Annotated in this window: 58 protein-coding genes (1 of these 58 running past the window's edge); 36 read left to right on the top strand and 22 right to left on the bottom strand. The window is 37.9% G+C overall.

The genetic code is table 11. The features are described from left to right. A protein-coding gene (locus tag ACIQ32_RS00695) for an N-acetylmuramoyl-L-alanine amidase (protein ID WP_396193720.1) crosses the window boundary here: on the bottom strand, nt 1-1,066 show its 5' portion. 101 nt of this gene lie to the left of the window's left edge; the window shows 1,066 of its 1,167 coding nt (coding positions 1-1,066); the start codon lies at nt 1,064-1,066; the stop codon falls past the left edge of the window. A gap of 31 nt (nt 1,067-1,097) precedes the next feature. Further along, the gene (locus tag ACIQ32_RS00690; RefSeq protein ID WP_396193719.1) at nt 1,098-2,219 is read right to left on the bottom strand and encodes an N-acetylmuramoyl-L-alanine amidase; all 1,122 of its coding nucleotides are present in this window, start codon (nt 2,217-2,219) and stop codon (nt 1,098-1,100) included. Nucleotides 2,220-2,500: 281 nt separating this feature from the next. On the opposite strand from ACIQ32_RS00690, the gene ACIQ32_RS00685 reads away from it, so the two are divergent. Together ACIQ32_RS00685 and ACIQ32_RS00680 are read left to right on the top strand one after the other, a co-directional pair. Next, on the top strand, nt 2,501-5,017 hold the full coding sequence (locus ACIQ32_RS00685; RefSeq protein ID WP_396193718.1) for a putative LPS assembly protein LptD: 2,517 nt from the start codon (nt 2,501-2,503) through the stop codon (nt 5,015-5,017). 15 nt (nt 5,018-5,032) lie between these two features. Beyond that, the gene (locus ACIQ32_RS00680) at nt 5,033-5,419 is read left to right on the top strand and encodes a RidA family protein (RefSeq protein ID WP_396193717.1); all 387 of its coding nucleotides are present in this window, start codon (nt 5,033-5,035) and stop codon (nt 5,417-5,419) included. 53 nt (nt 5,420-5,472) lie between these two features. Here the strand turns inward: ACIQ32_RS00680 and ACIQ32_RS00675 are convergent, their stop codons facing one another. From ACIQ32_RS00675 to ACIQ32_RS00655, 5 genes are all read right to left on the bottom strand, one after another. Continuing rightward, nucleotides 5,473-5,847 (bottom strand): methylglyoxal synthase, encoded by a 375-nt coding sequence (locus tag ACIQ32_RS00675; RefSeq protein ID WP_396193716.1) that lies wholly within the window; start codon nt 5,845-5,847, stop codon nt 5,473-5,475. A gap of 55 nt (nt 5,848-5,902) precedes the next feature. After that, on the bottom strand, nt 5,903-6,754 hold the full coding sequence (locus ACIQ32_RS00670) for a BadF/BadG/BcrA/BcrD ATPase family protein (RefSeq protein ID WP_396193715.1): 852 nt from the start codon (nt 6,752-6,754) through the stop codon (nt 5,903-5,905). Nucleotides 6,755-6,926: 172 nt separating this feature from the next. Continuing rightward, complete coding sequence (gene gap / locus ACIQ32_RS00665; RefSeq protein WP_396193714.1) at nt 6,927-7,937, bottom strand: type I glyceraldehyde-3-phosphate dehydrogenase; 1,011 nt, start codon at nt 7,935-7,937, stop codon at nt 6,927-6,929. A 51-nt stretch (nt 7,938-7,988) separates the two neighbouring features. Next, nucleotides 7,989-8,975, bottom strand: a complete 987-nt coding sequence (pfkA, locus tag ACIQ32_RS00660; RefSeq protein WP_396193713.1) for a 6-phosphofructokinase — start codon at nt 8,973-8,975, stop codon at nt 7,989-7,991. Nucleotides 8,976-9,115: 140 nt separating this feature from the next. Continuing rightward, entirely contained in the window at nt 9,116-13,651 is a 4,536-nt protein-coding gene (locus ACIQ32_RS00655) for a translocation/assembly module TamB domain-containing protein (RefSeq protein WP_396193712.1), read from the bottom strand. 99 nt (nt 13,652-13,750) lie between these two features. Between ACIQ32_RS00655 and tsaD the strand changes: the two genes are divergently transcribed. The 7 genes from tsaD to ACIQ32_RS00620 all read left to right on the top strand — a co-directional run bounded on the left by tsaD (nt 13,751) and on the right by ACIQ32_RS00620 (nt 20,184). Beyond that, the gene (tsaD, locus tag ACIQ32_RS00650; RefSeq protein WP_396193711.1) at nt 13,751-14,773 is read left to right on the top strand and encodes a tRNA (adenosine(37)-N6)-threonylcarbamoyltransferase complex transferase subunit TsaD; all 1,023 of its coding nucleotides are present in this window, start codon (nt 13,751-13,753) and stop codon (nt 14,771-14,773) included. Nucleotides 14,774-14,776: 3 nt separating this feature from the next. After that, the gene (locus ACIQ32_RS00645) at nt 14,777-15,484 is read left to right on the top strand and encodes a 16S rRNA (uracil(1498)-N(3))-methyltransferase (RefSeq protein ID WP_396193710.1); all 708 of its coding nucleotides are present in this window, start codon (nt 14,777-14,779) and stop codon (nt 15,482-15,484) included. 20 nt (nt 15,485-15,504) lie between these two features. Beyond that, nucleotides 15,505-16,143, top strand: coding sequence for a DUF4159 domain-containing protein (locus ACIQ32_RS00640; RefSeq protein ID WP_396193709.1), 639 nt, complete (start codon nt 15,505-15,507; stop codon nt 16,141-16,143). Between the two features lie 161 nt (nt 16,144-16,304). Further along, entirely contained in the window at nt 16,305-17,258 is a 954-nt protein-coding gene (locus tag ACIQ32_RS00635) for a zinc metalloprotease (RefSeq protein WP_396193708.1), read from the top strand. Between the two features lie 83 nt (nt 17,259-17,341). Next, nucleotides 17,342-18,433, top strand: coding sequence for an AI-2E family transporter (locus ACIQ32_RS00630; RefSeq protein ID WP_396193707.1), 1,092 nt, complete (start codon nt 17,342-17,344; stop codon nt 18,431-18,433). Nucleotide 18,434: 1 nt separating this feature from the next. After that, nucleotides 18,435-19,607: a class I SAM-dependent methyltransferase gene (locus ACIQ32_RS00625; RefSeq protein WP_396193706.1), complete on the top strand. Its 1,173-nt coding sequence runs from the start codon at nt 18,435-18,437 to the stop codon at nt 19,605-19,607. A 7-nt stretch (nt 19,608-19,614) separates the two neighbouring features. After that, the gene (locus tag ACIQ32_RS00620; RefSeq protein ID WP_396193705.1) at nt 19,615-20,184 is read left to right on the top strand and encodes a hypothetical protein; all 570 of its coding nucleotides are present in this window, start codon (nt 19,615-19,617) and stop codon (nt 20,182-20,184) included. Here ACIQ32_RS00620 and ACIQ32_RS00615 read toward each other — a convergent pair. The 3 genes from ACIQ32_RS00615 to ACIQ32_RS00605 are packed head-to-tail and all read right to left on the bottom strand — an operon-like array spanning nt 20,181 to nt 22,477. Then, a complete protein-coding gene (locus ACIQ32_RS00615) occupies nt 20,181-20,840 on the bottom strand; it encodes a M15 family metallopeptidase (protein ID WP_396193704.1) in 660 nt (219 codons plus the stop codon). The genes ACIQ32_RS00620 and ACIQ32_RS00615 overlap by 4 nt on opposite strands. A 2-nt stretch (nt 20,841-20,842) precedes the next feature. Next, nucleotides 20,843-22,147 (bottom strand): NAD(P)/FAD-dependent oxidoreductase, encoded by a 1,305-nt coding sequence (locus tag ACIQ32_RS00610; protein WP_396193703.1) that lies wholly within the window; start codon nt 22,145-22,147, stop codon nt 20,843-20,845. 6 nt (nt 22,148-22,153) lie between these two features. Beyond that, the gene (locus ACIQ32_RS00605; protein WP_396193702.1) at nt 22,154-22,477 is read right to left on the bottom strand and encodes a rhodanese-like domain-containing protein; all 324 of its coding nucleotides are present in this window, start codon (nt 22,475-22,477) and stop codon (nt 22,154-22,156) included. A gap of 169 nt (nt 22,478-22,646) precedes the next feature. Here ACIQ32_RS00605 and ACIQ32_RS00600 point away from each other — a divergent pair, with 169 nt between their 5' ends. The 11 genes from ACIQ32_RS00600 to ACIQ32_RS00550 all read left to right on the top strand — a co-directional run bounded on the left by ACIQ32_RS00600 (nt 22,647) and on the right by ACIQ32_RS00550 (nt 31,546). Continuing rightward, a complete protein-coding gene (locus ACIQ32_RS00600; RefSeq protein WP_396193701.1) occupies nt 22,647-23,105 on the top strand; it encodes a MarR family winged helix-turn-helix transcriptional regulator in 459 nt (152 codons plus the stop codon). Nucleotides 23,106-23,113: 8 nt separating this feature from the next. After that, entirely contained in the window at nt 23,114-23,746 is a 633-nt protein-coding gene (locus ACIQ32_RS00595) for an NAD(P)H-dependent oxidoreductase (RefSeq protein WP_396193700.1), read from the top strand. 22 nt (nt 23,747-23,768) lie between these two features. Further along, nucleotides 23,769-24,335: a YceI family protein gene (locus ACIQ32_RS00590; RefSeq protein WP_396193699.1), complete on the top strand. Its 567-nt coding sequence runs from the start codon at nt 23,769-23,771 to the stop codon at nt 24,333-24,335. A 256-nt stretch (nt 24,336-24,591) separates the two neighbouring features. Continuing rightward, on the top strand, nt 24,592-25,986 hold the full coding sequence (locus tag ACIQ32_RS00585) for an anthranilate synthase component I family protein (protein ID WP_396193698.1): 1,395 nt from the start codon (nt 24,592-24,594) through the stop codon (nt 25,984-25,986). A 9-nt stretch (nt 25,987-25,995) separates the two neighbouring features. Next, nucleotides 25,996-26,562 (top strand): anthranilate synthase component II, encoded by a 567-nt coding sequence (locus tag ACIQ32_RS00580; protein WP_396193697.1) that lies wholly within the window; start codon nt 25,996-25,998, stop codon nt 26,560-26,562. A gap of 74 nt (nt 26,563-26,636) precedes the next feature. Further along, complete coding sequence (gene trpD, locus ACIQ32_RS00575) at nt 26,637-27,635, top strand: anthranilate phosphoribosyltransferase (RefSeq protein WP_396193696.1); 999 nt, start codon at nt 26,637-26,639, stop codon at nt 27,633-27,635. Next, complete coding sequence (gene trpC, locus ACIQ32_RS00570; RefSeq protein ID WP_396193695.1) at nt 27,632-28,417, top strand: indole-3-glycerol phosphate synthase TrpC; 786 nt, start codon at nt 27,632-27,634, stop codon at nt 28,415-28,417. The genes trpD and trpC overlap by 4 nt, the downstream gene beginning before the upstream one ends. Next, a complete protein-coding gene (locus ACIQ32_RS00565; protein ID WP_396193694.1) occupies nt 28,417-29,049 on the top strand; it encodes a phosphoribosylanthranilate isomerase in 633 nt (210 codons plus the stop codon). Before trpC ends, ACIQ32_RS00565 begins: the two co-directional genes overlap by 1 nt. After that, a complete protein-coding gene (gene trpB, locus ACIQ32_RS00560; protein WP_396193693.1) occupies nt 29,046-30,233 on the top strand; it encodes a tryptophan synthase subunit beta in 1,188 nt (395 codons plus the stop codon). Before ACIQ32_RS00565 ends, trpB begins: the two co-directional genes overlap by 4 nt. Nucleotides 30,234-30,235: 2 nt before the next feature. After that, complete coding sequence (trpA, locus tag ACIQ32_RS00555) at nt 30,236-30,997, top strand: tryptophan synthase subunit alpha (RefSeq protein ID WP_396193692.1); 762 nt, start codon at nt 30,236-30,238, stop codon at nt 30,995-30,997. Nucleotides 30,998-31,195: 198 nt separating this feature from the next. After that, the gene (locus tag ACIQ32_RS00550) at nt 31,196-31,546 is read left to right on the top strand and encodes a hypothetical protein (protein ID WP_396193691.1); all 351 of its coding nucleotides are present in this window, start codon (nt 31,196-31,198) and stop codon (nt 31,544-31,546) included. Nucleotides 31,547-31,640: 94 nt separating this feature from the next. Here the strand turns inward: ACIQ32_RS00550 and ACIQ32_RS00545 are convergent, their stop codons facing one another. After that, nucleotides 31,641-35,195, bottom strand: a complete 3,555-nt coding sequence (locus ACIQ32_RS00545) for a T9SS type A sorting domain-containing protein (protein WP_396193690.1) — start codon at nt 35,193-35,195, stop codon at nt 31,641-31,643. Nucleotides 35,196-35,509: 314 nt separating this feature from the next. Here ACIQ32_RS00545 and ACIQ32_RS00540 point away from each other — a divergent pair, with 314 nt between their 5' ends. Then, nucleotides 35,510-36,211, top strand: a complete 702-nt coding sequence (locus ACIQ32_RS00540) for a VIT family protein (protein WP_396193689.1) — start codon at nt 35,510-35,512, stop codon at nt 36,209-36,211. 142 nt (nt 36,212-36,353) lie between these two features. On the opposite strand, the gene yaaA is transcribed toward ACIQ32_RS00540, so the two are convergent. Next, nucleotides 36,354-37,112, bottom strand: coding sequence for a peroxide stress protein YaaA (gene yaaA / locus ACIQ32_RS00535; protein ID WP_396193688.1), 759 nt, complete (start codon nt 37,110-37,112; stop codon nt 36,354-36,356). 165 nt (nt 37,113-37,277) lie between these two features. Here yaaA and ACIQ32_RS00530 point away from each other — a divergent pair, with 165 nt between their 5' ends. The 8 genes from ACIQ32_RS00530 (at nt 37,278) to ACIQ32_RS00495 (ending at nt 42,208) form a co-directional block, all read left to right on the top strand. Beyond that, complete coding sequence (locus tag ACIQ32_RS00530) at nt 37,278-37,751, top strand: hypothetical protein (RefSeq protein WP_396193686.1); 474 nt, start codon at nt 37,278-37,280, stop codon at nt 37,749-37,751. 76 nt (nt 37,752-37,827) lie between these two features. After that, complete coding sequence (locus ACIQ32_RS00525) at nt 37,828-38,805, top strand: YitT family protein (RefSeq protein WP_396193685.1); 978 nt, start codon at nt 37,828-37,830, stop codon at nt 38,803-38,805. A 70-nt stretch (nt 38,806-38,875) separates the two neighbouring features. Continuing rightward, the gene (locus ACIQ32_RS00520; protein WP_396193684.1) at nt 38,876-39,343 is read left to right on the top strand and encodes a hypothetical protein; all 468 of its coding nucleotides are present in this window, start codon (nt 38,876-38,878) and stop codon (nt 39,341-39,343) included. A gap of 1 nt (nt 39,344) precedes the next feature. Further along, nucleotides 39,345-40,001, top strand: coding sequence for a Pr6Pr family membrane protein (locus ACIQ32_RS00515; protein WP_396193683.1), 657 nt, complete (start codon nt 39,345-39,347; stop codon nt 39,999-40,001). Between the two features lie 62 nt (nt 40,002-40,063). Continuing rightward, nucleotides 40,064-40,696, top strand: a complete 633-nt coding sequence (locus ACIQ32_RS00510) for a hemolysin III family protein (protein WP_396193682.1) — start codon at nt 40,064-40,066, stop codon at nt 40,694-40,696. A gap of 6 nt (nt 40,697-40,702) precedes the next feature. Then, on the top strand, nt 40,703-41,476 hold the full coding sequence (locus ACIQ32_RS00505; RefSeq protein ID WP_396193681.1) for a sulfite exporter TauE/SafE family protein: 774 nt from the start codon (nt 40,703-40,705) through the stop codon (nt 41,474-41,476). Nucleotides 41,477-41,577: 101 nt separating this feature from the next. Further along, the gene (locus ACIQ32_RS00500) at nt 41,578-41,745 is read left to right on the top strand and encodes a hypothetical protein (protein ID WP_396193680.1); all 168 of its coding nucleotides are present in this window, start codon (nt 41,578-41,580) and stop codon (nt 41,743-41,745) included. A gap of 73 nt (nt 41,746-41,818) precedes the next feature. Beyond that, entirely contained in the window at nt 41,819-42,208 is a 390-nt protein-coding gene (locus ACIQ32_RS00495; protein WP_396193679.1) for a DUF1398 domain-containing protein, read from the top strand. Between the two features lie 6 nt (nt 42,209-42,214). Here ACIQ32_RS00495 and ACIQ32_RS00490 read toward each other — a convergent pair whose 3' ends face one another. Continuing rightward, complete coding sequence (locus ACIQ32_RS00490) at nt 42,215-42,973, bottom strand: oxygenase MpaB family protein (RefSeq protein ID WP_396193678.1); 759 nt, start codon at nt 42,971-42,973, stop codon at nt 42,215-42,217. 180 nt (nt 42,974-43,153) lie between these two features. Between ACIQ32_RS00490 and ACIQ32_RS00485 the strand changes: the two genes are divergently transcribed. Further along, complete coding sequence (locus tag ACIQ32_RS00485) at nt 43,154-44,581, top strand: L-serine ammonia-lyase (RefSeq protein WP_396193677.1); 1,428 nt, start codon at nt 43,154-43,156, stop codon at nt 44,579-44,581. 117 nt (nt 44,582-44,698) lie between these two features. Then, nucleotides 44,699-45,085, top strand: coding sequence for a response regulator (locus tag ACIQ32_RS00480; protein ID WP_396193676.1), 387 nt, complete (start codon nt 44,699-44,701; stop codon nt 45,083-45,085). Nucleotides 45,086-45,100: 15 nt separating this feature from the next. On the opposite strand, the gene ACIQ32_RS00475 is transcribed toward ACIQ32_RS00480, so the two are convergent. From ACIQ32_RS00475 to ACIQ32_RS00440, 8 genes are all read right to left on the bottom strand, one after another. Further along, nucleotides 45,101-46,153 carry an outer membrane beta-barrel protein gene (locus ACIQ32_RS00475; protein WP_396193674.1) on the bottom strand — a complete coding sequence of 351 codons (1,053 nt, stop codon included), beginning with the start codon at nt 46,151-46,153 and terminating at the stop codon, nt 45,101-45,103. Beyond that, nucleotides 46,150-46,584 (bottom strand): nuclear transport factor 2 family protein, encoded by a 435-nt coding sequence (locus ACIQ32_RS00470; protein WP_396193673.1) that lies wholly within the window; start codon nt 46,582-46,584, stop codon nt 46,150-46,152. Before ACIQ32_RS00470 ends, ACIQ32_RS00475 begins: the two co-directional genes overlap by 4 nt. A 2-nt stretch (nt 46,585-46,586) precedes the next feature. Further along, on the bottom strand, nt 46,587-47,891 hold the full coding sequence (locus tag ACIQ32_RS00465) for an ABC transporter permease (RefSeq protein WP_396193672.1): 1,305 nt from the start codon (nt 47,889-47,891) through the stop codon (nt 46,587-46,589). Nucleotides 47,892-48,037: 146 nt separating this feature from the next. Next, on the bottom strand, nt 48,038-48,958 hold the full coding sequence (locus tag ACIQ32_RS00460; protein WP_396193671.1) for an ABC transporter ATP-binding protein: 921 nt from the start codon (nt 48,956-48,958) through the stop codon (nt 48,038-48,040). 292 nt (nt 48,959-49,250) lie between these two features. Then, nucleotides 49,251-50,375 carry a molecular chaperone DnaJ gene (gene dnaJ / locus ACIQ32_RS00455; protein WP_396193670.1) on the bottom strand — a complete coding sequence of 375 codons (1,125 nt, stop codon included), beginning with the start codon at nt 50,373-50,375 and terminating at the stop codon, nt 49,251-49,253. An 8-nt stretch (nt 50,376-50,383) separates the two neighbouring features. Next, nucleotides 50,384-50,953, bottom strand: coding sequence for a nucleotide exchange factor GrpE (locus ACIQ32_RS00450; protein WP_396193669.1), 570 nt, complete (start codon nt 50,951-50,953; stop codon nt 50,384-50,386). A gap of 272 nt (nt 50,954-51,225) precedes the next feature. Then, entirely contained in the window at nt 51,226-52,131 is a 906-nt protein-coding gene (locus ACIQ32_RS00445) for a TIGR01777 family oxidoreductase (RefSeq protein ID WP_396193668.1), read from the bottom strand. Between the two features lie 78 nt (nt 52,132-52,209). Then, nucleotides 52,210-52,662 carry a DUF4442 domain-containing protein gene (locus ACIQ32_RS00440; RefSeq protein ID WP_396193667.1) on the bottom strand — a complete coding sequence of 151 codons (453 nt, stop codon included), beginning with the start codon at nt 52,660-52,662 and terminating at the stop codon, nt 52,210-52,212. A 198-nt stretch (nt 52,663-52,860) separates the two neighbouring features. On the opposite strand from ACIQ32_RS00440, the gene ACIQ32_RS00435 reads away from it, so the two are divergent. The 5 genes from ACIQ32_RS00435 to ACIQ32_RS00415 all read left to right on the top strand — a co-directional run bounded on the left by ACIQ32_RS00435 (nt 52,861) and on the right by ACIQ32_RS00415 (nt 57,178). After that, a complete protein-coding gene (locus tag ACIQ32_RS00435) occupies nt 52,861-53,316 on the top strand; it encodes a DUF4870 domain-containing protein (protein WP_396193666.1) in 456 nt (151 codons plus the stop codon). A gap of 94 nt (nt 53,317-53,410) precedes the next feature. Beyond that, entirely contained in the window at nt 53,411-53,740 is a 330-nt protein-coding gene (locus tag ACIQ32_RS00430; RefSeq protein WP_121314380.1) for a PadR family transcriptional regulator, read from the top strand. A 5-nt stretch (nt 53,741-53,745) separates the two neighbouring features. After that, nucleotides 53,746-55,497, top strand: a complete 1,752-nt coding sequence (locus ACIQ32_RS00425) for a PspC domain-containing protein (RefSeq protein WP_396193665.1) — start codon at nt 53,746-53,748, stop codon at nt 55,495-55,497. A gap of 2 nt (nt 55,498-55,499) precedes the next feature. Beyond that, a complete protein-coding gene (locus ACIQ32_RS00420; protein ID WP_396193664.1) occupies nt 55,500-56,240 on the top strand; it encodes a head GIN domain-containing protein in 741 nt (246 codons plus the stop codon). Nucleotides 56,241-56,341: 101 nt separating this feature from the next. Further along, entirely contained in the window at nt 56,342-57,178 is an 837-nt protein-coding gene (locus tag ACIQ32_RS00415; protein WP_396193663.1) for a GIN domain-containing protein, read from the top strand. Between the two features lie 54 nt (nt 57,179-57,232). Here the strand turns inward: ACIQ32_RS00415 and ACIQ32_RS00410 are convergent. Further along, a partial coding sequence (locus ACIQ32_RS00410; protein ID WP_396193661.1) for an NAD(P)/FAD-dependent oxidoreductase occupies nt 57,233-57,671 on the bottom strand: 439 nt, incomplete at its 5' end.

Genomic DNA, 57,671 nt, shown 5'->3' with positions numbered 1-57,671 from the left:
TTTTGGCTTCCTCATAATTTGACGTTTCACCATACATGTATTTGTAAAGTGACCCTTCATTAGAGACTGAAATATTGTTCAGTCCTTTGAAATTACTGGGAACCGGATCTAGCTTAGTGCCGCTGGCAGACAATTGTACTTTAAATGTGGCAATGCCCGTATTGGTTACCACCGGATTAGCCTCGGTTTTGGCTTCCGGTTTTTTCACTTCAGGGGTTTTGGTTGTTTTGGTAACCGAAGGAGAATCGACAACTTTACTGTTTTCCACTTTTTGAGAAGGTTTAACTGTCGCATCGCCATCTCCGGCGCCATAGAATTCTTTTTTGTATTTCAGAATGGCGTTGGCTATCGCTTCAGCCATGTCTTGTTGTCCTTGTTCAGAATCCAAACGATTGCCTTCTTCGGGATTAGAGATAAAGCCCATTTCAATCAACACTCTCGGCATATAAGCTTTGTGCAAAACCATAAATGGCGCTTGCTTAACTCCTCTACTTTTAGAACCGGTTTTCATAAAAAACTCTTGTACATTTCCGGCCAAAGCAATGCTGCCTTCCATAAACTCTTCTTGTTGCACAACCAATCCTATGAATGATTCGGGAGATTTAGGATCGAAACCTTGGTATTTTTGTTTGTAATCTTTCTCCATAGTGATTACTTCATTCTCTTTTTTGGCGGCTTCTAAATTGGAAGCGTTTTTAGACAAACCCATTACATAAGTCTCCGATCCGCAAGCAGCGGTATTTTTGTTGGCATTACAGTGAATGGAAACAAAAATATTGGCATCGGCTCTGTTGGCAATGTTGGCACGTTCTATCAAGTCTATAAATACATCCGATTTTCGGGTGTAGATTACCTCAACACCGGAATTTTTTTCCAGAATTTTACCGACTTTAAGTACTACGGCCAAAGCAATGTTTTTTTCGATATGTCCGTGATATACCGCTCCAAAGTCATGATCTCCGTGACCGGCATCAAGAGCGACTTTGAATTTTCCGCCCGATTGTGCTTGAACTATGTTAGTGATGAAAAATAAAATCGTCCCTACTACTACGCTTAATCCTTTCATTGGTTTTATCAATTTCAATATATTTTCTTAATTATTTAATTGCTGAAGTTTTACCGCCGACCACCGTTACTACAAAAGCATCCGGAAATCCGATGTTCTTGGCTTGTTGACACATCTTTTTGGCTTCATTTAAATCGGATACATTTCCATAGAAATACTTATACAAGTTGTTATCAAATGAATACGAAATATCTTTTAAGCCTTTAAAATCAGGAGACGTTACGGCTCTTTTTTTGGAAGAAGCAAAAAGTTGGATTTTAAATTCAGCCTTTCCTTCATCTGCGCCTGATTTTTTTTCAGAGGCCACATCATTTAAAGGCTCTTTAACTTCTACTTTTGAAGATTTCACCACCGGAGTAGAAAAATCTTCGTTGAAACTTTCATTAAAGTTTTCTTTCTTGTAGGCGATAATGGCTTCGGCGATTTGCTTTGCCATTTTCTTTTGACCTTCTTCAGAATTTAAAAACTCTCCTTCTTCTTTATTGGACAAAAATCCTAACTCTATCAAAACACCGGGCATCACGGCAGCATCCAAAACCCATAAAGGTTGTTGCTTTACACCACGGGTTTTTCTGTTAAGGTTATTGGTAAAATTATCTTGTATGGTTGAAGCCAGTGCAATGCTGCTATTCAAATTTTCTTCCTGAATGATTACACGGCCAATCATGCTTTCCGGTTTTTTGGGATCAAAACCTTTGTATGTTTTTTGGTAGTTGTCTTCCAAAAGAATTACAGAGTTCTCTGCCTTAGCTACTTCCAAATTCATATCACTGCGAGACAATCCCATAACGAAGGTTTCTGTTCCGGCCGGTGTTTGATTGGCAACCGAATTACAATGAATAGAAACAAACAAATCGGCATTGATTTTATTGGCTACTTTAGGACGATTCACCAACTCAATAAAAGTATCCGTTTTACGAGTGTAAACTACTTCAAAATCTTTTTCTTTTTCCAATAATTCGCCAACCAACAAAGTAGTTTTAAGAGCAATCTCTTTTTCTACAAAGCCATGATATGAATTGCCTGGATCTTTTCCTCCGTGACCGGCATCTAAGACCACAGTAAATTTTGCACTCTTAGACTGACCATAAGTCACAGAAAGACAAAATGAAAGCAACAATAAAAATATATTTCTGTTTGTAAACAAAAGCATTACATCTAAAAGTTAATTTTAATTAAAACCGAAAGGTTATAAAATCAATATTTCGTTATTTTTGACCGAAAATATTGTTTAAGTTTGCCACGTCAAAAATCAAGCCATATTTCTACAAAAATAGCATTAAACCTTTGCAAAGAAACTTATTTTATATCGTTTTTTTAACAATTTTCCTAACAGTAGGAAACCACCAAATATACCCTCAAGATTCACCTTCAAAAAGCGGAAGCTTTCCGGCTAAAAACCAAACAGATAGCGCAAAAACAGTCATAACAGATTTGACAAAAGTTATAGACTCCACCCAAAAAGACAGCCTAAAACCCAAAAAAGCTTTACTGGAAGACAAAATCAAAAGAAAAGCGGTTGATTACGAAAAAATAGATCAAAAAAAGAAACAAATCACACTATACAACAAAGCTGAAGTTTATTATCAGGACATTGAATTAAAATCGGGTATTATTGTTATTGATTATCAAAAAGACGAAGTATATGCCGGAAGAATCAAAGACTCAACCGGGAAATATACCCAATTACCGGTTTTTAAGCAAGGGAACAATGTTATAGAACCGGACTCAATTCGATTTAACTTCAAAACCAAAAAAGCCTTGGTTTGGAATTCACGCACGGACCAAGGAGAATTTAAAGTAAAGGCAGCCATCACTAAAAAAGAAAATGATTCTGTTTACTTTATGAAAGGTGCTCGTTTTACGACTTCCACCGACATTGAAAATCCCGAATACTATTTCCAAACTAATAAGGTTAAACTCGTTCCCGGTAAAAAAGTAGTGGTGGGTTTGACCAATATGGTCATTGCTGATGTGCCAACTCCTTTGGCTTTGCCTTTTGCCTTTTTTCCTATGACTGAAAAAGCCAGATCAGGGCTAATTATGCCAACCTATAACGACAGTAATACTAGAGGGTTTTCCTTGCAAAATGGTGGGTATTATTTTGCGTTGAGTGATTATTATGATTTGGCCATTCTGGGAGATTATTATACCAATGGAAGTTATGGCTTTCGTTTCGAATCATCCTATGGAAAGCGATACAAATTTAATGGTAATGTAAATTTTCGTTTTGAAAACCTCATCAACAGTGAAAGAGGATATCCTGATTATGCCAGAAGCAATATATACAACATCCAATGGTCACATTCTCAAGACAGTAAATCGAACCCCAATTCGAGGTTTTCTGCCTCTGTGAACTTAGGAAGCAGCACCTATTTTCGTCAATCTTTGAACCAAATCAATGTTGGATCTACCTTAAACAATACTCTTAGTTCGTCTGTTTCGTATTCCAAAACATTTAATTCTATCCCACAGGTTAATTTGTCCTTAACAGCAACACATTCCCAAAATACAAATACTGAGCAAATCAACATGACCTTGCCGACACTCCAAATGAGTGTAGATCGTTTGTTTCCTTTTGCCCCTAAAGAAGGTACCAAAAAAGGTTTTTTTAAAAACATCAACTTACAATACAACTTAAGAGGGGAAAACCGAATTCAAACCACAGACTCCTTGTTTTTCAAACCGGAAATGTTTAAAAACGCCCTGTTGGGTTTCCAACACAGTATACCATTGAGCACCAATTTTAAAGTCTTTAAACATTTTAGCGCTACAACTTCTGTTAACTATAATGAAGTTTGGTATTTTAAAACCATTCAAAAGCAATTTGACGCTACACAAAATTCGGTTATCAATAACGAAGTAAGAGGCTTTGATGCCTTTAGAACTTACTCTTTTTCTGCCGGTTTAGGAACCACCATTTACGGTACTTTTAATTTTGGAGAAAAGAAAAAAATTCAAGCGATCAGACACGTCATGCGTCCGAACATTTCGTACAGTTACACCCCTAGTTTCTCAAAATACTACGATACTTACGATCCGGATGGCAGCGGTACCATGTTAAAAGAATATAGCCGATTTGAAGGTGGCATTTTTGGCGCTCCCGGACAAAATATGTCTAATAACATTGGTTTTAACTTAAGCAATACTTTTGAAGCTAAAGTAACCGATAAAGATTCGACGAATACAGAGCCGAAGAAAATCATGTTGCTAAATAATTTAAACTTTTCAACCAGTTATGATATCTCTGCCGATTCTTTACGTTGGGCTCCAATGCGAATTAGCGGCGGTACTCAAATTTTGAATCAAAAAATGAATATTAACTTTGCGGCCACATTAGATCCTTACGCCATAAACAATTCCGGGAGACGTATTAACACTTGGAATATTGACAATGGTGGCAGTTTGTTTAGAATGACAAGTGCTAATTTGACATTGAATTATTCATTCTCCAGTGCAGATGGTAATGATCAAAAGAAAAATCCGCAAGGACAAAGAAACGGTGGTCGTGAAGATGATTTGTTTGGAACCAATACTGATTTGAGTGACAGGCGACAGAGTCAGTTTGATGATGATGACGGAAAAGAAGCTACACCTTCGCAATTGTTTCAGTACAAACTGCCTTGGGATATGAATTTGGCATACGCACTAACCTATTCCAACATTAATAGAGAGCAAAAAATAGTAGGAAACTCTCTGATGATTTCAATGAATACCGATTTAACCCCAAAGTGGAAAATAGGAGTCTCTACCGGATATGATTTTGTACAACAAGGAGTTACCTTTACACAATTTCGCTTCGAACGTGATTTATTAAGCTGGCGAATGGATTTCAACTGGGTTCCTTTTGGGGATAATGCCTTTTGGGGATTTTTCATCGGAATAAAATCAGGAGTATTAAGCGATATTAAGTGGGACAGACGCTCACTTCCGGACAGAACTTTGAGATAATCTAAATCACGAATCATGAGTGAAAAAAAAATAATTTATACAGACAAGGCACCGGCACCGATTGGCCCATACAATCAGGCGGTTTTGGTTGGAAATACTTTATATACTTCCGGTCAAATTGCTTTAGACCCGAAAACAATGGAATTGGTTTTAGACGATATTGAAACCGAAACCAAACAAGTAATGGAAAATATGAAAGCGGTTTTAGCAGCGGCCGATATGACTTTTGAGCATGTAGTTAAAACGACCATTTTTATTATGAATATGGGCGACTTTGCTCGAATTAATGCTGTTTACGGGAGTTACTTTGACGAAAATACAGCTCCGGCAAGAGAAACAGTACAAGTAGCCTGTTTGCCAAAAAATGTCAATGTAGAAATCTCGATGCTTGCTATAAAATAGTGCCTTAGAAAAACAAATTACCCATAAAATCCTTTGTCAAGACGAAGGATTTTTTATTTTAATTCATCTAAACCTAATAACAGCAATTGCGCTGTGGCTTCATTGGTGGCTAACGGTATATTGTGCACATCACAAATTCGAATGAGCATACTGATATCCGGTTCGTGCGGATGGCTTGAATTCGGATCTTTAAAAAACAAAACCATTTTGGTTTTCCCTTCGGCAACACGCGCCGCAATTTGAGCATCTCCTCCTAAGGGTCCGGAAAGCATTTTTTTAACTTTAATGCCAACCGCTTCCACTTTGCTGCCGGTGGTTCCGGTAGCAATGAGTTTGATGTTTTCTTTTTCCAGTATGTGTTTGTTCTTGTTAATGAACTGCACCATTTCGGCTTTCTTTCCGTTGTGTGCAATGATGGCAATTTCCATACAATTACTTTTCGGTAAAAATAAAAAATCCCGACGAATCGGGACTTTAAAATGATTATTTGTTCAAAATGTGATACGCAATCAAGCCGTCGATGGGTCTGCGCAACACATTTCCAATTTTGATGTCGTATTTGGCTAAAATCTGTTCTAATTCATCCTTCAAATAGAAGGCAATTGACCCTACGAAATGCACTGGAACTTCTTTACAATTGTCAAACTGCATGATGTAGTTTTTTACAAAAGACTTTAATTCTTTTTTGATAATTCTTTTGCAAAATTCATTGTCTTTGTGTTTGATAATGAACTTAGCGAAGGTGGCTAAATAAGCATTCGGATTGGCTTCTTTGTACAAATTAGCTTTAATATAATCGGCATCTAAGTTGTATTCTTCTTCGAATTCTTTAGCCAATTCTTTGGGCATACTATTGAAATAATAGCCTCTTATTAAATGTCTGCCGAAGCGATTTCCTGAACCATCATCCATAGCAATATATCCCAACGACTGCACTTTTTGATGCAACACTTTACCGTCAAAATAACTGCAATTTGAACCGGTACCTAAAATACAAACTATGGCTTCTTCGTCTTTTGGTGTTGTGGCATAAACTGCTGCATAAGTATCTTCGTGCACCGAAACTACAGCGTTAGCAAAATACTTTTCGAATACTTTCGTAAGGAAATTTTTCATTCGATCAGTACCGCAACCGGCGCCATAGAAAAACAAATGAGTAGCTTTGTCTTTATTGTGTTCTATATCAAATTTATCATCTAATCGATGGATGATTTCTTCTTCATCAAGCACTTCCGGATTCAACCCTAAAGATTGTGTGGTAAAAAGTACTTTTCCGTTATCGTCAATGGCAATCCAATCGGCTTTGGTAGATCCACTGTCAACTAGTAATTTCATATTATTTTAGAGAATAGAAAATAGAAAAAAGAATATAGTCAATTGCTTTTTTACTATTGGTTAGTTGTTCCGCTTCGTTACATACAATTATGTTTCGAATTGGTTGATTTAAACAAAAATAGAGTAAAGTTTCAGATTTTAATCTATTCTCTTTACTCTATTTGCTATATTCTTATTTTAGGTTGGCAATGTGTACCGATAAATCGATTAGTTTGCTGGAATATCCATACTCATTATCATACCAAGAAACCAATTTAAAGAAAGTTGAATTTAAACCGATTCCGGCTTTTGCATCAACAATTGAAGTTCTTGAATCACCTACAAAATCTTGAGAAACTACATCATCTTCTGTAAAGCCCAATATACCTTTCATTTCGTTTTCTGAGGCTTTTTTCAATACTGCCATGATTTCATCATAGTTTGTTTCTTTGGCTAATTTTACAGTTAAGTCAACCACGGAAACGTCTACAGTTGGCACACGGAATGACATTCCGGTTAATTTTCCGTTCAAGGAAGGGATTACTTTACCAACGGCTTTAGCAGCACCGGTAGAAGAAGGAATAATGTTTACACTTGCGGCACGTCCGCCTCTCCAATCTTTACGTGAAGGTCCGTCGGCAGTCATTTGTGTAGATGTTGTGGCGTGAACAGTAGTCATCAAACCTTCTACAATTCCGAAATTGTCATTGATAACTTTGGCTAATGGAGCCAAACAGTTGGTAGTACAAGAAGCATTAGAGACTACTGTATCAGTAGGTTTAACTTCGTGGTGATTTACACCCATTACGAACATAGGTGCATCAGCTGAAGGAGCAGAAATAACTACTTTTTTGGCGCCACCGGCAATGTGTGCTTGGGCAGTTTCTACAGTAGTGAAAAATCCTGTACATTCGGCTACTACATCAACATCTACTGAGGCATCATCCCATTGGATTAGTTTCGGGTCTCTTTCTGCCGTTACACGGATAAATTTATCATTTACAAAAAGTTTTCCGTCTTTAACTTCTACTTTTCCGTTGAAACGACCGTGAACTGAATCGTATTTTAATAAGTAAGCCAAATGATCTACATCTAACAAATCGTTGATGGCTACAACTTCTACATTATCTCTGTTAAAAGTTTCTCTGAAAACAATTCTTCCAATTCTCCCGAAACCGTTAATTCCTAATTTTACTTTTGACATTTTATCTGAATTTCTGATTTAATTAATTTAATATTGATTTTTTGATATTGATTAAGTAGACATGATATCTGACACTCGCAACAACTCTCTGTCGATTTCCGAATGGCCTTTGATGGCTTGTTCTAGCGGTGTTAACTCAATTTTATCGGCCAATACGCCTACCATAAAATTGGTTTTGCCTTCTAGTAATGATTCCACGGCTTTTACTCCTAATCTTGAAGCCAAAACCCTGTCATAACAAGAAGGTGAACCACCGCGTTGCATGTGACCTAACACAGACACTCTGATGTCGTATTCCGGTAAGTGTTCTTCGATGTAATCTTTAAGTTGAAAGACATTTTTTCCCATCTTCTCTCCTTCTGCCACAACCACTATACTAGAAGATTTTCCGGAAGCTTTACTTTTTTGTAATGATTCTAAAAGTCTCTCTAAACCTAAATCTTCTTCGGGTATCAGAATCTCTTCTGCTCCGGCTCCGATTCCGGCGTTCAAAGCAATATGCCCTGCGTCTCTTCCCATTACTTCTACAAAAAAGAGTCGGTTGTGTGAACTGGCTGTATCTCTGATTTTATCAATACATTCAACAACAGTATTTAAAGCAGTATCGTAACCAAGTGTATGACTGGTTCCAAAAATATCATTATCAATAGTACCGGGAATTCCCATCACCGGGAAGTTGAACTCATTGTTAAAAACTTCAGCACCGGTAAACGAACCGTCACCTCCAATAACTACTAAAGCATCTACTCCCGCATTTTTAAGGTTTTGGAAGGCTTTTTGGCGCCCTTCAACCGTCATGAATTCTTTAGAACGAGCCGATTTTAAAATTGTGCCGCCTTTGTTAACTATATTATTAACGCTACGAGGACCCATTTCTTTAAAATCGCCTTCAATCATACCTTGATATCCTCTGTAAATCCCGATGCACTCAACATTGTGAAAAGCACATGTTCTTACTACAGAACGGATAGCGGCATTCATTCCGGGAGAATCACCTCCGGAGGTAAGTACTCCTATCTTTTTTATATTATTAGACATATTTGATGTATTAAAATGTAAAATTAGCAAAGAGAGTGTAGTTTTTTACCCATATTATCAAGATATTAATAATATGACTAAAATTCAATCGTTTTCGTTGATAAGTTTTTTATTTGATTAACCTAAAAGAAAGTGAAAGACTAATCTTCGGTAGGAACAGCTTCTTTATTGGAGGTCGGTTGAGATTTCTTTTTGTCTTTATCGTCGGACGTTTTTGACTTCATATTCATCCCATCCGGAAGCATATCAGAATCGTGATCATCATGGTTAGCGGTTTTAACCCTGTCGATTTTAGCTTTCTTGAAGATTTTATTGATAAGTTCTTTCATAGTGTCAAAATCGACCTCGTATGACATCCCAATTCCTTGTGTATACCCAATTCCTTGACCGATATAAGTGATGTCGTTTTCACGGTTAAACACTCTTACATTAAGCGTTCCGTCTTCATTAACCCGGTATTGCACTTCTACATCTCCAACAATAGCCGTTTCGGAAATACCGCCGACAGGAACTCCTACTTTACCATTAACTGTGATACGATCGTTGATTTTAGAGGAAACCGTTACGCCAATTCTTCCATCAGTTTGTTGCCCTGTTGCAGTTCTATCTGCCACAACATATTCAGGTGCAATTGAAATTTTATCATTATCCCCGGAAAAAATTTCTTTAAAGAGACTGCTCGCTTTCTCGTACAAGTTATTGGACAACTGGTTTTGATTGACACCTTCCTGACTCAAAAAGCTACCCGTTGACAATAAATACAATGCTTGCGTTTGACGTTTGTCTTTATCATCCAGTTGGTATTGAATTTCAGACTTCAAAGTACTTCCTACTGTTGGGAAGTTGATATTAAAATCGGGTTCAGGATTTGATAAACTTCCTTTAACGCCAATCACAACCTCTACATCAACTTTTTTATTAAATGAAGGATTATCAATAAGAACTGATGGGTTGGCTGTGGTTATGTAAACCGCTTCTAAATTCAATGTTGCTGCCATCGGATCACCTGCCCAAATGATAGAACCACCTTTTTTAACTTCAAATTTCTTATCGATTAAACCGCCGTATTTAAAATTATAGGATCCTTCCAAAGCAATAAAATCCCCGAACATTTCAAATTTTCCCATGGTATTGATTCGGAATAACAATGTTCCGTATCCTTTTCCTTTCATACCATGGCCGGAATCGCGATCCAAAATTACTTCAATATCAGCCTCTTTGGTAATCTCGAAATTGAAGTCTAATTCGAGTCCGTTATACTTTTTATTTTGAACTATTTTATCCTTACCGTTTTTGATCTTTTCCTCCGGTGTTTTGAAATGGATAAAACTATTTTCTTCTACAGATTCCGCTTCATTGATCGGAATTTTGATGTTAGTTCCTTTAGCCGATTCAGCATTTACCGATATCATTAAACTTTCTGTAGGGCCTTTAATCGTTGCCGAACCATTCATAAAGGCTTGCCCAAAATAAGCTGCCTCTTCATAATCTTTGGTGTTAAGGGCTAGCAAACGGTTTGAATTTACCGCTAAATCCAATTGCCAATCTGCAAACTGTTTGTGTTTAATAAATCCACTCAAACTTCCTTGGGTGTCAAATTTGGTATCGGTGATTGTGGTTTCGCGAATTATAAATTTATTCTCCGTAACATCTACAATTGCGTTATTGGCGAATTGATAATCTGTATTCAAATACGGAATGGACAATCCGGCTTCGTTTATAAAGAGTCGGCCATTGTAATCCAAACTATTAATATTACCGTCAATTCGGGCGTTACCGGAAGCAAATCCTCGTATATTAGTAATTACATCGCCTCCAATTTTACTCAAAATTCCCAAATTAAACTTGTCAAAATTGAGGTCAACATCCAATAAAGTTTGGTCGTCTACAATTTCAAGTTTACCATCAGCTTCAAAAGAATCGAAGTTTTTATTTTCTAAGTTAGAGGTCAGATAGAATTTTTTAAGCGATTCGTCTCCCGAAATATTCAAATTCAGTTGTCCCAAAGCAATGTCGTTGACCGAAAGGCTATCAATCTGCAAAGTTGATGTTGGTTGAAAAACAGTATTGGTTTGTTTGAAATTGATTTTCCCATCCAAAACGCCATCGAAACGGAACTTCTCTACGTCGGGCGTGACTTTATTCAAATTGACATCTTTAAAAGACAATTGGAGATCTTTATTGACTTTATCCGCTATCAAACCTACAAAATTGATGGTTTGATTTTCGTGCGAAAGTACCAAATCTTGAAAAGAAAAATTAGTGAGCTTTTTGTCGAAAACAATCTTATTATCTTTCAAATCATCCTCTTCATTGAGATACCACAAATAGTCTTTAAACTGCAACTCCGATTTTGTAAATCCAACTACATTATTGTTCTCTTTGTTGATGGTGTGGTAAAAATTGAGATTGTAAAAATCAAGTCCTTTTTTACCACCTTTGAATTCGGTTCTGAATTGTAAGGTATCTTTTGAGAAGGTATTAATCATAGTAAAATCCCTAATTTTGTAATGCTTTGTCTTGATAGAATCCAACTGCACATAAGCATTATATAATGGGTTTTGGTTGTCAACTTGCAGCAATACATTATCAAAAACATTATCGTAAGCAGTGACTTGTTTGGCGTTAAAATTAAGATTGAAATTTTTGCTGTCGGAACCAATATTGCCTTTTAATTGAGTATCGGATGATAAGGAAATATCAGGATTGAAAATCTCGATAATCTTACTGTTAATATCAAAATCAAACCTCATGTATTGTCCCGGAATAATCTTATTAGGCTTGTAATTGGCATAAAAACTACCCAAAGAATTTTCTACCATTTTTTGAACCTGATTGAACTTGTATTTACCCACTACAGCGCCTTGAATAGCATCGGGCGAATTGATAACAATTGTGCGTTCACCACTTTGGTCAAAACTAGAGTTGATTTCCAACAAATCAAGAAAATAGATATCTTTTTTGTTTTGGTACGAAGCATTGGTCAACACCAAATTCCCTTTCAAATTATCAAAAGAATTCCCGGTCGCCTTCACTACAATATCACCTTTAAAAACGGCTATAGAATCTTTAAGAAAATTGAGTTTGTCCAGATTTACGTAGTCAATTTTACTATGGAAATCGTAAATGTTTTCCTTGGCAGACAAATCTACTGTACCGTTAAAATCCATATACAAATTAGGATCATTGGCAATCACCTTTCCTGAAAAAATAGGTTGCTTGAACTTCCCGTCAACAATAATATTGCTGTAAGTGTAATTGTTAAATTTCAGTTTGTAAATGTCACCTACAAAAGTTGTATTAAGGTATTTTTGGGTAAATCCTTTACCGTCTATATCCAAATCCAGACTTGCTTTACCAACAGTTTTATCGTTGATGAGTGTTCCGATATCAAAATTGTCCAAGATGACATAACCCTTGTATTCTGCGTTATCGATGTTGTCTATGTTCGACATTTTTAAATTGGATTCTACCAAGCCCAAAGCCGTATTCATGACAAAATCGGCATCGATATGCTTTTGCGTTACTTTCGCCTGACCTGTAAAATGAAATTGGCCGAGCTTTTGCAAAGATGTTGGCAATTTTTTTCCCAAAATATTGGGTAAGAGCTTAGTCAAATCGTTGTAATTGGAAGTGATTTTATCAAAATCGCCCTTCATATAAAACGCTCCGGGACTTCTCGGAAACAAGTTTTTGAAGTTGACATCACCTTTGATAATCGAGTTGTTATTGTCTTTTAAATACAGATTGGTAGCTACAAAATCATTCAAAGTTCCTTTGATTTTTGATTTCAAAAAGAAAGTCTTGTTTTTTCCCAATTCAGCATAGAAAAACCGAATATCATTTGTGGATAATGTAGCTTTATCCAGTGCCACATCAAAAAGCACTTTGTTATTAAAATTGCTGAAGTCTTTGTTTTCTCGGCTGTAGCTCAGGATTACTTTGCCTTCCAAATACGATTCATCCGTTTTGAGTTTTAAGTTTTCTAAACTGATGTTCTTCTTGGTGTAGCCAAAATCGGAAGTTAAGTTTTTCACCCACAAACCGCGATGGTCTTGAAACGACATCTCGGCAATTTCAGTTGTAACATTCGGTCCCTTGATTTTAAATTGTTTTAAATGCGCATTGAGTTTGGTGAAATCGACATCTTTAGGAACTACTCGATTGTAGTCGGTAATCGTAAAGCGAGAATTTTTTACATAAACATTAGCCGAAGTCATTAAAAACTTTCCTGAACCGGGTTTACCATCGTCAAAAGCAGCCACAAACAAATCTAAATTAGTGTCTTTTTCCTTTTTGTAGTTGACAATATTTAATGTCAAACCATCGAAACGCAAATCCCCAAACCTAAGCTTGCCATCGACCAAATTCTTAAAATCTAAAATACTGGTTTTAATTCTGTCCGCATAAATCAAAGTGTCGTTGTGATGGTCTAATACCAAAACAGTTTTAAGTTTTACACCACCAAAAAAGGTAATAGCCACCTCATCGATATTGATATTAGTGCCGAAATCCTTATTGAGTTTATCAGTTGCGTAATGGGCAATTTTAGTTTGAACCACCGGTAGCGAAAGTGCAATAGCCAACAAAAGAAACAGCAACAGCAGCACTGCTAAAGTGCGCAATACAATCTTTCTGACTTTAATGAGCTTGCTATTTTTTTTATTTTTTTCCAAATGGTGTACTGACTTGGGAAAGAAAATTACCTTTGCAAAAAATCAGTACTTTTGATTTTTTGTAGGCTTGTCAAATATAAATCAAAATTTGTGCCTTTTATGCATACCGAAGAAGTTTTTATTCTGGCCATTGAAAGTTCGTGCGACGACACAGCTGCTGCGGTTTTACGCCATGACAAAGTATTGTCTAATGTGGTGGCTCGACAAAGCATTCATGAAGAATACGGTGGCGTGATTCCTGAGTTGGCTTCACGCGCGCACCAACAAAATATAGTGCCGGTGATTGATGTAGCTTTGAAAAAAGCCGGAATAACCAAGGAACAACTTTCGGCTATAGCTTTTACGCAAGGTCCGGGTTTGATGGGTTCGCTATTGGTTGGTTCTTCGTTTGCAAAATCATTGGCTATGGCATTGAACATTCCGCTGATTGCCGTAAATCACATGCAAGCGCATATTTTAGCGCATTTTATTGACGAAGAAGGTTTTGACAAACCTGAGTTTCCGTTTTTAGCGTTAACCATTTCAGGTGGACATACCCAAATTGTTAAGGTAAACGATTACTTTTCAATGGACATCATTGGAGAAACTACCGATGATGCTGTGGGTGAGGCTTTTGATAAAACAGCAAAAATTCTAGGATTACCTTATCCCGGTGGTCCGTTGATTGACCAATTCGCCAAAGAAGGAAATCCGAAAAAGTATACTTTTACCAAACCTAAAGTAGAAGGATTAGACTTTAGTTTCTCGGGCTTAAAAACCCAAATTTTGTACTTTATTCAGAAAAATGTACAAGCCAATCCGAATTTTGTCGAAGAAAACAAACACGATATTTGTGCTTCGGTACAAAACATCATCATCGAGATTTTGATGGGCAAACTAAAAATGGCGGTGGCCCAAACCGGCATTAAGCAAATTGCCATTGGCGGCGGGGTTTCGGCTAATTCGGGTATTCGCAATACTTTAAAAGCTGCTGAAGGAAAATACGGTTGGAAAACTTTCATTCCGAAATTTGAATATACAACCGATAATGCCGCCATGATTGGCATTGTAGGTTATCAAAAATATTTACAAAATCAGTTTTCCGATTCGTCTGTAGTATCTAAAGCCCGTATTGAATTTTAAGCCATGCAATTATTCTATAATCCAAGCATCAACGAAACAGCAACTTTTTTTGTATTCGACAAAGAAGAAAGCAAGCACATTGTAAAAGTGTTGCGCAAAAAAGAAGGCGATATATTGTTTGTTACCAATGGATTAGGTTTTTTATTTACCACAGAAATTACTATAGCCTCCGACAATAAATGCACTGTTAAAATCAATTCTGTTGAATTCCAAGAAAAGCCAAAATTTCACTTGCATATGGCGGTAGCGCCTACCAAAATGAACGAACGTTACGAATGGTTTTTGGAAAAAGCCACTGAAATCGGAATACAGGAAATAACGCCAATCATCTGTGAACATTCGGAACGAAAAATAATCAAAACCGATCGGTTTCAGAAGATTTTGGAAAGTGCTATGAAACAATCATTACACTATTATTTGCCTAAATTGAATGAGCCAATCAACTTTAAAGAGTTCATCAAGAAAGAGTACAGCGGTCAAAAGTTCATCGCCCATTGCGAGGAAGCCGATAAAAAATCATTGAAAAACGAATTGCAAACGGAAAAAGACGTGCTGATTTTGATTGGTCCGGAAGGCGATTTTTCTGTTAAAGAAATCCAATCGGCACTTGAGCAAGATTTTATTCCTGTATCTTTGGGACAAACGCGTTTGAGAACTGAAACAGCTGCTGTAGTAGCTTGTCATAGTGTAGTATTTAAGAATGAAGATTAACGATTTTTGATTTCAGATTTATGAAAAAAATAGGTTTGCTTTTTTTATTGGTGGTTTCTATGGGATTTTCTCAGGAAATTGCGCTTTTAAAATACAATGGCGGCGGCGATTGGTATGCCAATCCAACCTCATTACCTAACTTAATTAAATACGCCAACCAAACCATCAACACTAATATCAAATCGAAACCCGCTACAGTGGAACCCGGAAGTCCGGATATTTTCGGCTATCCTTTTGTACATATGACCGGCCATGGCAATGTGGTTTTTAGTGATGCCGAAATTGTGAATCTTAGAAACTATATGCTCTCAGGAGGTTTTTTACATGCTGATGACAATTACGGAATGGACCAATACATCCGCCGAGAAATCAAACGTATCTTCCCTAATCAGGATTTGATTGAAATACCGGCCAATCATCCCCTTTTTCAAAAACCCTTTTTATTTGCTTCGGGTTTACCCAAAATTCATGAACACGAAAACAAAAGACCTCAAGCTTTTGGTGTTTTTATTGAAAATCGTTTGGTGCTTTTATACACTTATGAATGCGATTTAGGTGACGGTTGGGAAGATTTTGAAGTGCATAATAACCCCAAAGAGGTTAGAGAAAAAGCATTGAAAATGGGTGCAAACATTTTAAACTACATATTCAACAACTAAAAAAGAAACTAATTTCTTTCATTTTTTCCTATTATTTTGAGTAATCCTTAAAAAAAAAGTGCTGTTCATCGATTTGTTGAAAACTTACTTTGTTTTATTTTTATCATATTGAGTAATTCTACAAAATTGCAGTAACTATTTAACCAAATTAATGTAGAATTATGAAAAAAATCTGTTTATCATTAGCAGCTTTGTTGTTATTGTTTTCTTGTCAAGAGGATGAAAAAACGGTTAACACTGATGCAAGAGTATCTAAAAGAACCTGTGTTTCAAACGAAGTGTTAGAAAGACAATTAAAAGAAAATCCCGAATTGGCGATCAAAATGAACCAAATCGAAGATTTCACAATGAACACTATGACAAATGGCCGTTTAGTTAACGGTAGAATTGAAATCCCGGTGGTTTTCAATGTATTGTATCGCACAGCATCAGAAAATATTTCAGATGCACAATTACAATCACAGCTTGATGTTTTAAACGCAGACTTCAATGCTACCAATTCTGATTTCAACCAAGTTCCAACTTTATTTTCAGGCGTAAAAGCTAACGTAGGGATTACTTTCGTGTTAGACAGAGTAATCAGAAAAGCTACTACTAAAACTTCTTGGGGAACAAGAGATGCAATGAAAAAAAATAAGCAAGGCGGTATTGATCCGACTACTCCAACTACCAAATTGAACTTCTGGGTTTGTACCATTGGTGGCGGAATTTTAGGATATGCTCAATTCCCCGGAGGTGCCTCTTCAACTGATGGTGTTGTAGTTGACTCTAAATATGTTGGGGTAACCAGTAATTCAGGTTCGGCTTATCCTTACAATTTAGGTAGAACTGCTACTCACGAAGTTGGTCACTGGATGAACTTACGTCACATTTGGGGTGATACTACTTGTGGAAGCGATTTAGTTGCCGACACACCTACTCACAATACGGCTAATTACGGAGTGCCGACTTATCCTCATTACAGTACTTGTACAGGAACTCCGGTAGAAATGACTATGAACTATATGGATTATACAGACGATAGAGGTATGTACATGTTTACAACCGGTCAAAAAGCCAGAATCAACGCCATCTTTGTTTCAGGCGGCGCCAGATTCTCTTTCGCACAGCCATAATTTTATTTTTATAAATGGAAAAACTCGTTTGGTTTACGCAACCAGACGAGTTTTTTTTTTACTTTTAATCCAAATTAAAAATCATGGTCACTTCAAAAACAATTGCATTGGGAATAGCCAAAGGTGTTGGTATTATTGTTTTGGCTGCACTTGCCTTATACTTTCTTTATCAAATTCAGGCTGTTATCATTTATTTAGTGGTGGCTTTTATTCTTACCTTGATTGGAAATCCTATCCTTGACTTCTTTAAGAGAAGATTAAAGTTCAGTCACCTTATGGCTACTATCGCCACTTTAGCCATTTTTTTATTGATGATTTTCGGATTAGTATTAATGTTTATCCCGTTAATTGCTGATCAAGGAAATAACTTATCATTATTAAACTCTCCCGAAATCGAAAAAAACACGCTGGAACTGTTTGACAAAATAGCGCTGTATTTGGAAAATCACAATATCGATTCTGTTAAAATTTTTAAAGAAGCCAACCTCAGTTCTAAACTGAATTTTAGCTTTATTCCGAATTTATTCAATGCCATTATCGGCACCGTCAGTTCCTTAGGCATTGGAGTCGTTTCAGTGTTATTTATTACATTCTTCTTTCTTAAAGACCGCATTGCTTTTATCATCAGTGCTAAAGAATTAATTCCGGATGCCCAAGAGGAAAAAATATTGAACTCCTTCGACAAAATTTACACCTTGCTGTCTCGTTATTTTATAGGCTTGCTAATACAACTTTCGATAGTTTTTGTGTTGTATTTAATTGTACTATTAATTTTTGGCGTTGAAAATGCAGTCGTGATTGCTTTTCTCTGTGCCATTTTAAACATCGTTCCATACATCGGACCGCTAATTGCATCGGTAGTTGCAGCGATTTTAACTATGTTGGGAAATTTAGGCAGCGATTTTCAAACCCAAATGCTTCCCTTGACGATTTATGTGATGATTGGTTTTTGGATAGTGCAACTGATAGACAACAACGTTACTTCGCCTATCATCTTTTCTAAAAGTGTGAGTTCGCATCCGTTGGAAATCTTCTTAATTGTATTGATTGTAGGCTATCTTTTCGGAATCATCGGAATGATAATCGCCATCCCTTTTTACACCATCCTGAAAGTTTTCGGAAAAGAATTTTATCCCGAAAATAAAATCATCCAATTGCTAACCAAACACATTTAGCATGGATTATTCCATATTGACCGAAGTCATACAAAACTTTATCAATCAAAATATTACGGCAGATGTTTCAAAATTGGCTTTGCAGAAAAACCCTTTTCCAAATGTCAATTGGACAGAGCTCTTGCAACAATTAGCCGCAAAGCAAAAGGCAGAAACCAAGCTCCCAACTTGGTTCCAAACGCATAATATTTATTATCCGAGCAAAGTTTCCGTAGAACAAACCTCTTCCGAAAAAACAGCGAAGTTCAAATCAGAATTGGTTTCGGGGGAAGCACTAATTGACTTGAGCGGCGGTTTTGGTGTCGATGATTTATACTTTGCAAAACAATTCAAGCAAGTAACACATTGCGAAGTTGACGAGCAACTCTCCGAAATTGTTCGTTACAACTTTAGCCAACTTAAGGTTTCCAACATCAACTGTATTTCGGGCGACAGCGAAACTACTTTGCAAAAATTACAGACTAAATTCGATTGGATTTATATTGATCCATCCAGAAGAAACGAAACCAAAGGCAAAGTATTCATGCTCAAAGATTGCTTGCCGAATGTACCGGAAAAACTCGACTTTTATTTCAATTTCACTTCCAACATAATGATTAAAACCGCTCCTATCTTAGATATTTCTGCGGGTTTAAACGAATTGCGAAATGTGAAAGCAATACATATAGTAGCTTTGGAAAACGAAGTCAAAGAGTTGTTGTGGATAATTGAAAAAGACTGGAAGGAGAAAACAGAAATCGTTGCTCATAATTTAAGTAAAGACAAAACAGATTCGTTTGGCTTTGAATGGAATTTAACCGTTGAGGCTGATTTCGGAAATCCTGAACAATACCTGTACGAACCCAATGCAGCCATCATGAAATCGGGCGGATTTGATTGGATTTCGGCAAAGTTTAAACTCAAAAAACTCCATCCGCATTCGCATTTATATACTTCTGAATCGCTAATTGAATTTCCTGGCAGGGTTTTTAAAATCGATCAAATTTTGTTTTATAATAAATTAGACATGAAACACTTAATTGGCCAAAAAGCGAATATTACTGCAAGAAATTTTCCGGATAGTGTGGAAAACATTCGAAAAAAATGGAAAATTAAAGACGGTGGAAATTGTTATACTTTTTTTACTACCGATATAAATAATCACAAAATAGTTTTACTTTGCAGCAAATTATAAACCTCCAATGAAAAGATTATTTTTTGCCTTGATACTGTTGCTGAATTTTACTGCATTTGCTCAAAAACCTTGCGAAATTGACCAAAATATTACCGATAGTTTAGGTACTTTTAAATCCACCAAGAACAACATTGTTTTTGAAAGAAGTTTTGCCGGAAATTCGACCAACATTTTTTTTTCACTAACCAATGACAATGGCCTTTTAGGATTAGAAGCACAGATATTAAAAAGAAGTCAGGAATTTATAAAAGCCACTTGCTTTGATAAAAATTCTAAAATTTATTTACAATTAAGGAATGGTAAAATTGTAACATTACTATATGTTGGAGCTGAAACTTGTGGTACATTAATAGTAGGTGAGAATAACACTAACAACCGCGTGACTACAGGTAGTTTTGTGTTTGTTAAAGAAAATTTTGAAGAATTAAGAACTTCACCTGTAACCTTTATGCGAGTAAAATTTGCCGGAGAAACGTTAGATTATCCATTTAGAACTGAGCTTACTTCAGAAATGGATAAATTGAAATATGAGCCTGAAAACTATTTCATCGATTATTTAAAATGCGTAGAAAATTAATCGATACAACGCCATTTTAAATTAGAAACCTCATCGGTCGAACTGTTACTTAGGTTGTAATGCCACCACTCTGAATCAAAAGATTTGAAGTTGTTTTGCAACATTATAGCTTTCAACAGTTGACGGTTCGCCAAAATCTCTGCAGAGAATTCCGTATAATTGTGTCCGGCTTCGGGACCAAAAAAGTCAAAGGCAGTTCCCATATTCAATTCATTTCCCAAAGAATCAACTAAGGTAATGTCTACTGCGCCGCCTTTGTTGTGTATCGAACCTTTCTTCGGGTTGGCAACATAAGTTGGGTTGGGAACTATCTTCCACATCTTTTTCTGAATGGCTAACGGACGATAGCAATCGTATAACTTAATACGGTATCCTTTTTCGATAAAAGCTTGGTTGGCTTGTAACAACGACTTGATTGTTTTAACTCTGAGAAAGCATTCGTCACACGGATAGACTTTTTCTTTTAAAAAATTATCCGTTGTGGCGTATTTCATATCGAACACAAAATTATTGCTGTAGTTTTTTAGGTTGACAAAAGCATTGTCATCTGTTTCTTTGTTGATGTCTAATAATACATCCGTTCTTTTTGAGTCTAAATAAGTTGATTTACAAGAGACTAAAAAAATAGCTATCAGCAGTAAGAATAATTTCTTCATATTTAAACTTCATCACTGGTAAACGTGGTAAAACTTCTTTTCTTATAGGGACGCACAATCAATCGACCTTCTCGGTCAAATTTGATATAATTGTACACCCAATTCATAAACACTACCGCTTTGTTTTTAAAACCGATTAACGAAAACAAGTGTACAAACATCCAAACAAACCAAGCAAAAACACCGTTGAAATGGTATTTAGGTAAGTCAACCACAGCCAAGTTTCTGCCAATGGTAGCCATTGAGCCTTTATCATTGTATACAAAAGGCTTCATGATTCTGCCGCCTATCAATTGGATTAAATTCTCTGCCAATAATTTACCTTGTTGCATAGCCGGCTGCGCCATCATGGGATGTCCTTGCGGAAACGCTTTGCTTTCCATCACTGCGATATCGCCTATGGCAAATATGTCTTCGTATCCTTTTACTTGATTGAATTCGTTGACTCTGATGCGCTCCACTTTTTCTACCAAAGCTTCGGCTTTCAAACCACGAATTGCAGCACCTTGTACACCGGCTGTCCAAATTACGGTAGCGGTATCGAAAGTCAAATCGGAATTAGTGGTTACCGTTCGACCATCGTAATTGGTTACCCTTACATTTTTCCATACTTTCACACCCAAACGGGTTAAAAAGGCTTCTGAAGCTATAGAAGACTTTTCGCTCATGGTATTCAAAATCCTATCACCGCTTTGAATAAGATTGATTTCCATTTTGGAAATGTCTAAGTCGGGATAATCTTTTTGAAGTATGGCTTTTTTCATCTCGGCTAAAGCTCCGGCTAATTCTACTCCGGTTGGTCCGGCACCTACCAGCACAAAATTCATCAACAAATTTCTTTCGCTTTCTTCTCGAAGCAAAACCGCTTGTTCAAAATTTTCCAAAATCAAACTGCGAATGTTTAACGATTGCGGAATGGTTTTCATCGACATGGCATTGCGCTCAATTTCTTTGTTACCAAAAAAATTAGTTTTAGAACCTGTGGCAATGACCAAAAAATCGTAGTGCAAATCGCCTATCTCTGAGATGATTTTTTTTTCTTTGGTGTCGATTTCTTTCACCGAGGTCAATCGGAAATAAAAATTGGGATATTCCTGTATCACTTTGCGAATCGGATAGGCAATTGACCCTGCCTCCAATCCTCCGGTGGCCACTTGGTACAATAACGGTTGAAAAGTGTGGTAATTGTGCTTGTCTAATAAAACCACTTGAACATTTTGGTTTTTTAAATTTTTTGCCAAGGCAATTCCTGCAAAGCCACCGCCAATAATAACCACACGAGGTTTTCCTGAATTTGGAATGTTCATAACCGATTACTCTTCATTAGAAAAAGCCACATCGCCTTTCCAATTCATAAAACCACCTTCTAAGTTGTAGGTATGCTCAAATCCCATCTGATTCATAATCTGACAAGCCTGAGCACTGCGCGCACCGGCTTTGCAATACACGTAATAGTTTTTGGATTTGTCTAACTCATCAACGGCATAAATAAAACCTTGTCCTTTGTAAATATCAATATTAATGGCCTTGGGAATATAGCCTTCACTGCACTCTTCAGCAGTTCTTACGTCTAATATAACAGCATTCGAATCTCGGTCGAGTTGTGTTTTCCAATCTTGTTGCGATAAGTTGATCATGATAAAAGTATTAACTTAACAAATATAGCGCATTTCTTGTTTGGTCAAAACCTTTTGAAACCCTATTCTACTCGGGCTTTTCTAAAATTAACAAAAAAATAACAAAACATTTGTATATACAAATAAAAAAGATTTTACATTTGTATCTACAAATATTGTAATGGTAATTATGAAAATCGAAGAAGTAATAAAATCAAACGTTGCTTTGAAAGACACGAAAAAGGTGATTTTAAATATCCTGTACACACAAAATGTGATCAATGATAAGTTCAACGAAATTCTGAAGCCTTATGATTTATCCGGCGAACAGTATAATGTATTGCGTATTTTAAGAGGACAAAAAGGCAATCCGGCCAATATGTGCATCATACAAGAACGAATGTTGGCTAAAAACAGTAACACTACCCGATTGATTGACAAGCTCTTGTTGAAAAATTTGGTTACCCGAGAAGTTTGTCCGGACAACCGCCGTAAAATAGAAGTGCTAATCACGCCAAAAGGATTAGATGTTTTAACAGAATTAGACCCTAAAGTAGACGAGCACGAACAGTTATTTGCCGACAATCTAACCGATGAAGAGCTGCAAAACTTGAATACCTTGCTAGAGAAATACAGAAAATTAAATTAAATATTGCTATGAGTAACTTTATAAAAAATGCCAATTGGCGCTATGCCACCAAAAAATTCGATGCAACAAAGAAAGTGTCTGAGGAAGATATTTTAACTTTAAAAGAAGCTTTACGCTTGAGTGCTTCCTCATACGGATTACAACCTTACAAACTCATTTTCGTAGAAAACCCTGAGTTACGAGCACAAATCCAACCGGCAGCTTGGGGACAAAGCCAAATTGTAGAAGCCTCGCACTTGTTAGTATTTGCCAACATTACCAATTTCGGCGATACTCAAATCGAAGCACACATCAACAATATGGCTGAAACCAGAGGCTTGCCGAAAGACGCTTTACAAGGCTATGGTGATTTCATGAAATCTAAAATCAGTACTCTTCCGGAAGCGCAAAGAAATGTATGGACTTCTAAACAAACCTACATCGCTTTAACCAATTTATTAAACGCGGCTGCCGAGTTGAACATTGACGTGACGCCTATGGAAGGCTTCGAACCGGAAAAAGTGAATGAAATTTTAGGCCTAACAGAACTGGGGTTGAATGCCAGCCTCATGGCAACAATAGGTTACCGACATGCAGACGATGCAACACAACACTACGCTAAAGTGCGTAAATCAGACGAAGAATTATTTATCAATTTATAATCAATAACTAAAATTACTTACAATGAAAAATTTAAAAACAATTGCATTAGCAGCATTCGTAGCTTTCGGAATTTCAACAGCTACAGCCCAAAACAAAAAAATCAACACTGAAAAAAGTACCATCAACTGGGTTGGTAAAAAAGTAACAGGAGAACACAGCGGAACCATCAATTTCCAAGAAGGTATGTTGATTTTTAAAGGTAAAAATGTAGCCGGAGGTAACTTTACAGTAGATATGACTTCTATCAACACTACTGACTTAACCGGTGAATGGAAAGCCAAATTAGACGGTCACTTGAAAGCTGATGATTTCTTTGGTACTGACAAATTCAAAACAGCTACTTTAAAATTCACTAAAATTGCTGATAAAGGAAACGGAGTATACGGAGTTACAGCCGATTTAACCATCAAAGGTATCACCAAACCGGTTAACTTCGACTTGAACGTTAAAGGAAACAACGCTACTGCAACTGTAGTGGTTGATCGCGCTAAATACGATATCAAATACGGTTCTAAAAGTTTCTTCGAAGGTTTAGGAGACAAAACCATCTATGATGAGTTTGAATTGAAAGTAAGCTTACAATTCTAATTACGGGAAACATTGTTATGAAATCAAAACCTCGATTTTTCGAGGTTTTTTTATTTTCTGTTTGGATATTCAAAGGCACTTGGCTAACTTTGTCAAAAATAATTCTCAATGAACAATATTTTAAACAATACTTGGTGGTGGAATACTTTACGTCGAACGTCGTGAATTAGTCCGCTATGAGTATATTTTAAAATCTAAATATCCAAAAAGGCTTGTCATTCACGACAAGCCTTTTTTTTATGCTAAAAATTGAACTATGAAAACCTATCAACTCCAAACCCATTTCAAACAAATCCTGGCCGATACCATTACTCCGGTGAGTGTGTATTTGAAAATTCGCGACAAATTCCCCAATAGTATTTTATTAGAAAGCAGCGATTATCACGCGTCAGATAATAGTTTTTCCTATATCTGTTGCCATCCGATTGCTTCGATTAAATTAGAAAACAACATCCTTAGTCAATCTTTTCCCGATGGCACATCAAGCAGTATCACTCTCAATCCTGATACCAACGTCATTAAGGAATTAGAGACTTTTGTGGGCCGATTCAAACCCAAACCAAACAACTTTAAGTTCATCAACAATGGCCTATTCGGATATATCGGTTATGATGCGGTACAGTATTTTGAAAAAATCAACATCCGCAAAAAATGCAATGATTTAGCTATACCCGATTTGTTTTATGCCGTTTATCAAAACATTATCGCCATCAATCATTTCAAAAACGAAGCCTATCTCTTTTGCCATAGCATTGATGACTCCAACAATACAGCCGAAATTGAACAACTTTTGCAAACCAAAACTTTTGCCAGTTATCAGTTCTCTAAAGAAGGAAATACACAGTCTAATTTAACCGATGCCGAATTCAAAGCAATGGTCACTTTGGCCAAAAAGCACTGTCATCGCGGCGACGTTTTCCAATTGGTGTTGTCCCGAAGATTTACACAAGGATTCAAAGGTGATGAATTCAACGTTTACCGTGCTTTACGTAACATCAATCCTTCTCCCTATTTGTTTTACTTCGACTATGGCAACTTTAAAATATTCGGTTCTTCGCCCGAAGCCCAATTGGTGGTCAAAAACAATCGAGCTGAAATCCATCCGATAGCCGGAACTTTTAAACGAACCGGAAACGACGAACACGATGCCGAGCTGGCCAAGAAACTATCTGAAGACCCTAAAGAAAACAGCGAACACGTCATGTTAGTCGATTTAGCCCGGAACGATTTGAGTCGGAATTGCTCCCAAGTTAAAGTGGAACAATACAAAGAAGTGCAATTTTTTTCGCATGTCATTCACCTTGTTTCCAAAGTCAGTGGTCAACTAAAAGAAAACACTATACAACTGATAGCAAATACTTTTCCGGCCGGTACTTTAAGTGGTGCTCCAAAACACAAAGCCCTGCAGTTAATTGAAAGCATCGAACCCACTAACCGAACCTTTTACGGTGGCGCTATCGGTTTTATGGACTTTGAAGGCAATTTTAATCACGCGATTATGATTCGGACCTTTTTATCCAAAAACCACCAACTCCATTACCAAGCCGGAGCCGGAATCGTGGAAAGTTCTTCTGAAGAAAATGAAACCCAAGAAGTATATAACAAATTAAACGCTTTAAATAAAGCATTAGAATTAGCAGAAACCCTTTAAATTTACCACATGAAAATAGCCGTTATCGACAATTACGATAGTTTCACTTACAATTTGGTTCATTATCTGGAAGATTTGAACGCAAAAGTGACTGTTTTTCGCAACGACGAATTGGAATTAGAAGAACTCGAGTCTTTCGATAAAATCCTATTGTCGCCTGGTCCGGGAATTCCCGACGAAGCCGGTTTATTGAAATTAATCATCGCCAAATATGCCGCAACCAAAAGCATACTAGGCGTTTGCTTAGGCCAACAAGCCATCGGAGAAGTTTTTGGCGGAAGCCTTACCAATCTCGACAAAGTCTACCACGGCGTAGCGACTAAAGTCAACCAAACGGTTACCGATGAATCGCTTTTCACGGATTTACCAACTGAGTTTGAAGTCGGCCGCTACCATTCTTGGGTAGTCAACACCCATGATTTTCCCGAAGTCTTAGAAATCACTTCCACCGATGACAACGGCCAAATCATGTCACTACGACACAAAACGCTCGACGTGAAAGGCGTCCAATTCCACCCCGAAAGCGTACTCACGCCACACGGCAAAACCATCTTAAAAAACTGGCTTAACGCTTAGTTTACTGTCTGCCACAAGTCGACAGTAAACATTTTACGCTGTCGATTCTCGGCAGTTCACTAAAACTAAGTACTATGAAAACACTCTTAAATCGATTAATCAATCACGAAACCCTGTCCAAAGCAGAAGCCAAAACCGTTTTGGTCAACATCTCATCAGGGCAATACAATCCGAGTCAAATTGCGTCATTCCTAACGGTCTTCATGATGCGAAACATTACCATCGAAGAGCTTTCCGGCTTTCGCGAAGCGCTTTTAGAACTTTGCATAGCCATCGACTTTTCAGCCTACAACACCATCGATTTGTGTGGCACCGGCGGTGACGGGAAAGACACCTTCAACATTTCGACCTTAGCCTCATTTGTTACAGCCGGTGCCGGAATTCAGGTCGCCAAACACGGCAACTACGGCGTTTCGTCTATTTCAGGCTCGAGTAATGTGATGGAAACTTTGGGTGTAAAATTCAGCAACGACAAAGGATTTTTAACCAAATGCCTCGAAGAAGCCAATATCGCCATACTACACGCACCCTTATTCCATCCCGCGATGAAAAATGTAGGACCGATTAGAAAAGAATTAGGCGTCAAAACCTTCTTCAATATGCTTGGACCGATGGTGAATCCGTCATTTCCTAAGAACCAACTGGTGGGCGTTTTTAGTTTGGAATTGGCGCGTATGTATGCTTATTTGTACCAAAAGACAACGGTGAATTATTCAATCCTACACGCTTTAGACGGCTATGATGAGATTTCGCTAACCGCGGAGACCAAAATCATTACCAAATCTTCGGAAAGCATTGTTAATGCCAATGATTTCAACTTAACCAAACTAGCATTCGAAGACATCAAAGGCGGCACGACTATCGAAGAATCGGCCCGTATCTTTATGCAAATCATCTCCGGAAACGGTACCGAAGCGCAGCAAAATGTAGTTTGTGCCAATGCCGCTATGGCAATTTCAACCGTAGAAAACTCAAGTATTCTAAACGCTTTCGCCAAAGCCAAAGAAAGTCTGCAATCCGGAAAAGGGTTAGAAAAATTACAGAAACTCCAACAAATCAGCCAAGCCTCATGAACATACTAGATCAAATCATCGCCAGTAAACGAAAAGAAATCGCTTTAAAGAAAAGCGTTATTGCCATTAACCAATTGGAAAATACGGCTTTATTCAACGCTAAAACCCATTCGTTAAGCAAATCTATCCTCAATTCCCCTTTCGGAATTATCGCCGAACACAAACGCCATTCGCCTTCCAAAGGCACTATCAATCACAGTCTATCGGTGGAAGAAGTCGTTACAGGCTACGAAAACGCCGGTGCGAGCGGGATTTCTGTTTTAACGGACAGTCAGTATTTTGGGGGTTCGTTAGACGATTTGCTTTTGGCGAAAGTCGCCGTAAATACACCTCTATTGCGCAAGGAATTCATTATCGATGAGTACCAAATCTTAGAAGCGAAAGCCAATGGTGCCGACGCCATACTCTTAATTGCCACCGTTTTAACCCAAGCCGAAATCAAATCGCTATCTGAATTCGCGCATTCTATCGCGTTGGAAGTCTTATTAGAAGTACACAATCAGGAAGAATTGGAGAAAAGCATTATGCCAAGTCTTGATATCATTGGCGTCAACAATAGAAACCTTAAAACATTTGAAGTGAGTTTGCAAAATAGTATCGATTTGATTCCTCATCTTCCGGCCGACTTTGTCAAGATCTCTGAAAGTGGTTTGAGCACTATTGAAGACATAAAAGAATTACAAAGCCACGGATTTCAAGGGTTTCTAATCGGAGAAAGCTTGATGAAGACTGACAATCCCGGACAAGCATTGGAACAATTCATCAATAAACTAAAGGTCTAATGGAAACCAAAATCAAAATCTGCGGCATGAAACATCCGGAAAACATCCTGGAAATAGCCGCTTTGCAACCCGATTATTTGGGCTTTATTTTCTATGCTAAATCGCCAAGATATGTTGAAAACGAGATTCCGACTTTAGACCAATCCATTCAAAAAGTGGGCGTGTTTGTCAATGCGACTTTAGAAGAAATCATGGAAAAAGTGACTACCCATGTATTGAATTTAGTGCAACTACACGGGGAAGAATCGCCCGAATTCTGTAGTTCATTACAACAAAAAAAACTTAAAGTAATAAAATCGTTTAATATAGATAATCTATTTAATTTTAACATTTTAAATAAATATTTTAATTCTTGCGACCATTTCTTATTTGACACTAAAGGAACTAACTACGGCGGCAACGGAACAACGTTCGATTGGCGCATTTTAGAAAAGTATTCGCTAGACAAACCTTACCTTTTAAGTGGCGGCATTGGTCCGGATAACATTACTGATTTAAAAGATTTTTTTCAAAAAGACTATGCCAAGCAATGCATCGCTATAGACAGCAACAGCCAATTCGAAATCGAACCCGGACTTAAAAACCCGGAAACCATAAAAACATTTATGCAAAACTTTAAACATACGTTATGAATCCAACCTACAACATCAACGAAAAGGGCTTCTACAGCGACTTTGGCGGAGCATTCATCCCCGAAATGCTTTACCCGAATGTGGAAGCTTTGCGCCAACAGTATTTAGCCATCAGTACCGAGCCTTCGTTTCAAGACGAATTTAAAGCGCTTTTAAAGGATTATGTCGGTCGCCCTACGCCTCTTTACTACGCCAAGCGTTTATCGGATCAATTTGGCGCTAAAATCTACCTTAAACGCGAAGACTTGTGTCATACCGGCGCGCACAAAATCAATAACACCATCGGACAGATCCTTTTGGCCAAGCGCTTAGGCAAAACCCGAATCATAGCCGAAACCGGTGCCGGCCAACACGGTGTAGCCACCGCAACCGTTTGTGCGCTAATGGGCTTACAATGCATTGTTTATATGGGCGAAGTCGATATCGAACGCCAAGCCCCGAATGTAGCACGTATGAAAATGCTCGGGGTCGAAGTGCGTTCAGCGACTTCAGGCTCAAAAACCTTGAAAGACGCCACAAACGAAGCTATTCGCGATTGGATCAGCAACCCCGAAGACACGTTTTACATTATCGGTTCGGTTGTGGGACCTCATCCTTACCCTGATATGGTAGCGCGGTTCCAAAGTGTGATTTCCGAGGAGATTAAAAGTCAGTTATTAGAAAAAGAAAACAGAGAAAACCCCGACTACGTCATAGCCTGCGTTGGCGGCGGCAGCAATGCAGCCGGAGCGTTCTATCACTTTTTAGACGAAGAAAACGTAAAACTTATTGCTGTAGAAGCTGCCGGAAAAGGCATTGATTCAGGCGAAAGTGCTGCGACTTCTGTTTTGGGTAAAATCGGCATCATCCACGGCAGCAAAACCTTGTTAATGCAAACGGCCGACGGGCAAATCACCGAGCCCTACTCTATTTCCGCTGGATTAGATTATCCGGGCGTTGGGCCAATGCATGCTAATCTTTACCAAACCCAACGCGCCGAGTTTATTGCCATTACTGACGACGACGCTATGCAAGCCGGCATAGAATTAGCCCAAACCGAAGGCATCATTCCCGCCATAGAAACTGCTCATGCTTTTGCCGTTTTGAAGCATAAAAAGTTCTTGCCAAATGACGTTGTGGTCATCAATTTATCCGGTCGTGGCGACAAAGATTTGAATACTTTTATTAACTATTTCAACCTGTAATCATGAATAGAATCCAACAACAATTTACCACTACTGATAAAATCCTATCTATTTATTTTACAGCAGGCTTCCCCACTTTAAATGACACCAGAGATTTAATAGAAGATTTAGCCAAAAACAAGGTCAGTATGATAGAGATCGGGCTGCCTTTTAGCGACCCTTTAGCCGATGGTACTACCATACAAGCTAGCTCTACCCAAGCTTTGAAAAACGGCATGACTACCGCGCTGCTTTTTGAGCAATTAACCAGCATTCGAAACACGGTAAAAATCCCCTTAATCATTATGGGGTATTTCAATCCGATACTGCAATATGGTATAGAAAATTTTTTGAAACAATGTCAAGAAACCGGCATCGACGGACTGATAATCCCCGATTTGCCTTTAGAAATCTACCTTTCAGAATACAAAGAATACTTTGAAAGTCATGGTATTTCGATGATTTTCCTCATTACCCCACAAACTTCCGAAGAGCGAATTCGTTTGATTGACGCTAACTCCAATGCATTTATCTATATGGTGAGTAGTGCAAGCGTCACCGGAAGCAAAGATCGTTTTGATGAAAATCAGGAAGCTTATTTTGAAAGAATTGCTGCCATGCATTTGAAAAATCCTCAAATTGTAGGTTTCGGTATTAGCAATAAAACCACTTTTTACCAAGCCACCAAACACCAAAAAGGAGCGATAATCGGCAGTAGCTTTATACAATTCCTCTCTAAAAACGGAACGGACAGCACCGGAAAGTTTATCCAAAATATACTTTAAATAAATACACATATAGTGTTGGAAAACAAATATTTAAACATTATGTATAGATTTTGACTATAGTGATTATTTATCAAGTTACATCCCGATAATTATCACCGTAATTGCTTAGTTATTAACAATTTGCAAGATTTCTGAAAACAATTTCCTAAATTTGGTTTACTACTGTCAAAAAACAACCTATTAAACCAAAACGTCATGGGACTATTTAACAACCGAGAGAAGAAACTCATAGAGGAACTTCACCAAAAAAGCGAAAGCCACCTCAAAGAGATCAGCAAAGAAATTGATTACCTGTTAGAAGACCTGACTACCGAATATGACGAAAACCAAGAAGTGGTTAATGAGTTCTCCAATTTTGTAGAAGAACTGCAAACCAAGTTAAGTCCGGAAGACGCCCAAAAACTAATGGACTTCTCCTCTCGCCTGACAAAAGTTAAACGTTGCGCCAAAAAAGGGGTTGAAGCCATGAGAGAACTAGCCCGTGACCAACGCAAAATCAGTCGGGAAACCAATTTAGAATACCAAGAGTATTATTATATGCGATAAAAAAAAGCCCCTTTACAGGGCTTTTTTTTATAATAAGACAAAATCTTTATGCAAGTCTAAAACGGCTTTATAAGCCTTAAAAACCAGCCTGAGGTTACTGTTTGATTATCTTTTTGGTCCAAGTTGTACCGGAAGCATCTTTCAAAGTCATTAAATACACCCCTTGACGCAAGGAAGCAACATCTATCACAGAAGTATCTTTCACCGTAAGGACTAATTGTCCTAATTGATTGTATAGGCCAATGCTTTCAATAGGAATCTCGGATACCACTGTCAAAATGCCTTGAGTCGGATTGGGATATACCGTTACTTTAGCCGCTTCAAAATCAACTACTGATAAGGTTTCCACAAATACGGTAGAAGCTGTATTGGTAATAATTGGCGGATTGAAATCGAAATAAATGGCGGCTACCGCGTTTATAACATCGCCCAACACAACATTGCTTTGTGGTTTGATTTTATAAGTAATAAACCCATGAGAGTTAGGTTCATCAGTAGTACTATCCGGCAAATTGATGTTGTCGAAAATAAAACTCACTTCACTCCCATTGCTGATAGCTACACGACCGGCATGACTCAAGCTTTCCAACTGCATGGTGGTCCAATCCAATTTGCTGTCCAAGGTATGGTCAACCCTCACATTGATAGCGCTGGCCGTTCCGGTGTTTTGAAAACGAATGAGGTAATGAAGGTATTCATCAGCATCAGCTATTAAAACTTGGTCGCCTTCCAAACAGGTAATATCGTTGGGATCGTAGGAACCAATAACCACCTGACTGTATTGAAACACATTGTCTTCGGGCGTATAATCGCCTCCAATTGGGTTGATGGTAGCTGTGGACAACAATACCTCATCAATATTGGTAACCGGTGGTGCAAATACATTGAATCGCAAATCAATGGTACGGGTTTCGAATGGATTTATATTGGTAAAATTAAAAGTCAAAGTATTAGCGGTTTGCGAAGCTATAGCTGTGGTAGCATCCAAGAAATTCAATTTGGTATTGTCAAACTCAAAAGACACTGTTCCACTCAATTGAGTAGTTCCTACATTTTTATAAACTATGCGGTAACCTGTCATAAAGCCGGGTCTCGGATCGTTAATCGTGGGATAAAAGCTAACGACCAAATCATTGATATTGGCAATAGGCGCTATACAAAAATTAACCGTATCACTGTTGCCTAAGCCTGTAAAATTAGATTGAAAACTCGCCGGACTGGCAGCATAATACGTTGGCAACTGCGAAGTAACCTGCGTGGTTACTATGCCGTCTTCGGTCGTATAAATTTGAAATTGTCCGTTTTCTTGTGAAAATGTAGCATTAGAACCATTACTATCTGTGGCAACCAGCAACACACCACTAACCAAGGCATCGGCTTCGGTACAACCATCGCCTAACAAATCGAAACGCACGTTTCCACTGATACTGTTAGACGTTTGCACTCCGGTGTTGCCATACCACAAAAGCTGGTCTTCCTCTGAAATCGCTACAATATCAACTTTGCCATCGTTGTTGATATCCGAAGCTACTAAGGTATTCGGACTAAAAATATTTTGGGCAATTATTTGTTGGGTATTGGCAAAAGCGCCCAACCCATCGGTATTTTCATACCAGGCTATGAGCGGATTAATAGTGCCGGCAGAAGCCGAAGCAATGTCTTTATCACCATCATTGTCAAAATCGGCTACTATGAGGTCTTTTGGATAGGCAAAAAGAGTGCTGATGATTTGAATGGGACCAAAATTCCCCAAACCATTCAAGTTTTTAGACCAACCCAAATAAGAGTTCGAGGATGTTTGGCCTATATCGCCTATATAAATCAAATCGTTATCACCATCGTTGTCAAGGTCGGCTATCTTAGTAGAGTAAGCTTTGTAAGTACTGGTTTCAAGTAATATTCTGGCACTGAAAGTTCCCAAGCCATTGGTATTCATAAAACGCATCATTCCATAACTGCCGGCTACCGATAAATCCAAATCACTGTCGCCGTCTAAATCGCCGAAATCGATGCGATACATGGTAAAATTGCTGATATTATCAATGGTTTGTTGCGGACCAAAGGTGCCTGAACCCAAATTTTTATACCAAGCTACACGGGTGGTACCGAGGGCAAACACATCCATATCACCATCATTATCAATATCAGACAAATACACTTTTGAGGCCAGGTACAGGTTGGTATCAATGGCTACCGGAGCGGCAAAAGTACCCAAACCGTCGGTGTTTTTATACCAAATGACTTTATTGTCTAAGTAGGACGTTGCCAGTACATCTTTAAAGCCATCACCATCCACATCGCCTACGAATACAGAAGATGCACCGTTAACAAAATAATCAATAAGTACTTGCGTATTGTAGTAATTGCCCTGACCGTCCAGGTTTTCATACCAGGATATTTTATCGTCCCAGTAGGAAGCGGCTACCAAATCTTTATCGCCATCGCCGTCAATATCCTCAGCAGCCACTACACGTCCGCCATCTATATGTTTGGTAAGTATGGTGGGCGTAAAACTGACGGCACTGTTAGCCTTAGTAAATAAAGTCACATTATTACCGCCGATAGGCGCTATAAAATCTAAATCGCCATCGTTGTCCATATCGGCAAATTCTATGTCGCGTACACTGCCGCCGTTGTTGCCTATGAGGGTTTCGGGGCCAAAAGTTCCGTTACCGTTGGTGTTTTCAAACCAACCTAATTTTCTATCGGTATTCGAACCAAAAACGATGTCTTTGTCGTTATCGCCATCTACATCCACTATGCGGACAACTTGCGCAGAAACAGCCGAAGTGGTTAATACTTGTTGCGGACCAAAAGCATCGGTACCCGTAAGATTTTCGTACCACGCTATTTTATTGTCACCACCCGAGGCGGTAGCCACATCCATATCCCCGTCACCGTCTAAATCGCCGGCATAGACTGACGTAGCAAAATCGATGGCATTGGTTAGTAAAGTGCGTGTTCCAAAACCGGAAAGGCCATTGTTTTTGTACCAAGCCACGCCCTGTGAACTGTTGATGGAATAGGTTGAAAGCACGTCTAAATCGCCATCGCCATCAATATCAGCCGGAAAAATAGACGTCACGGAAGAGGCACTAGTTTCGATATTAAAAGTAGTACCAAAAGTCCCTAAGCCATCCGTATTTCGAATCCATTTGATGGTCCCGTCGGCACTGGAAGCCCAGAGTAAATCAGGGTCGTTGTCGTTGTCCATATCGGCTACGATAACTTGATTGGCTTGAAAAGCATAGGTAGCTTGTTGTAAGACAAAGGTGCCGTTGCCATCGGTATTTTTGTACCAAGTAAGGGTGTTGCCCGACAAAGAAGTCGCAACTATATCTAAATCGCCATCGGCATCTAAATCGGCCGCAGCCACGCCCCATGGTGTTTGTATGGTGGTTGAAATAACATGCACCGTCACTTCAGTAGCACTGCCGTTAAGGTTTTCCAACCAAACCAAGCGGTTGCCAAAATACGAAGGAACCACCACGTCTTTGTCGCCATCCCCATCCAAATCAGCGGGAGCTACCCCAAAGGCCGAGGACACATACAACGAGGCATCAATAACCCCGTTTTCCTCGAACACCACTTGTGCGTTGGCAGCCAAAACAGCAAACCATACTAAACCGAATGTAATTTTTAATTTCATAGCTATTGTTTAAGAAGCGTAAATTTAAACAAATATCCATCAGTAACTCGTTCTGATGTAGGTTTTTGCGTAGTGTTCTAAAAGGAAACCCCGAAAGTACAGATGTTAGCCCATTCTCAAAAAACAAAAAGAAAAACCAAAACCCCACCATCATGACCCAACTAAAACCTCTACTTGTCCTATTAATTCTTTTGACCACCACTTCTACAGTAGCCATAAAAGAAAAGCGCCACTTTAAAAATCCGCAAAAATCAGTTTAATTTGTGTTATCCGTGGTCAAAATAATCGTAACTTTATAACTAAATCCTAAGCTTATGATCACCATAGACAACTACCTGGACAGCCATTACATTCACCGAAGCAATTGGTTAAGAGCCGCTGTTTTGGGTGCCAACGACGGCATCATTTCTATTTCCAGTTTGGCCATTGGCGTAGCCGCTGCCAGTGCCACTAGAGAACCTATTGTTTTAGCCACCGTTGCCGGTCTTGTTGCCGGTGCTTTGTCTATGGCAGCCGGAGAATATGTCTCGGTAAGTTCCCAAACCGATACCGAAAAAGCAGACATTGAAAGAGAGATTAAAGAACTTCGGGAAATGCCCGAGGAAGAGCTCAACATTTTGGCGCAAATCTATGAGAAGCGAGGCCTAAAAAAAGAAACCGCAAGGCAAGTGGCTATCGAACTAACCGAAAAAGACGCGTTAGGCGCTCACATTAGAGACGAGTTGGGGATTAATGAAATTAGTCAGGCCAACCCTATTCAAGCCGCCTTAGCCTCAGGTGCCGCGTTTAGTGTTGGTGGTCTGTTACCGCTTTTAGTTATCCTCTTTGCACCCGTGCTCCAAATGGAATATTGGCTATATGGTTTCACCACTATTTTCCTAATCATATTGGGAGCCACGGCTGCCAAAACCGGTGGTTCAAGCATTAAAAAAGCCATATTGCGTATTACAATATGGGGAACCATTGCTATGGTACTTTCAGCGTTGGTAGGATATCTTTTTGGGGTAAGTGTTTAATTGTTTTGTGGGAAGTGATTCGACAGGTTCAGCAGGACAAACTTGCATTCAATTGAGTTATAGGGTAAAACCAGGCAGCGCTGCTTTAAAATCGGTAAAAATCTGTCCGATCTGAATTATTCGTGGCCAAAAACTTCACAACTCACCTCGTAAACACCAACGTATTCCCCTTACTCAGATTTGCGTCAAAGGCGTAACCTTCGTAATTAAATCCTTTTAAATCATCTATAGTTTCGGCATTGGTGTCAATGATATAGCGCACCATTAAGCCTCTCGCCTTTTTGGCAAAAAAACTAATCATTTTAAGTTTTCCGTCTTTGTAGTCTTTGAATTCGGGCGTAATCACCGGCACTTTCAAGGTTTTGGCATCTACTGCACTAAAGTATTCGTTGCTCGCGAGGTTGATAAACAACTCGTCTTTTTGTAATTCGTCGTTCAAGGCTTTGGTAATGGTTTTTTTCCAAAACTCGTAGAGGTTTTTGTTTTTGCCCACGGGCATAGACGTGCCCATTTCCAAACGGTAAGCCTGCATTAAATCGAGTGGCTTAAGTAAACCGTACAAACCCGACAGGATTCGGAGTTTGTCCTGCAATTCCGGTAATTGTTCCACCGGCAAACTGTACACATCCAAACCGGTATACACATCGCCATCAAAAGCATAAACCGCCTGACGGGCATTATCAGGGGTAAACGGCAGTTGCCAGTCTTGGTTGCGTTGCCAATTCAACTCCGCCAACTTTTCGGAGATGTCCATCAAAGCTGAAAGCTGTTTGGGCTTTTTCTTTTTCAAAGTATTCTGAATGGTAGCGGCTTGTTTCAAAAACAGCGGCTCCGTATAAGCAGTTACCGGAACCGTTTTATCAAAATTCAAAGATTTGGCCGGAGAGATGACAATTTTCATTGCAAGGATTTTAAGTGCTTCAAAAATACAAATTCAAAGCTAAAATCAAGGCTTAAAAAATGGAGATTTTTGATGGTTGTATCAACAGAATTGATATTATCAAAATGTTAAGGCGTTAGGGTTACAGGAGCAAAAAAAGTACCTTGCTGACTCAAAACAAAGCATATGAAAAAAGCATTGGTCTTCTTTAGTATTTTTTTATGGCTGTCGTGCAAAACCCCAAAAAGCGTAACCGAAACCGTGGCTACCGAAAAAAGAACGGCGGTTATTCTACCACCCGAAGCAGTGGAAACGGCCAAAAAAACCAAAGCGTATGAGTTGGGCAAACGGGTTTTGGAAGCCTGCAACACTTCGCGTTTTAAAGCTTTTACTACGGCCGAAGCCACAAGCAAAGTGATAGCCAATGCCACCGCCGAAAAGATATCGGCCACTTGTCAAAAAATCATCTTGCGCAACGGAAAGTTTATCGATTTAAAGTTAACTGAAGTGATTCATAACGAGGTAACCGATGAACTTTTGTTTAGGTATGCCATACAGTATGAAAAACCACTTTTTAAAAGAGAATTACGAGTAACGCTCAATGCCGAGAATAAAGTGTCTGCACTTGCCACTAAAGAGCTAAAGAACCAACCCTTCTAAATAACAGTTTGTAGCTTTCGACAATTTATTGTAAATTAACCCAATTAATCTGTACACGCACTCAAAATCACCTGATATGAATTCATTCTGGGAAAAAGTCATTATTGAAACCATCCTCAAAAAACCGCGTAAAAAAAGCGGTAAAACCAAAAGCTATTCTAAATATGAATTGGCCAAAGGCTATCGGGAATTTGTGATTTTAGCCAAAAGGAATTTCAAAGATTTTATATTGATTACTTTGGGTATCTTTTCGGCTTCCTTCGGATTCAAAGGCTTTTTGCTCACCAATCACTTTATTGACGGTGGCGCTACCGGGATTTCGTTGCTCATTTCAATCCTGACAAACATACCGTTATACCTGCTCATCATTGGGGTTAACTTACCCTTTGTGATTATGGGCTATCGCGTGATGGGGAAAGCCTTTGCCATTAAAACCGCTTTGGCCATTGGCGGGCTGGCCATTTGCTTGGCTACGGTAACGTTCCCCAATGTAACCGATGACAATTTATTGGTAGCCGTTTTTGGCGGATTTTTCCTGGGAGCCGGAATCGGACTGTCTGTTCGAGGCGGTGCCGTGATTGACGGCACTGAAGTTTTGGCGATATTTCTAAGTAGAAAATTCGGGACAACCATTGGCGATATTATAGTAATGATCAATATCTTGATCTTCTCTGCGGCGGCTTATTTCTTAGGCATAGAAGTAGCACTTTATTCGATGATTACCTATTTGGCCGCTTCCAAAACCTTAGATTTTATTGTGGAAGGTATTGATGAATATATCGGAGTGACTATAGTTTCCTCTAAAAGCAATGAAATCCGTCAGATGATTATTGAGGTTATGGGCCGTGGCGTTACAGTATACAGCGGTAAACGCGGTTATGGCAAACGCGGGGAAACCAAGGAAGTAGAAATTATTTACACGGTAATCACCCGATTGGAACTGAACAAACTCAATACTGAAATTGAAAAAATTGAACCTACCGCTTTTGTGGTAATGAACAGCATAAAAGACACCAAAGGCGGCATGATTAAAAAAAGACCGCTGAAACATTAAGTACTTTTTCAAGATTAAGTACATTAGAATCTTTGGAATTAAAAAAACAATTAAAACTCAACCCTAACCCATGAAAAAATGTTTTGCCTTAGTCTTTTTAACTACCTCGATGATTATCGGGTGTAAAAAAGAAGTGCCGGAAACCCCTGAAAAAATGCCGGTTAAAACCAAAACAACTCCCAAAACAAATATCAATACACTTAAAGATTGTTATGTAGCCAACTTGGAAGGCAACATCATAGAAATGGAAATCCAATACCATTCGAAGGACATTAGCGGGACTTTAACGTATGCTTTTGTGGGTAAAGACCTCAACACAGGAACTTTTAAAGGGAAAATGGTCAACAATATTTTGATAGCCGATTACACTTTTGAATCCGAAGGAGTTAGTAGTGAGCGTCAAATTGCCTTTAAATTGGTGGACAATCAGTTTGTGGAAGGCTATGGAGAACGCGTTAAAAACGGAACCCGTTTCAAAGACATTGCTAAATTGGAATTCAACTACAATATGCCTTTAAAAAAAATAGTTTGTCCTTGAGATGATGGAAAAGCTTCAACATAAAGCCATTTTTGTTGGTGCTGCCATAGGTTGGTTTGCGGTAATCCTGCAATTTGTGCTAATGATGCAAAACCGTGTGGAGTCGTTAACAGAAACCACCATACGCTTTTTTAGTTTCTTTACCATACTTACCAATTGTTTGGTGGCTTTGTATTTCTCGGTATTGTGGTATCAAAAACCTCGTTCGTTGGTGTCGCGCTTTGAAAAACCGGGTTTTCTAACGGCTACAACTCTTTACATAACAGTGGTAGGTACCGTTTATCAGTTGGTATTGCGCTGGATTTGGGAATCAACAGGAATGCAAAGAGTGATTGATGAACTGTTGCATTCAGTCATCCCAATTTATGTTATTGTATTTTGGATGGCTTATGAAAATAAAAAAGCGGTTTCGTGGAAAGCCATCCCGAGTTGGTTGCTTTATCCTTTATTTTACTTGGTATACATTCTTTTCCGCGGCCATCTTTCTGGTTTTTATCCCTACCCGTTTGTGAATGTAAATGCCTTGGGTTTGGAAAAAGTGTTGGTAAATAGTGGTACTTTAGTATTGGTTTTTATGGTTTTGGCCGTTGCCTTTGTCGGATTAGGCAAACTCCTTGCTAAAGTTAAAAAGCCCAATAATACAACTCCGGATTTTTAAAACCGTTGTGCATATAACCATGCTTGCTTTTTACTATTTTTACAGCACACATTACTACTTTGATGAAACACCGTGAACAAACCCGTAAAGAAGAATTGGCCAACGCCCTTTCCCATGGTTTAGGCGTATTGTTTTGTCTCATCGCGATGCCCATTGTCTTGGCTATCACTTATAACGACAACGACTTAACGACTTTTTATTCGGTGGCCGCTTTTGCTGTTGGGATGTTTTTGGTTTACAGTTGTTCTACTTTTTATCATTTTGCGCAAAAAGAAAAGACCAAAAGTTGGTTACAAATTGCCGACCATATCAGTATTTATTTTCTCATTGCCGGCACTTATACACCCTTGATGATTAAATACCTGCCGAGTGAAACAGCTTTTGTATTTCTGACTACGATGTGGACGGTAGTATTTTTAGGGATGTTTTTCAAAATCTTTTTCATCAACAAGTTCGAATGGTTGTCGGTGGTGCTTTATTTAGTGATGGGTTGGATGATTGTATTTGTGATTAAACCGTTAATTAATTCAGTACCGCTAAACGTTTTTTGGTGGATATTAGCCGGTGGATTGAGCTATACCGTTGGGGTTTATTTTTATGTCAAGAGTTATAAAAATTACTATCACACCATTTGGCATGTCTTTGTTTTATTGGGAACCATACTACATTTTATGGCCATTTATTATAGTCTTTAGGTCACCATGGAAATCTATATTATTTCAATAATTGCTTTTGTTGTAGCTCTACTGACCTTCTTTTCCGGATTTGGATTGGGTACCATCTTAACACCGGTATTTATGATTTTCTTTCCGGTAAATATTGCCATCGGACTCACCGGTGTTGTCCATTTTATCAATAATGTATTTAAGTTGATTTTAGTGGGAAAAAAAGCTGACCGCAAAGTTGTACTGCGTTTCGGCATTCCGGCCATTATTGCAGCTGCTTTGGGTTCGTGGTTGTTATTGAATATTTCTGATATTGAACCGCTTTTTACTTATACCCTTTTTGACAAAACCATTGAAGTCTTTCCGGTGAAGTTTATCGTGGCTGTCTTGTTAATCATTTTTGCTTTACTTGACCTTATTCCCTATTTCAGCCGACTAGAATTTGGCCCCGAAAAATTACCGCTCGGTGGTGTTTTGAGTGGTTTCTTTGGCGGATTGGCCGGTGTTCAAGGCGCGCTCAGAAGTGCTTTTTTAATCAAAGCCGGTTTGTCTAAAGAATCATTTATCGCAACTACCGTTGTGGTTTCCACTTTTGTAGACATTACCCGTTTGAGTGTGTACACTAGCAGCTTCGACAAAGCCGGGCTGACAAACAATTTACCTTTGGTGATTTGTGCTACTTTATCTGCTATTGCCGGAGCTTACCTTGGGAACAAACTATTGAAAAAGGTAACTTTACAGTTTGTAAAAGTAACCGTAGCTGTACTGCTGATATTGATTTCTTTAGGATTGGGTTCAGGGTTGTTGTAAACCCCAATTTCATTTTAAACCACTCACAATTAACAATTTGATAATCCGTATTATAGGATTTAGACACTAATTTTTTTTACCTTTAGATAAAACCTTAAGTCATGGAAATCAATTGGATTATAATAATTATTGTAGCGATTGCCGCTATTGGATTGGTTGCTTATCTGATTCGTCAAAATCAAAAAGATGAAAAAAAGGTAACAGCGTATTTTAATACTGACCTTACAGAAATAACAGAAGAGGAAGAAGAATTAAACAACTTGAGATAATCATTTCAAACGACAGTTAATCCTCTTTTTTTAGAATATTTATTTATTTTAGCCGGCAACTAAAATCAAAACCATGTTCACCTTAGAACAAATCAAATCGGCCCATGCGAAAGTACAATCGGGAGCCGATTTCCCTAATTATGTACAAGAGCTTATCCAATTGGGTGTAACTCATTATGAAGCCTTTGTTTCAGATGGTCACACAGCTTATTTTGGAAAAGACAACTACAAAATTACGGCACTCGCAAAATACGACTCCTTAACTGTAGCCGAAAAAAGCAATATCGACCAATTCAAAATCGATTTAAAAGCGCACCAACAAGGCCAAACCGATTATATGACTTTTTGTAATGATTGTGCTAAATCGGGTGTTGAAAAATGGTTGGTTTGTATGGAAAAAATGACTTGTACTTACTACGACAAAGACGGGAAAGCAATGCTTACAGAAACCATTCCGGATTGATTTTCTTTAGTAAACGTCCAATGCTTTAATTTGTTCTTTATAGTCAGACGGCAGTAAGATTCCTTTAAGCAACCCATCTATTTTCAGCAATCTACTTGCTTTATACAGTGGCACGACAGGCGTTAGCAAAGAGAAATCGCTAAACTGTAATAAAACTTTGACCCTATTCGGACAAACTAGTTTTTGCCCTTCGATTAAAACTTTAAAACGCATAGTGCCAAGGTGTTTTTTGTATTGCTTAAAAAGATCGGCTGTAAACGCACTCTTTTGCAAGTCGGCCATTAAATGAGCTTCTCTTACCGGTAGCCATTCCATATAATTCGTTGGTAATTCCTTTAATCCCATTCTAACACCAACGCGATAAAAGACATTGTACACTTCTTCCTTTTCTGCCTCGGTTAATTTTGTTTCAAGCAGTTCATAAGCCGCAATGGAATAATGAATCAACATAAACAACACATCGCGATACGCCCAATCGGGAATGACTGCACCGCGATTTTCCTCTACAGCACTGTGTATTTTTCGCATGGTATCAATGGCTTTATCGGCTTCTTCTTTTGGAGCAAATACTATCATTCGGGCATACCTTACCGTTGAAAACAAACGACCCAAAGGATCCGATGGCAACTTTCCGGTAAAGTAAAGCCAATCGACCGCTTTGTTCAAAGCAAACTCAGCCGCAGCACCGGCAAAAATGAATAAAATGGTGTCGCTCTTGCCCCAAATTTTTCTAACGATTGAATGTCGTTCTACAAAGAATTCCATGATTTTTTTTGGCTAAATTATAAAAAAACAAATAAATTAAAAGTACTTTGAATTACAAAGTTTATTTACTAACAAAAGAGTCTATAAGTTTGGACCAAAAAATCAAAAAAAACTGAACACTGACAACTGACAACTGAACACTAATTTGAATATCTTTGTCGCAACTAAATCGATATAGTAATGGAAGAATGCATTTCGGTATTTGATATGCTTAAAATTGGTGTCGGACCTTCAAGTTCACACACACTCGGCCCTTGGCGCGCTGCAGAACGTTTTATAAAGGAATTAAGAGAAGACAATCAGTTAAATAAAATCACTACCATAAAAGTAGATTTGTATGGTTCGTTATCGTTAACAGGAAAAGGTCATGCCACAGATTATGCCGTAATGTTAGGACTAAGTGGTCAAGATCCGGAATATATTCCCGTACAAAATATCGATAGTATTATTCAGACTATTGCAAAAACGCAGCAAATTAATTTGGCCAACGAGCTGGTAATCGACTTCAATCCGGAAACAGCTATCGTTTTCAATAAAAACTTTTTGCCTTTTCATGCTAATGGAATGACCTTTACCGCTACTACCACTGAGGGAAAACAAATTATCTCTACCTTCTATTCCATCGGTGGCGGCTTTGTGGTAAAAGAAGAAAGAATCAATGCCCAAAAGAAACACCAAATTAAATGTGCGTTTCCCTTCCCTATTCAGAATGCTGCCGAATTGTTGGAATACACCATCAAAGAAAATAAATCGATTTCCGAAATAGTGTATGCCAATGAAATTTCGATGCGTCCCGAGGCAGAAGTGCACAGCGAATTGATGCGCATTTGGAACACCATGTTAGAATGTATGTTTATTGGTTGCCATTCCGAAGGCATACTTCCCGGCGGCTTAAACGTTCGTCGCAGGGCTTTCGACATGCACCAAAATCTCATCGGGCTAGCCAACTATAATTCGCCTCAAGAATGGCTGGAAACCATCCGTAAAACCGAAGTGAAGTTTCGCCAAATCCTTAAATGGGTTAGCTGTTTTGCCTTAGCGGTCAATGAAGTCAATGCTGCTTTAGGTAGAGTCGTAACCGCGCCAACCAATGGTAGCGCCGGCGTAATTCCGGCCGTATTGATGTACTACATGGTGATAGAAAACCACCAAGCCGACGAGAAACAAATCAAACAATTCCTAATGGTGGCCGGAGAAATTGGCAGCATCTTCAAAAAAGGCTCAACCATTTCCGCGGCTATGGGCGGATGTCAAGCCGAAATCGGAGTTTCCTCAGCCATGGCGGCCGGAGCTTTGTGTGAAGTGATGGGCGGAACACCGGAGCAAGTGTTAATGGCAGCTGAAATCGCTATGGAACATCATTTAGGCTTAACCTGTGATCCTATTGGTGGTTTGGTTCAAATTCCGTGTATCGAACGCAATACTATGGGCGCTATTAAAGCCATCAATGCCGCAGAATTGGCCATGGAAACGGATGCCAAAAATGCCAAAGTACCGTTAGACAAAGTCATCGACACCATGTGGCAAACGGCCAAAGACATGAATTCCAAATACAAAGAAACTTCAGAAGGTGGTTTGGCTGTGGCTGTAAATATGGCGGATTGCTAAATAACCCCTAAAATAAGTCTTTCGGAAAATGAAGGAATTATATAATTTTCTTCAAGAATAGTATAAGAAGTTTTTTTGACCTTGTCCATATCTTAGCTTTCCAAAAAAGCTGTAATCATGGACTCTCGTACTATCTATTATCTTGACATAGACAATGAAGATTTATATTTTTTCAAACATGTTATAGAAGCACTGGGACATCGTATCTCCATCTATAAGGACGGTTATAAAATGATGCAAGATTTGAAACAATCTGAAACCAAACCCGATATCCTTTTTTTGGGCACTCATATGCCTATATTGAATGGCAAAGAACTGATTGTCATCCTAAAAAACTCCGAAAATTTAAAAGCTATTCCTATAGTTATAGTCTCCGGAGCTTTGCCTAAAAAGCTACTGAGACACTATCAGGATGCCGGAGTAAAACATATAATGAAAAAAACAAAGGGAACAGATTATAAAGCTGCCTTTAAAGAAGTATTGGAAATGAAGTTCGTTTTATGATTAAAGATGCTTTTTTCAAAATTCAAATGATAAACTCGTGGTGATGTAAAAGTTGTTATTGACCATAGAAGTATCATTTATAAATATCTCTTTCTGACTGTTTAAATACCTCGCTTCAGTTCTGAATTTGACTTTATCATTAATGAGATAATCGGCATTCCAGGACAATCCAAGGGTTTTAAATTGATCATTAGAAGCTATAATTACATTGTTTTTATCCTGATAAAATTCAACTCTTAAGGCCGTTTGCCACTTGGGAACGATGGTATATTGTGTCACTATTACCGGACTCATCCAAAACAATTTACGGTCATTATCGGTAACATCTGTCTGCATTCCTGCATCAAAGCCTACAATAGTGCGCCATTTGGAATTCCATTGTTTGTCCCAATACCAATTACTGAAATAGCGCATGCCCCATTCATTGTTGTACAATTCTTTCCCTACAAAAGTACTCCAATTAAAAGTTGCCTTTTCAGATGGCTTATAGACTATTTGAGAACCCAAAGCCGGTGAAACATTTTTATTAGGTTTATTGATACGTTGCCATCCATTGGTTACCAAACCGGAAAACTGCCATTTGTCATTGGGTTTATAAGTATATTTAATTCCCGTCATAAAATAGGGTGAATTTTCAGCCAATAAGGAGCGAGTCAAATTCAAATTTGAGGCAGAAGTTGCGGTTTCAAATCCGATATAACTGGGCAAAATTCCAACTTCAAGGGTTGATTTTTTGGCTTTGTCAAGAAACAAACCTACATAAGCTTCACTGATAATCTTAGTGTTTTCATTGGCATAATTATCTTCTACATAAGTTCCGGCATGCAAAGCAATGGCAGCATAAGCATTCTCGTATTCGGCTTTGGCTCTTAACAAACCTACATTGATACTAAACTCATTATGTCGGTTATAATTATACATAAACGGTAACTTTGCTTCAGCTTTGGGCTGATTAAAATCGTAAGCATAATAGGTTTCTAAAAAGCCTGAAAAGGATAATTTTAATGCTTTATTTTCTTGGGCGAAGGCAGTAATACCAAACAATACTAAAAACAATAACTTTCTCATTTCTTCTTTCGGGTATCAATCAAATGCACTATTTTCCAACTCGAAGTATCTTTAAACAAAGTAAAAGCATTCACGCCTTTGTGGCTAAACTTGCCATTGAGGTAGAATTCATATGGCGTCCAAACGTGTGCCATGGTACCGTCGACTTGAATATTGTAGCTTAGAATACGTTCTTCAAACTTTACATCAGCCGGAATGGTGGCTATTGAAACATAAAACTCTTTTGGTGATTCTTCCGAAAACTTATTGCCTTTAGCACTTTCGGAGATGGATTGTAATACCAATTTCTCGCTGCAAGTCGATTTGATTTTGACAGTATCTTTGGCATGAAAACCTTCAAAGAACGTTTCGATAGTTTTTTGCACTTCGCCCTTTTGGGCCTGACCCGAAAAACTAAAAAACAATAAACCCCATAAAACTAACTTTTTCATCTTTAGTATTTTGACCATTTGTAGAGTTCTTTCCAGGTTGGTTTTTTGCCATACATCAATATTCCCACACGATAAATCTTGGCTGCAAACCAAACCACTAGGAGGAATGTTGCAAACAATAAAACCAAAGAAACGGCAATTTGCCAAAGCGGTACGCCAAACGGGATGCGCATCATCATTACGATAGGCGAAGTCAAAGGAATCATAGAAAACACTGTCGCGACCGTTCCATGCGGATCATTGATAACAGTGAAAAATCCGATGTAAACACCCAAAATCAAAGGCATGATGATAGGCAATAAAAACTGTTGCGAATCGGTTTCGTTATCCACTGCTGCACCTATTGAAGCATAAAACGAACTATACAAAAAGTAGCCGCCAATAAAATAGAAGATAAACGAAATTAGAATAGTCGCTATCGGTAAGTTCCATAGCTCTTTCATGTACATGGCAACAGAACCGCCCATTTCTTGTTGGGCATTTTGTAAAGTTTGAGCGTCAACACTCGATGTTGCTCCCATTTGTATCCCAAAAATAGAGGACAAAACAAACATGGCAGTTAATCCGAGTAGAGCCCAAATCATAAACTGTAAAATTCCCGCTAAGGAAGTTCCGATGATTTTACCCATCATGAGTTGAAAAGGTTTTACCGAAGAAATGATGACTTCAATAATACGAGACACTTTTTCTTCGATGACACTTCGCATCACCATGTTGCCATAAATTACGATGAACATCATAATCAAATACCCAAAAGCACCTCCTATTCCAATTTTAATTTCGTTTAATCCTTTTAAAGCCGCTTCTCCGGAAGCTTTGGATAAATTGATACTGACTTTTGATTCGGCTTTTTCAATGGCTTTCACGTCTAAACCCGATTTGGTATAGTTTTCTGTGGTGAGTTTGGCGTTGATAATCGATTCTAAATCTTCTACAAACAGCACACTTGGACTATCGTTAGAGATGTATTCTATTTGCTTTTGAAGTGAATCGGAAGCGGTAATCTTGGGTATGAAAAGCAAACCTTCATAGCTTTCGCTGATGATACTGTCTTTTAGAGTCTTGGTATCGATTAAAGACAAATCCACATATTTATATTCGGCATCACTTTTAAATTCTTTGACAAACAACCCGGTTTCATCGTGAATGGCTATCGTTTTTTGATCGGCCTTCATGGTACTGAGATAACCCACAAAAACACCGATGCCTACAAACAACAACGGACTTAAAAAAGTCATAACAATGAATGATTTGTTGCGCACTTTAGCGACAAATTCTCTTTTGATAATTAGACTTAGTTTGCTCATATTTTTTAAATTCCAATATTTTAAAATCCAAATTCCAAATAAAACTCAATTTTTCAAATTCAAAACAATCTGTTAATCAATGTTTGAAATTTGTTTTTTTTGACATTTGCTATTGGTTTGTTATTTGGGTTTTGATTTTTGTTATTTTATTCCGTTACCGTTTTAATAAAAATATCATTCACGCTCGGTATTTTTTCCACAAAATGGGTTACTTGTCCGCGTTGCACTAAAGTGTTCAATAGTTCATTTCGCGTAGCCGTGCCAAGATTGATCTTCAATTTCAATTCATCGTGCAACGATTTGAAATCGGTTGGTGCCAAAGTAAATTTCTGTGACAAATCATACATCAATCCTTCTACATTATTGGTCAATATTCCCACTTCATAATCATTGGTTCTGAATTGTTTTTTGACTTCAGACAATCGGCCTTCAATGAGTTTGTTGGATTTGTGAATCAGGGCGATATGGTCACACATTTCTTCTACGCTTTCCATGCGGTGCGTTGAAAAAATAATAGTGGTTCCTTGTTTATTGAGCTCGATGATTTCGTCTTTAATCAAATTGGCATTCACCGGGTCAAATCCTGAAAACGGTTCGTCTAAGATGAGCAGCTTGGGATTGTGTAAAACGGTCACAACGAACTGTACTTTTTGCGCCATTCCTTTAGATAATTCTTGCACTTTTTTATTCCACCAACCTTGAATTTCCAAGCGGTCAAACCAATAGTCTAATGCTCTTTTGGCTTCGGCTTTGGATAAGCCTTTTAACTGTGCTAAATACAAACATTGCTCGCCTACTTTCATGGTTTTATACAAACCGCGTTCTTCCGGCATATAACCAATAGAATGTACATGAGAAGGATTAAGTTTCTCTCCATCCAAAATTATTTCACCATTGTCAGGCATGGTGATTTGGTTGATGATACGGATTAGGGAAGTTTTTCCGGCGCCATTCGGTCCGAGAAGTCCGTAAATGCTGCCTTTGGGAACGGTTAAAGAAACCTCGTTGAGCGCGGTGTAATCACCGTATTGCTTTACGACTTTGTTTACTTCAAGTATATTGCTCATGATTGAGATAAATTTCAAAAAGATAAATAACAAATTTCAAATAAATTCCAAATCTGAAAATTCCAAAACATTAAATAGAACAAATTTGAAAATTGAAATTTGATTATTACTTGTTTTTTGGCTTTTAAAATTTGGTGTTATATTTTGTAAAAGTAACCAATAAGTAGTCAAACGAAAATGTTTGTTACAAAAAAAAACCCACCCTGATTTTTACAAAAGGATGGGAAAAATTGCTATGAAAAAGAAATTACTTGTTTCCAAGTAATAATCAAATGTAAAACATATTTTTTAATTATGAAAACATATCTTTTACTTTTTCAAAAAAAGATTTATCGCTTTTTTCAGGTTTCGGGATGAAGTTATCATCAGTTAGTGATTTTTCAAAAAACTGACGTTGTTCTTTGCTCAAACTCTTTGGTGTCCATACATTTACATGTACTAACAAGTCGCCATTGCCATAGCTGTTAAGGCTCGGAATTCCTTTACCTTTGAGACGTAAAATTTTACCCGATTGGATACCGTCTTCTAATTTGATTCTTACCTTTCCGTTAACGGCTTCAATTTCTTTGGAAACACCTAAAGCGGCTTCAGCAAAACTGATGTACAAATCATAATGGAGGTTTTCGCCTTCGCGTTTTAAAAACTCATGTTCTAATTCTTCGATGGCTACAATCAAATCACCCGGAATTCCGTTACCCGGAGCGTCATTTCCTTTAGCGGAAACTTTGAGTTGCATGCCATCTACAACGCCTGCAGGGATTTTGATAGATACGGTTTCGTCTTCCATTATCATTCCGTGCGCGTCGGCATTGTTGGGTTTGCTTTCTATGGTTTGTCCAGCTCCACCACAAACGTGACAAGTTGTGGCCGATTGCATTCTGCCCAAAATGGTATTGGTTACCCGCAATACTTGACCTTGACCGTTACAAGTGGTACAAGTTTTATATTTTACACCCGGTGCTTGCACCTTGCGTTTTACTTTGACTTTCTTTTCAACGCCATTGGCAATTTCTTCCAGAGTTAGCTTAACTTTGATGCGAAGATTACTGCCTTTAACGCGACGTTGTCCGCCACTGTTGCCGCCAAATCCGCCAAATCCGCCACCGCCAAAAGCACCTCCGAAAATATCACCAAACTGACTGAAGATATCATCCATGTTCATGTGATGCCCGCCACCAAAACCGCCGGCTCCGTCAAAGGCAGCATGACCGTATTGATCGTATTTGGCTTTTTTATCCGGATCGCTTAAGACTTCATAAGCCTCAGCTGCTGTTTTAAAATTTTCTTCGGCTTCTTTATTGCCCGGGTTTTTATCGGGGTGAAACTCGATAGCTTTTTTTCGGTAAGCTTTTTTTATCTCTTCAGCAGAAGCACTTTTGGAAATGCCTAATATTTCGTAAAAATCTTTTTTGCTCATACTCTTTGTTATTGTCCGATTACGACTTTTGGAAAACGAATAATTTTGTCGCCCAATTTATATCCTTTTTCCACTACATCCACAATTTTACCTTTCAAATCCTCAGTTGGTGCCGGAATTTGGGTTATAGCCTCCGCAAAATCAGCATCGAAACTATCACCAGCTTTTATGTCTACTTGTTCCAAACCTTTGGACACCAAAGTGTTTTTCAACTTTTCGTGAATTAATTCAACGCCTTTCAGCAAAAGTTCGTCTTCACTTTTGGCAATTTGCACCATAGCCCTGTCAAAATCGTCTAAAACCGGTAACATGGCTTGCAAAACTTCTTGATTGGCAGTTTTGAATAAATCGATACGCTCTTTGGCGGTTCTTTTTTTGAAATTTTCAAACTCGGCAAAAAGACGTAAAAACTTGTCCTTTTCTTTGGCTAATTCTTCTTGCAATTGGGCTTCAACACTAAGTTCTTCTGCCGCTTCAATTTCATTGGCTACATTTTCTGCGGCACTTTCAATAGGCTCTTTATCCGTGTTATCAGTATTCATTGGTGGTGTATTTTTAAAAATATTTTTGATTTTCATTTGGGAATTTTTCCTTTTTCGAGTAAGCAAAAGTACTGCCAATTCTTTGAAAATGTCAAATTGTCATTAATTTTATCAGACAATAAAAAAAATAAACTATCGGATAATTTAATATAATTTTAATATAATTTTAAGACTATTACGTTTTCGTATAACCTATATTTGTTACATAACATTTTAAAACACAAATCCCAAGGTTGGCTTTATGCTGTAAAATTATTAATTCAACAATCTTTTATAGTAAAAAAGAGCTGTCAACTGACAGCTCTTTTTTATTGATACAAATTGTAAAGGGCTTTCTCTAAATGGGGAAAATGAAATTGGAAACCGGCAGTTTTTATTTTTTCAGCACTGAGATTTTTACTGGAAAAAAGCAAATAAGCCATTTCGCCTAAAATGAGTTTCATTATGAACTCTGGAATATTGGGAAGCCACAAGGGTTTCTTGATTACTTTGGCTATCGTTTTGGTTAATGTAGCATTACTTACCGGATTGGGACTAACCGCATTGTAAATTCCTTCCAACTGATTTACCAAAGCAAAATTGTACATAGCAATTAAGTCCTCAATATGAATCCAAGATTGCATTTGCTTACCCGAACCCATTGCAGAGCCAAAGCCAAACTTTATCGGTTTTACCATTTCAGGCAATGCTCCGCCTTTATCAGACAACACTATACCGGTTCTTAGCTTGCAGACTTTAATACCTAACACATTGAAAGTATTGACACTTGCCTCCCATTTCTTGACCACATTAGACAAAAAACTATCTTCTGTTTGTGTGGTAGTTTCATCAAATACTTGATTGAAACTTTCAGGGTAAATGGCTGTGCCTGAAGCAGCAACAATTTGCTTGACTTGATTGGGTGTTTTTCTTAAAAGATTAAAAAGCAATTCACTGGATAAAGTTCTGCTTTCAATTATTTCTTGCTTGTAGGCATTGGTCCATCTTTTGGCAATATTAGCGCCTGCCAAATGTACAATCGCATCAACTCCATAAATACAACTTTCATCTATTTTCCCTGATTGAGGATTCCAAAAGAAACCTTTGATGTTTGGCTTATCCTCAATTTTGGAGGCGGAAGTAGTTAAATAATGAATGGTATGCTTGTTTTTTAACAACAACTTAACCAGTTCACTACCTACTAAACCCGTTGCCCCGGTGATCAGAATTTTCATTGTCTTTTTATTTTTATCAAAGTTACAATGATAACTTCCTAAAAAAAGGCTAATTATAAAGGGTTTAACTTTTGTTAATTACTTTAATTTTATACTCCATTCAAAGTTTAACTCGGAAACTTGTTCTCCTTTTTGATTGATTCCGACCGACTTCATCCAAAAAGTCTGCCCTTCTCCAGTGTTTATAGTTCGCTGAATGGCTTCTTCAATCAAATGACCATCATTACAGGTAAAAGTAATGCGACCCGTTGCCTTTTTAGTAAAGTTACCGTTATTGTTAGCTACCAACATAGAAATCTTTTGGCCTGATTTTTTGATTTGCATCATTACCAAAGCACCGGTAGTCAATTCGGCTGCCATAGCTTGAACCGCAAAATACATGGAGTTGAAGGGGTTTTGGTTGAACCATCGGTGCTTGACCGCAACCACACATTGCTGTTTTGAAATCGATTTTACCCTAACGCCGCACCAAAACGCGGAAGGCAATTTGAAAAATAAAAAGGTATTCAATTTAGAAGGAGAAAATTCCATAAACACTTGATTTTGCTATAAAAGTACAAAAAAATAGTGGGTTTTAAAGTTTATTCCAAATGTTAATATTTTGTTAATTTTAAGTACTTTGTATTGCATAATACCTTTTTTTAACCTTATCTTTGTATAAGAAATTAATAGCTTATCAATAGTATTATAATAAAGGAGTTTCAATCATCACTTAATAAATCAAAAAAAATGACAACTACTAACGAAAAAAACTTGGCTACGTTTCTGCACTTGAGTGCTTTAACCCAATATGTGATCCCTTTTGGAAACTACATCTTCCCAATTGTAATTTGGAGTACCAAAAAAAACGAATCTGAATTTGTAGATTATAATGGAAAGCAAGTCTTGAACTTTCAATTGAGCATCTTTGTTTACACTGTAATATTGTGTTTGATTGCTATTCCGATTTTAATTTACTCCATTTTCAAAAATGTGCCCGATGGAGACTTCCATTTCAACAGAGATTTTGTAATCGACAATTTGAGTATGGGAAATTTAACCGGCATTTCAATCTTAGGAATCATCGCGGTATTGTTGTTCTTTTTTATCAAAGTAATCGAATTTGTTTTAATCATATACGGTGCCGTAAAAACCTCAAACGGTGAACATTATAAATACCCGTTGAGCATCCCTTTTTTCAAATAAAATCAATCAATCATCAATCACAATCACCGGTTTCAATCATCAAGGAAACAATCAAAAAACGAATGTTAATCAGAAAAATTAAAAATCATGTACTATGAACATTGAAAACACAAAAGCCCAGATGCGAAAAGGTGTTTTAGAATTTTGTATCTTGTCTGTCCTAAAAGAAAAAGACGCCTACACTTCTGAAATCTTAGACACTTTAAAAAACGCTAAACTGCTTGTAGTAGAAGGAACGGTTTATCCGCTATTGACAAGACTTAAAAACGACGGATTGCTCAACTATCGTTGGGAAGAATCAACTTCGGGACCGCCCAGAAAATATTATGGCTTAACCGAATTAGGAAAGACATTTTTAACTGAATTGAACGGCACTTGGACCGAATTGTCAGACGCCGTGAACATCATAACCAATCAAAAATAACAATCATGAACAAAACAGTAAATATTAATATAGGTGGTTTATTCTTCCATATCGATGAAGATGCATACCAAAAATTATCAAGATATTTTGATGCTATAAAACGTTCTCTTTCCAATTCTTCCGGAAAAGACGAAATCATGAAAGACATTGAAATGCGTGTGGCCGAACTTTTAACAGAAAAACAAAAGTCAGACAAACACGTGATCAATAATAAAGATGTTGACGAAGTAATTGTAGTGATGGGTCAACCGGAAGATTACCGCATTGACGACGAGGCCACAGACGCTAAATCTGAACCGTTCTACAACATGCCTAACCGAAAAAAATTATACAGAGACAAAGACCGTGGCTTGATCGGCGGGGTTTGTACCGGATTAGGACACTACTTTGGAGTAGAGGCTGTTTGGATTAAAATCATCTTCTTGTTGTTGGCGTTCACCAGCTTCGGAGTAATTGCTTATTTAATCCTTTGGATTGCAACGCCTAAAGCAGTTACCACTTCCGAAAAATTAGAAATGACCGGAGAACCGGTAACCATTTCCAATATTGAAAAAAAAGTCAGAGAAGAATTCGATTCGGTTTCTAATAAATTCAAAAACGCCAATTATGACGAAATGGGAAACCAAGTCAAAACCGGCGCTGAAAGAGTAGCCAGCGGCTTAGGCGATGTTCTCATGAAAATCTTCGGAGTATTTGCTAAAGTTTTGGGGTCAATCATACTGGTGTTCTCAGCTTTATCTTTGGCCGGACTTTTTATAGGATTGTTTACTTTCGGTTCTACCTCTTTTATTGATGCTCCTTGGCAACGATATGTAGAAGCCGTAAATTATACTGACATTCCGCTTTGGGCTTTCGGATTATTGACTTTCTTAGCCATTGGAATTCCGTTATTCTTCTTCTTGTTGTTAGGATTGAAACTATTGGTCAGCAACATGAAATCGCTTAGTGCTGCCGCTAAATACAGCTTATTGGCCATTTGGATTTTCGCCGTGGGTTCATTATTTGTAATCGGAATCAAGCAATCAACAGAATCTGCTTTTGAAGGGAAAGTGGTTCAAAAAGAAACCTTAAACATCCAACCCACAGATACGTTACAAATCAAATTTGTGAGCAACGATTATTTCTCTAAAAATGTTTACGAACATGAAGATTTTATCTTTACTCAAGATTCTGTTAAAAACGAAGTAATTTATTCCAACCAAATCAGCTTCGAAATCAAAAGTACAGATAAAGCACAACCGTATCTTCAAATTGAAAAACTGGCCGACGGAAAATCGTTCAAAGAAGCCAATGAGAGAGCTGAAAAAATCAAATACGGATTCAAAGTGGTAGGCAACCAATTGTTATTAGACAACTACTTACTAACTGAAATGGCCAGCAAATACAGAGACCAAAGAGTAGAATTGTATTTATACCTTCCTAAAGGAACCGTATTTGTAGCCGAAGAATCTGTGCAACACTTTGACGAATCCGACAATCAGTTTTTCAACCTTCACCACACTTCTGATAAATACACTTATAAAGTGGATGAGACCCAAGTGAAATGTTTAGATTGTCCTGCAGATGAAAACGAATACAATGACATCCAAGGAGAAGTGCAATCCGAAGAAATTAACATTATCAACGAAAGTGACACCTCAGAGACTGTTACGGTTAAAATAAACGGCAAAGTGGTATCCGAAACCAAGTCAGGCAAAACAAATAAAAAAGGAAAATTAACCGTAGGAAGCGACGGAGTAATCATTAAAACCGAATAATCATGACAAAAATTGTAATTCTCTTTTCAAAGATAGTAAGCGCTGCTTTAGTCGCTTTGTCGATAAGCTCATGCAACGGCAATTTCAACTTGGGCAACAGTGTCAGCGGAAGCGGTAAAATAGTAACCGAAAAACGCAATGTAAGTCAATTCAACAAAATAACCGTAGCCAATGGTTTAGATTGTGAAGTGATTCAAGCCGACAATTTTGAAGTAACGGTAGAAGCCGATGATAACTTAATCAACGGTATAAAAACCCATATCGAAAACAACACCTTGGTAATCTATTCAGAATACAACAATTATATCAACGTGACTTCCAAAAAAATCACAGTGAAATTGCCTAAAATATTGAGTTTAGAGAGTTCCAGCGGCTCAACATTAAAATCAGTAAGTTTGTTAACCGGTGAAGATATTACGCTCAAATCGAGCAGTGGAAGTTCAATGGAAGTAGAAGTGGAATCAGATAAAATTACACTGGAAACTACTAGTGGTAGCGAACAACAAATCACCGGTAAAGCATTAAAATTGTATACAGCCTCTTCCAGCGGAAGTCATATAGAGGCAAATGAATTAATCGCCAACGAAGTCTATTCGCAATCTAGCAGCGGCAGTTCAACCACAGTCAATGCTGTATTGCTTTTAGACGGAAAAGCCTCCAGCGGCAGTTCCATAACCTATGTCAAAACACCTAAAGAAGTCAGGGTTGAAGAAAGCTCCGGTGGAAGTGTCTCAAAAGAATAAGTTAATAAAACATCCCAATAACCATTGGGATGTTTTTTTTTCTATTTTTGACTCACCAAGTCATTTGTACAAATTGATGTAAAAACCAAACAACTACCTTAATGAAAAAGTATCTACTAATCTGTTGTCTTCTCCTAACAGCATTCGCTTTAGGCCAAAAAAAGGAAAAAATTAAAGGCTCAAAAATCGTCAAATCGGAACTCAAAACCATTGAAGATTTTGACAGTATCGAACTCGAAGACAACATAGAAGTATTTTTAGTAAAGGGAAATGACTGTGCTTTGGAAATTGAAGCCGATGACAATTTGATTCCGTTCATCGATTACAAATTAACAGGAAGTAACCTTAGAGTGGTTACCACTAAAGATATTTCGAGTTTCAAAAAACTGAGTGTTCGCATCACTTACACCGACAAACTCAATATGGTTATCGCCAAAGACGAAACCAATGTTACGGCTTTGTCAGAAGTGTTATTGGACAATGTGACCTTCAAGAGTTACGATTATGCCAAATTGTTTCTGAATGCCAACACCAAGAATTTCACTTTAATGGCTAACGACAAATCAAAAGTGGAACTGAATTTAAAATCGGTCAAAACCGCCATCGACTTAAGCAAAAGTGCGTATGTAAAAGCACTAATTTCCTCAAGCGAAATGAAATTCGATTTGTACCAAAAATCAGCGGCCGAAGTAGAAGGTGACATCATAGACCTCAAATTAAGATTAGATAACAATACCGATTTTACAGGAAAAAAATTAACCGCGAAGAATGCCTTATTAGAAACCAGCGGATTTTCTAAAAGCAGTATAAAAGTGAGTAATATTGTTACTATCGATGCTTCAGGCGACAGCGAAATTGAACTTTATGGCGAACCGGTAAAAATAGAAATGAAACGTTTTATCGATAGTGCCGAACTTCATAAAAAACCCAGCAAATAAAAAAATCCCGTCTCATTTGATTGAGACGGGATTTTTTATTCAAGAAAATTATCTTTAGTCTAAAGCTGCCAAATATCTTTCAGCATCCAAAGCTGCCATACAACCAGTTCCTGCAGCAGTAATCGCCTGACGGTAAACATGATCGGCAGCATCACCGGCAACAAATACACCCGCTACATTGGTTTTTGAACTTCCAGGCACATTCACGATGTATCCGGTTTCATCTAAATTGATATAATTCGCAAAAATATCGGTATTGGGTTTGTGACCAATAGCCACAAAGAAACCGGTAGCCGGAATGGTGATGGTTTCACCGGTAGTTTTATTCAAAGCTTTGATTTCCGTCACCACTTGTCCGTCTCCAACAACTTCAACAGTATCGTGATTCATCAATATCTCAATATTTTCAGTTTTGCGAACGCGCTCTTCCATAATTTTAGAAGCTCTAAATTTCTCGCTTCTCACCAACATCGTTACTTTTTTACACAATTTA

The organism is Flavobacterium sp., from assembly GCF_044373165.1.
Taxonomy (GTDB): Bacteria; Bacteroidota; Bacteroidia; order Flavobacteriales; family Flavobacteriaceae; genus Flavobacterium.
The sequence above is the reverse complement of the archived record's forward strand: the minus strand, read 5'-3'. Positions and strand labels throughout refer to the sequence as shown.

Excerpts from the sequence above, each read along its gene's own strand:
- ACIQ32_RS00670 (WP_396193715.1), bottom strand. The coding sequence starts at position 6,754 with ATGAAATTACTAGTTGACAGTGGATCTACCAAAGCCGATTGGATTGCC.
- ACIQ32_RS00590 (WP_396193699.1), top strand. The coding sequence starts at position 23,769 with ATGAAAAATTTAAAAACAATTGCATTAGCAGCATTCGTAGCTTTCGGA.
- gap (WP_396193714.1), bottom strand. The coding sequence starts at position 7,937 with ATGTCAAAAGTAAAATTAGGAATTAACGGTTTCGGGAGAATTGGAAGA.
- ACIQ32_RS00420 (WP_396193664.1), top strand. The coding sequence starts at position 55,500 with ATGACAAAAATTGTAATTCTCTTTTCAAAGATAGTAAGCGCTGCTTTA.
- ACIQ32_RS00495 (WP_396193679.1), top strand. The coding sequence starts at position 41,819 with ATGTTCACCTTAGAACAAATCAAATCGGCCCATGCGAAAGTACAATCG.
- ACIQ32_RS00505 (WP_396193681.1), top strand. The coding sequence starts at position 40,703 with ATGGAAATCTATATTATTTCAATAATTGCTTTTGTTGTAGCTCTACTG.
- ACIQ32_RS00630 (WP_396193707.1), top strand. The coding sequence starts at position 17,342 with ATGGTCACTTCAAAAACAATTGCATTGGGAATAGCCAAAGGTGTTGGT.
- ACIQ32_RS00540 (WP_396193689.1), top strand. The coding sequence starts at position 35,510 with ATGATCACCATAGACAACTACCTGGACAGCCATTACATTCACCGAAGC.
- yaaA (WP_396193688.1), bottom strand. The coding sequence starts at position 37,112 with ATGAAAATTGTCATCTCTCCGGCCAAATCTTTGAATTTTGATAAAACG.
- ACIQ32_RS00485 (WP_396193677.1), top strand. The coding sequence starts at position 43,154 with ATGGAAGAATGCATTTCGGTATTTGATATGCTTAAAATTGGTGTCGGA.
- ACIQ32_RS00470 (WP_396193673.1), bottom strand. The coding sequence starts at position 46,584 with ATGAAAAAGTTAGTTTTATGGGGTTTATTGTTTTTTAGTTTTTCGGGT.
- trpD (WP_396193696.1), top strand. The coding sequence starts at position 26,637 with ATGAAAACACTCTTAAATCGATTAATCAATCACGAAACCCTGTCCAAA.
- ACIQ32_RS00690 (WP_396193719.1), bottom strand. The coding sequence starts at position 2,219 with ATGCTTTTGTTTACAAACAGAAATATATTTTTATTGTTGCTTTCATTT.
- ACIQ32_RS00520 (WP_396193684.1), top strand. The coding sequence starts at position 38,876 with ATGAAAAAATGTTTTGCCTTAGTCTTTTTAACTACCTCGATGATTATC.
- ACIQ32_RS00430 (WP_121314380.1), top strand. The coding sequence starts at position 53,411 with ATGAACATTGAAAACACAAAAGCCCAGATGCGAAAAGGTGTTTTAGAA.
- ACIQ32_RS00510 (WP_396193682.1), top strand. The coding sequence starts at position 40,064 with ATGAAACACCGTGAACAAACCCGTAAAGAAGAATTGGCCAACGCCCTT.
- pfkA (WP_396193713.1), bottom strand. The coding sequence starts at position 8,975 with ATGTCTAATAATATAAAAAAGATAGGAGTACTTACCTCCGGAGGTGAT.
- dnaJ (WP_396193670.1), bottom strand. The coding sequence starts at position 50,375 with ATGAGCAAAAAAGATTTTTACGAAATATTAGGCATTTCCAAAAGTGCT.
- ACIQ32_RS00600 (WP_396193701.1), top strand. The coding sequence starts at position 22,647 with ATGAAAATCGAAGAAGTAATAAAATCAAACGTTGCTTTGAAAGACACG.
- ACIQ32_RS00425 (WP_396193665.1), top strand. The coding sequence starts at position 53,746 with ATGAACAAAACAGTAAATATTAATATAGGTGGTTTATTCTTCCATATC.
- ACIQ32_RS00480 (WP_396193676.1), top strand. The coding sequence starts at position 44,699 with ATGGACTCTCGTACTATCTATTATCTTGACATAGACAATGAAGATTTA.
- ACIQ32_RS00565 (WP_396193694.1), top strand. The coding sequence starts at position 28,417 with ATGGAAACCAAAATCAAAATCTGCGGCATGAAACATCCGGAAAACATC.
- trpB (WP_396193693.1), top strand. The coding sequence starts at position 29,046 with ATGAATCCAACCTACAACATCAACGAAAAGGGCTTCTACAGCGACTTT.
- tsaD (WP_396193711.1), top strand. The coding sequence starts at position 13,751 with ATGCATACCGAAGAAGTTTTTATTCTGGCCATTGAAAGTTCGTGCGAC.
- ACIQ32_RS00615 (WP_396193704.1), bottom strand. The coding sequence starts at position 20,840 with ATGAAGAAATTATTCTTACTGCTGATAGCTATTTTTTTAGTCTCTTGT.
- ACIQ32_RS00465 (WP_396193672.1), bottom strand. The coding sequence starts at position 47,891 with ATGAGCAAACTAAGTCTAATTATCAAAAGAGAATTTGTCGCTAAAGTG.
- ACIQ32_RS00595 (WP_396193700.1), top strand. The coding sequence starts at position 23,114 with ATGAGTAACTTTATAAAAAATGCCAATTGGCGCTATGCCACCAAAAAA.
- trpA (WP_396193692.1), top strand. The coding sequence starts at position 30,236 with ATGAATAGAATCCAACAACAATTTACCACTACTGATAAAATCCTATCT.
- ACIQ32_RS00445 (WP_396193668.1), bottom strand. The coding sequence starts at position 52,131 with ATGAAAATTCTGATCACCGGGGCAACGGGTTTAGTAGGTAGTGAACTG.
- ACIQ32_RS00450 (WP_396193669.1), bottom strand. The coding sequence starts at position 50,953 with ATGAAAATCAAAAATATTTTTAAAAATACACCACCAATGAATACTGAT.
- ACIQ32_RS00490 (WP_396193678.1), bottom strand. The coding sequence starts at position 42,973 with ATGGAATTCTTTGTAGAACGACATTCAATCGTTAGAAAAATTTGGGGC.
- ACIQ32_RS00460 (WP_396193671.1), bottom strand. The coding sequence starts at position 48,958 with ATGAGCAATATACTTGAAGTAAACAAAGTCGTAAAGCAATACGGTGAT.
- ACIQ32_RS00620 (WP_396193705.1), top strand. The coding sequence starts at position 19,615 with ATGAAAAGATTATTTTTTGCCTTGATACTGTTGCTGAATTTTACTGCA.
- ACIQ32_RS00435 (WP_396193666.1), top strand. The coding sequence starts at position 52,861 with ATGACAACTACTAACGAAAAAAACTTGGCTACGTTTCTGCACTTGAGT.
- ACIQ32_RS00440 (WP_396193667.1), bottom strand. The coding sequence starts at position 52,662 with ATGGAATTTTCTCCTTCTAAATTGAATACCTTTTTATTTTTCAAATTG.
- ACIQ32_RS00415 (WP_396193663.1), top strand. The coding sequence starts at position 56,342 with ATGAAAAAGTATCTACTAATCTGTTGTCTTCTCCTAACAGCATTCGCT.
- ACIQ32_RS00610 (WP_396193703.1), bottom strand. The coding sequence starts at position 22,147 with ATGAACATTCCAAATTCAGGAAAACCTCGTGTGGTTATTATTGGCGGT.
- ACIQ32_RS00585 (WP_396193698.1), top strand. The coding sequence starts at position 24,592 with ATGAAAACCTATCAACTCCAAACCCATTTCAAACAAATCCTGGCCGAT.
- ACIQ32_RS00545 (WP_396193690.1), bottom strand. The coding sequence starts at position 35,195 with ATGAAATTAAAAATTACATTCGGTTTAGTATGGTTTGCTGTTTTGGCT.
- ACIQ32_RS00475 (WP_396193674.1), bottom strand. The coding sequence starts at position 46,153 with ATGAGAAAGTTATTGTTTTTAGTATTGTTTGGTATTACTGCCTTCGCC.
- ACIQ32_RS00515 (WP_396193683.1), top strand. The coding sequence starts at position 39,345 with ATGATGGAAAAGCTTCAACATAAAGCCATTTTTGTTGGTGCTGCCATA.
- ACIQ32_RS00680 (WP_396193717.1), top strand. The coding sequence starts at position 5,033 with ATGAGTGAAAAAAAAATAATTTATACAGACAAGGCACCGGCACCGATT.
- ACIQ32_RS00635 (WP_396193708.1), top strand. The coding sequence starts at position 16,305 with ATGAAAAAAATCTGTTTATCATTAGCAGCTTTGTTGTTATTGTTTTCT.
- ACIQ32_RS00500 (WP_396193680.1), top strand. The coding sequence starts at position 41,578 with ATGGAAATCAATTGGATTATAATAATTATTGTAGCGATTGCCGCTATT.
- ACIQ32_RS00645 (WP_396193710.1), top strand. The coding sequence starts at position 14,777 with ATGCAATTATTCTATAATCCAAGCATCAACGAAACAGCAACTTTTTTT.
- trpC (WP_396193695.1), top strand. The coding sequence starts at position 27,632 with ATGAACATACTAGATCAAATCATCGCCAGTAAACGAAAAGAAATCGCT.
- ACIQ32_RS00625 (WP_396193706.1), top strand. The coding sequence starts at position 18,435 with ATGGATTATTCCATATTGACCGAAGTCATACAAAACTTTATCAATCAA.
- ACIQ32_RS00550 (WP_396193691.1), top strand. The coding sequence starts at position 31,196 with ATGGGACTATTTAACAACCGAGAGAAGAAACTCATAGAGGAACTTCAC.
- ACIQ32_RS00525 (WP_396193685.1), top strand. The coding sequence starts at position 37,828 with ATGAATTCATTCTGGGAAAAAGTCATTATTGAAACCATCCTCAAAAAA.
- ACIQ32_RS00530 (WP_396193686.1), top strand. The coding sequence starts at position 37,278 with ATGAAAAAAGCATTGGTCTTCTTTAGTATTTTTTTATGGCTGTCGTGC.
- ACIQ32_RS00605 (WP_396193702.1), bottom strand. The coding sequence starts at position 22,477 with ATGATCAACTTATCGCAACAAGATTGGAAAACACAACTCGACCGAGAT.
- ACIQ32_RS00640 (WP_396193709.1), top strand. The coding sequence starts at position 15,505 with ATGAAAAAAATAGGTTTGCTTTTTTTATTGGTGGTTTCTATGGGATTT.
- ACIQ32_RS00580 (WP_396193697.1), top strand. The coding sequence starts at position 25,996 with ATGAAAATAGCCGTTATCGACAATTACGATAGTTTCACTTACAATTTG.
- ACIQ32_RS00675 (WP_396193716.1), bottom strand. The coding sequence starts at position 5,847 with ATGGAAATTGCCATCATTGCACACAACGGAAAGAAAGCCGAAATGGTG.